The 49,738-nt window shown below is 37.4% G+C and carries 41 protein-coding genes, 1 tRNA gene and 1 pseudogene (1 of these 43 only partly in view); 19 read left to right on the top strand and 24 right to left on the bottom strand.

The genetic code is table 11. The annotated features are described in order from the left end of the window. The 5 genes and pseudogenes from AC07M3_RS14840 to AC07M3_RS14820 all read left to right on the top strand — a co-directional run. Positions 1-399 (top strand): annotated as a pseudogene (locus tag AC07M3_RS14840) (acetyl-CoA C-acyltransferase); the annotation flags it as partial. Positions 400-624: 225 nt separating this feature from the next. Continuing rightward, on the top strand, positions 625-990 hold the full coding sequence (locus AC07M3_RS14835; RefSeq protein WP_199964618.1) for a nuclear transport factor 2 family protein: 366 nt from the start codon (positions 625-627) through the stop codon (positions 988-990). 11 nt (positions 991-1,001) lie between these two features. Then, positions 1,002-2,072: a maleylacetate reductase gene (locus AC07M3_RS14830; RefSeq protein ID WP_494567639.1), complete on the top strand. Its 1,071-nt coding sequence runs from the start codon at positions 1,002-1,004 to the stop codon at positions 2,070-2,072. Positions 2,073-2,158: 86 nt separating this feature from the next. Continuing rightward, positions 2,159-3,340 (top strand): maltoporin, encoded by a 1,182-nt coding sequence (locus tag AC07M3_RS14825; protein ID WP_494567638.1) that lies wholly within the window; start codon positions 2,159-2,161, stop codon positions 3,338-3,340. Between the two features lie 1,381 nt (positions 3,341-4,721). Then, on the top strand, positions 4,722-5,726 hold the full coding sequence (locus AC07M3_RS14820) for a helix-turn-helix transcriptional regulator (RefSeq protein WP_199964621.1): 1,005 nt from the start codon (positions 4,722-4,724) through the stop codon (positions 5,724-5,726). Between the two features lie 704 nt (positions 5,727-6,430). Here the strand turns inward: AC07M3_RS14820 and AC07M3_RS14815 are convergent. The 6 genes from AC07M3_RS14815 to efp all read right to left on the bottom strand — a co-directional run bounded on the left by AC07M3_RS14815 (position 6,431) and on the right by efp (position 11,755). Then, positions 6,431-6,631, bottom strand: coding sequence for a hypothetical protein (locus tag AC07M3_RS14815; protein WP_199964622.1), 201 nt, complete (start codon positions 6,629-6,631; stop codon positions 6,431-6,433). Between the two features lie 398 nt (positions 6,632-7,029). Beyond that, positions 7,030-7,584 (bottom strand): TetR/AcrR family transcriptional regulator, encoded by a 555-nt coding sequence (locus AC07M3_RS14810; protein ID WP_494567637.1) that lies wholly within the window; start codon positions 7,582-7,584, stop codon positions 7,030-7,032. 791 nt (positions 7,585-8,375) lie between these two features. Further along, a tRNA-Val gene (locus AC07M3_RS14805) sits at positions 8,376-8,452 on the bottom strand. Positions 8,453-8,619: 167 nt separating this feature from the next. Beyond that, positions 8,620-8,925, bottom strand: a complete 306-nt coding sequence (locus AC07M3_RS14800; protein WP_004643555.1) for a YbdD/YjiX family protein — start codon at positions 8,923-8,925, stop codon at positions 8,620-8,622. Then, complete coding sequence (locus tag AC07M3_RS14795; RefSeq protein WP_494567636.1) at positions 8,925-11,021, bottom strand: carbon starvation CstA family protein; 2,097 nt, start codon at positions 11,019-11,021, stop codon at positions 8,925-8,927. The genes AC07M3_RS14800 and AC07M3_RS14795 overlap by 1 nt, the downstream gene beginning before the upstream one ends. A 164-nt stretch (positions 11,022-11,185) precedes the next feature. Continuing rightward, on the bottom strand, positions 11,186-11,755 hold the full coding sequence (gene efp, locus AC07M3_RS14790; RefSeq protein ID WP_004643557.1) for an elongation factor P: 570 nt from the start codon (positions 11,753-11,755) through the stop codon (positions 11,186-11,188). Positions 11,756-11,828: 73 nt separating this feature from the next. On the opposite strand from efp, the gene epmB reads away from it, so the two are divergent. From epmB to AC07M3_RS14775, 3 genes are read left to right on the top strand one after another with little or no spacing between them, the layout of a single operon-like run. Continuing rightward, complete coding sequence (epmB, locus tag AC07M3_RS14785; protein ID WP_494567635.1) at positions 11,829-12,845, top strand: EF-P beta-lysylation protein EpmB; 1,017 nt, start codon at positions 11,829-11,831, stop codon at positions 12,843-12,845. Positions 12,846-12,860: 15 nt separating this feature from the next. Next, positions 12,861-14,606 (top strand): cyclic-di-GMP receptor FimW-related protein, encoded by a 1,746-nt coding sequence (locus AC07M3_RS14780; protein WP_151744674.1) that lies wholly within the window; start codon positions 12,861-12,863, stop codon positions 14,604-14,606. Then, positions 14,603-16,714, top strand: coding sequence for an EAL domain-containing protein (locus AC07M3_RS14775; protein WP_494567634.1), 2,112 nt, complete (start codon positions 14,603-14,605; stop codon positions 16,712-16,714). The genes AC07M3_RS14780 and AC07M3_RS14775 overlap by 4 nt, the downstream gene beginning before the upstream one ends. A gap of 63 nt (positions 16,715-16,777) precedes the next feature. Here AC07M3_RS14775 and rpmE read toward each other — a convergent pair whose 3' ends face one another. The 4 genes from rpmE to AC07M3_RS14755 form a co-directional block, all read right to left on the bottom strand. Continuing rightward, a complete protein-coding gene (gene rpmE, locus AC07M3_RS14770) occupies positions 16,778-17,002 on the bottom strand; it encodes a 50S ribosomal protein L31 (RefSeq protein WP_003650476.1) in 225 nt (74 codons plus the stop codon). A gap of 193 nt (positions 17,003-17,195) precedes the next feature. Continuing rightward, the gene (locus tag AC07M3_RS14765; RefSeq protein WP_494567633.1) at positions 17,196-18,167 is read right to left on the bottom strand and encodes a bile acid:sodium symporter family protein; all 972 of its coding nucleotides are present in this window, start codon (positions 18,165-18,167) and stop codon (positions 17,196-17,198) included. Positions 18,168-18,301: 134 nt separating this feature from the next. After that, positions 18,302-18,703, bottom strand: a complete 402-nt coding sequence (gene gloA, locus AC07M3_RS14760) for a lactoylglutathione lyase (protein WP_003650472.1) — start codon at positions 18,701-18,703, stop codon at positions 18,302-18,304. A 2-nt stretch (positions 18,704-18,705) separates the two neighbouring features. Further along, positions 18,706-20,892: an AmpG family muropeptide MFS transporter gene (locus tag AC07M3_RS14755; RefSeq protein WP_209734100.1), complete on the bottom strand. Its 2,187-nt coding sequence runs from the start codon at positions 20,890-20,892 to the stop codon at positions 18,706-18,708. A 165-nt stretch (positions 20,893-21,057) separates the two neighbouring features. Here AC07M3_RS14755 and AC07M3_RS14750 point away from each other — a divergent pair, with 165 nt between their 5' ends. Next, on the top strand, positions 21,058-23,676 hold the full coding sequence (locus tag AC07M3_RS14750; RefSeq protein WP_198495360.1) for a Lon protease family protein: 2,619 nt from the start codon (positions 21,058-21,060) through the stop codon (positions 23,674-23,676). Positions 23,677-23,728: 52 nt separating this feature from the next. Here AC07M3_RS14750 and AC07M3_RS14745 read toward each other — a convergent pair whose 3' ends face one another. The 3 genes from AC07M3_RS14745 to surE form a co-directional block, all read right to left on the bottom strand. Beyond that, complete coding sequence (locus tag AC07M3_RS14745) at positions 23,729-24,658, bottom strand: LysR family transcriptional regulator (protein ID WP_017387924.1); 930 nt, start codon at positions 24,656-24,658, stop codon at positions 23,729-23,731. Between the two features lie 101 nt (positions 24,659-24,759). Then, on the bottom strand, positions 24,760-25,587 hold the full coding sequence (locus tag AC07M3_RS14740) for a peptidoglycan DD-metalloendopeptidase family protein (protein ID WP_003650467.1): 828 nt from the start codon (positions 25,585-25,587) through the stop codon (positions 24,760-24,762). Between the two features lie 111 nt (positions 25,588-25,698). Beyond that, entirely contained in the window at positions 25,699-26,469 is a 771-nt protein-coding gene (gene surE / locus AC07M3_RS14735; protein ID WP_003650466.1) for a 5'/3'-nucleotidase SurE, read from the bottom strand. Between the two features lie 101 nt (positions 26,470-26,570). On the opposite strand from surE, the gene AC07M3_RS14730 reads away from it, so the two are divergent. The 9 genes from AC07M3_RS14730 (at position 26,571) to AC07M3_RS14690 (ending at position 34,116) form a co-directional block, all read left to right on the top strand. Beyond that, the gene (locus AC07M3_RS14730) at positions 26,571-26,942 is read left to right on the top strand and encodes an MCR_0457 family protein (RefSeq protein WP_494567632.1); all 372 of its coding nucleotides are present in this window, start codon (positions 26,571-26,573) and stop codon (positions 26,940-26,942) included. A gap of 153 nt (positions 26,943-27,095) precedes the next feature. Beyond that, on the top strand, positions 27,096-27,518 hold the full coding sequence (locus AC07M3_RS14725) for an MCR_0457 family protein (RefSeq protein ID WP_494567631.1): 423 nt from the start codon (positions 27,096-27,098) through the stop codon (positions 27,516-27,518). 126 nt (positions 27,519-27,644) lie between these two features. Beyond that, the gene (gene dacC, locus AC07M3_RS14720; protein ID WP_080027553.1) at positions 27,645-28,793 is read left to right on the top strand and encodes a D-alanyl-D-alanine carboxypeptidase PBP5/6; all 1,149 of its coding nucleotides are present in this window, start codon (positions 27,645-27,647) and stop codon (positions 28,791-28,793) included. Positions 28,794-28,883: 90 nt separating this feature from the next. Then, entirely contained in the window at positions 28,884-29,435 is a 552-nt protein-coding gene (locus tag AC07M3_RS14715) for a gamma carbonic anhydrase family protein (protein WP_494567630.1), read from the top strand. A gap of 145 nt (positions 29,436-29,580) precedes the next feature. Then, positions 29,581-30,069, top strand: coding sequence for an NUDIX hydrolase (locus AC07M3_RS14710; protein ID WP_092706440.1), 489 nt, complete (start codon positions 29,581-29,583; stop codon positions 30,067-30,069). Positions 30,070-30,073: 4 nt separating this feature from the next. Then, entirely contained in the window at positions 30,074-31,207 is a 1,134-nt protein-coding gene (mnmA, locus tag AC07M3_RS14705) for a tRNA 2-thiouridine(34) synthase MnmA (protein ID WP_003650460.1), read from the top strand. 13 nt (positions 31,208-31,220) lie between these two features. Further along, positions 31,221-31,952: a high frequency lysogenization protein HflD gene (gene hflD / locus AC07M3_RS14700; RefSeq protein WP_004643577.1), complete on the top strand. Its 732-nt coding sequence runs from the start codon at positions 31,221-31,223 to the stop codon at positions 31,950-31,952. 55 nt (positions 31,953-32,007) lie between these two features. Beyond that, positions 32,008-33,396 carry an adenylosuccinate lyase gene (purB, locus tag AC07M3_RS14695; RefSeq protein WP_005045970.1) on the top strand — a complete coding sequence of 463 codons (1,389 nt, stop codon included), beginning with the start codon at positions 32,008-32,010 and terminating at the stop codon, positions 33,394-33,396. Positions 33,397-33,477: 81 nt separating this feature from the next. Beyond that, positions 33,478-34,116: a DUF2238 domain-containing protein gene (locus tag AC07M3_RS14690; protein WP_494567629.1), complete on the top strand. Its 639-nt coding sequence runs from the start codon at positions 33,478-33,480 to the stop codon at positions 34,114-34,116. Between the two features lie 39 nt (positions 34,117-34,155). Here the strand turns inward: AC07M3_RS14690 and blp2 are convergent, their stop codons facing one another. The 9 genes from blp2 to AC07M3_RS14645 all read right to left on the bottom strand — a co-directional run bounded on the left by blp2 (position 34,156) and on the right by AC07M3_RS14645 (position 46,994). Beyond that, positions 34,156-36,342 (bottom strand): Ig-like repeat protein Blp2, encoded by a 2,187-nt coding sequence (blp2, locus tag AC07M3_RS14685; RefSeq protein ID WP_494567628.1) that lies wholly within the window; start codon positions 36,340-36,342, stop codon positions 34,156-34,158. 246 nt (positions 36,343-36,588) lie between these two features. Then, complete coding sequence (locus AC07M3_RS14680; protein ID WP_307011507.1) at positions 36,589-37,206, bottom strand: cytochrome b/b6 domain-containing protein; 618 nt, start codon at positions 37,204-37,206, stop codon at positions 36,589-36,591. Positions 37,207-37,345: 139 nt separating this feature from the next. Next, complete coding sequence (gene sohB, locus AC07M3_RS14675) at positions 37,346-38,308, bottom strand: protease SohB (RefSeq protein ID WP_307011505.1); 963 nt, start codon at positions 38,306-38,308, stop codon at positions 37,346-37,348. Positions 38,309-38,455: 147 nt separating this feature from the next. Continuing rightward, entirely contained in the window at positions 38,456-39,358 is a 903-nt protein-coding gene (gene pstB / locus AC07M3_RS14670) for a phosphate ABC transporter ATP-binding protein PstB (protein ID WP_003650451.1), read from the bottom strand. Between the two features lie 13 nt (positions 39,359-39,371). Then, positions 39,372-40,769: a phosphate ABC transporter permease PstA gene (gene pstA / locus AC07M3_RS14665; RefSeq protein WP_213031102.1), complete on the bottom strand. Its 1,398-nt coding sequence runs from the start codon at positions 40,767-40,769 to the stop codon at positions 39,372-39,374. Beyond that, positions 40,766-42,145 carry a phosphate ABC transporter permease subunit PstC gene (pstC, locus tag AC07M3_RS14660; RefSeq protein WP_003650448.1) on the bottom strand — a complete coding sequence of 460 codons (1,380 nt, stop codon included), beginning with the start codon at positions 42,143-42,145 and terminating at the stop codon, positions 40,766-40,768. The genes pstA and pstC overlap by 4 nt, the downstream gene beginning before the upstream one ends. 99 nt (positions 42,146-42,244) lie before the next feature. Next, positions 42,245-43,276 (bottom strand): substrate-binding domain-containing protein, encoded by a 1,032-nt coding sequence (locus AC07M3_RS14655; protein WP_009393506.1) that lies wholly within the window; start codon positions 43,274-43,276, stop codon positions 42,245-42,247. A gap of 475 nt (positions 43,277-43,751) precedes the next feature. After that, entirely contained in the window at positions 43,752-45,131 is a 1,380-nt protein-coding gene (locus tag AC07M3_RS14650; RefSeq protein ID WP_004643586.1) for an amino acid permease, read from the bottom strand. Between the two features lie 141 nt (positions 45,132-45,272). Next, positions 45,273-46,994 carry an alpha-keto acid decarboxylase family protein gene (locus tag AC07M3_RS14645; RefSeq protein WP_133747082.1) on the bottom strand — a complete coding sequence of 574 codons (1,722 nt, stop codon included), beginning with the start codon at positions 46,992-46,994 and terminating at the stop codon, positions 45,273-45,275. Between the two features lie 134 nt (positions 46,995-47,128). On the opposite strand from AC07M3_RS14645, the gene AC07M3_RS14640 reads away from it, so the two are divergent. Beyond that, complete coding sequence (locus tag AC07M3_RS14640; RefSeq protein WP_017387914.1) at positions 47,129-47,614, top strand: Lrp/AsnC family transcriptional regulator; 486 nt, start codon at positions 47,129-47,131, stop codon at positions 47,612-47,614. A 71-nt stretch (positions 47,615-47,685) separates the two neighbouring features. Here AC07M3_RS14640 and AC07M3_RS14635 read toward each other — a convergent pair whose 3' ends face one another. Together AC07M3_RS14635 and AC07M3_RS14630 are read right to left on the bottom strand one after the other, a co-directional pair. Further along, entirely contained in the window at positions 47,686-49,116 is a 1,431-nt protein-coding gene (locus tag AC07M3_RS14635; RefSeq protein WP_307011499.1) for an aldehyde dehydrogenase family protein, read from the bottom strand. 288 nt (positions 49,117-49,404) lie between these two features. Then, positions 49,405-49,738: the 3' portion of a pyridoxal phosphate-dependent decarboxylase family protein gene (locus AC07M3_RS14630; RefSeq protein ID WP_307011497.1), read on the bottom strand. The gene runs 1,199 nt beyond the window's last position; the window shows 334 of its 1,533 coding nt (coding positions 1,200-1,533); its start codon lies off the right edge, out of view — the gene reads right to left on this strand; its stop codon occupies positions 49,405-49,407.

The following is a 49,738-nucleotide window of genomic DNA, read 5'->3' as shown; positions in this document are numbered from 1 at the left end:
GTTCAAACTTATAACCTAAAACCGCGTGCCAAGATCATTGCTTCAACAGCGGTGGGTGTAGAACCACGCATTATGGGTTTTGCTCCGGCACCAGCGATTAAAAAATTACTAAAACAAGCCAATCTGACTTTAGATCAGATGGATGTGATTGAGTTAAATGAAGCCTTTGCTGCACAAGCTTTAGCTGTGACCCGTGATTTAGGTTTGCCAGATGATTCTAACAAGGTCAATCCAAACGGCGGTGCAATTGCATTGGGTCATCCATTGGGTGCATCAGGTGCACGCCTTGTGACTACAGCCCTAAACCAGCTTGAACAAACAGGTGGTCGTTATGCCTTGTGTTCAATGTGTATTGGCGTAGGTCAAGGCATCGCTTTGATTATCGAAAAAGTAAGTTAAAAACTTATAAATAAAGACCCTATTCTGTATTTATCCAGAATAGGGTCTTTATGTTTATTTAAACGAAATTTAAAAATTTAATTTTAGATATTGGACTCTTTTTAAAATAAAAACTGCCATATTTTTATTCTTCCAATAATGAAAATATATTTTTCCAAATCAGTATTTTTAAAATAAAAAAAATCGTTAGGATGAAATTATGTTTTATAACGAAATGTAATTGATATGGACGATATTTTAATTAAACGTCTGGAAGATGAGAGATTCAAAGCTATCGTTGAGAAGCGATATGAAGATTTTGCAAAATTGGCTCACCCAGATATGACTTATACACATACTAGTGGTGTAACAGATACTAGAGAATCATACCTAAATAAATTATTTGGTGGTTTTTATGATTACAAATGGATCACCCACCCCGTTAGTAAAATTAAAGTTTTTGGTGATCTAGCATTAGTTTTTGGTGAAATGCATTCAGAACTTATCGCTGGCACTGTTGAAAAAACACTTAGAAATAAATCTCTAGCTATTTGGAAAAAAGAAAATAACGAATGGCTATTTTACGCATACCAGCCTACCCCTTTACCTTAAGCGAGCCTATTATGAATACTGATTTTATCTATGATATTCCTCAGAGCAGAGTAATTTTTGGTGCTGGTTCTATCAAATTTTTGCAAAGAGAGATTGAGCTTCTGGGTGCAAAAAAAGCTTTAGTTTTATGTACTCCGGAACAAGTTGAATTAGCCGAAAAAATCTCTTCAATTCTAGGTGATGTTTCAGTAGGTATTTATTCAAAAGCTGTCATGCATGTACCCATTGAATCAGCTAAAGAAGCTCGAGAAGTAGCTAAAGAATTAGGGGCTGACTGTGCTATTGCCGTTGGTGGTGGCTCTACAACCGGTTTAGGTAAAGCTATTGCTTTAGAATATGATCTACCTATTTTAGCAATTCCTACTACTTATGCTGGATCAGAAATGACTCCAGTTTATGGAATTACTGAAAATGGCATCAAGAAAACAGGGAAAGATCCTCGTGTCCTTCCTAAAACAGTCATCTATGACCCTGAGTTGACATTAACTCTTCCACTAGAGATGTCAATTACTAGTGGTATTAATGCGATTGCACATGCTGCTGAAGGTTTATACGCCCAGAATGGTAATCCTATTATGTCACTCTTGGCTGAAGAAGGTATACGCGCTTTAGCCGAAGGCCTACGTAAATTAAAAAATAATGCTCAGGATATTGAGGCAAGAAGTTTATGCCTCTATGGAGCATGGTTATGTGGGTATGTTTTAGGTAATGTCGGAATGGCTATTCATCATAAGCTTTGCCATACATTAGGTGGAAGCTTTAACTTGCCACATGCCCCAACCCATACTGTAGTCCTCCCTCATGCTATTGCTTATAACGAGAAAGCTACGCCAGAAGCAATGCAACGTATTAAAAGAGCTTTAAACGCTCCAGCTGGTAGTACGGCAGCAAATGCCTTGTTTAACCTTATTAAAGACCTTGACGGTCCAACCTCTCTCGCATCATTAGGTTTAACAGAACAGGATTTGGATAAAGCAACGGATATTGCTTTAGCAAACCCATACTGGAACCCAGAACCTATCGAGAAGAATGCGATCCGTCATTTGCTACAGAATGCTTATAACGGAACTAATCCGAATTAAGTAAACCCCGTGTCATCCCTCTATCCAACCCTACTTAATTTATAAGTGGGGTTAGATAAACACATGCTTAAAAAAAGGAATTTTAAATGAAAAGAACCCCATGGATTGTTGGAACAACAGTTTTTGTATTATCTCAGATTGCTTCTGCTGCTGATTTTAGCGGCTACTTCCGTACCGGAATGGGGGTAACTGACAATGGAAAAACACAAGAGTGTTTTCAACTCACTGGTGCACCATCCAAATATCGTTTAGGAAATGAATGTGAGCAATATGGAGAGCTTGCTGCTTCTCAAAATTTATTGACCCTTTCAGACAACTCCAAAATTAATATTAATGCTATGGCAGCATTTTATAACCAATACGGTCAAGCCTTAACATTTGATGGTGAAAATGGTTTTACTCGCCTGCCTCAAATTTATTTAGATTGGACTAATGTTTCCTTTCTAAATGGTGGTAATTTCTGGGTAGGTCGACGTTATTACAATCGTAATGATATCAATATGTCAGATTTCTTTTACTGGAATCAAAGTGGAACAGGATTTGGTATTGATGACTATAAAGTGAATGACCTGTCTTTAAGTTATGTTTTTTCCAGAAAGGATAATTTATTCCAGAAGGAATACATTAATCGACATGACTTCACTGTTAAAGGTATCGAGCTTAACAGTACAAACAAGCTCAACACTGGTTTATCGATTGTAGACGGAGATCATACAGGTTGGGCATTAACCCTTCAGAATGTAACTTCGAACGTTCTCAATGGTAAGAATACAGTTGCGCTGCAGTATGGTGAAGGGACCGGAATGGGGTTAAGTTATACCGGTAATCCTGAGCTTGACCGTGATAATTCATCAGTACGATTCATTGAGGTTCTGGATTGGGAAACTGACAACAAGAAGTTTAATGGACAGGCACAGTTCCTCTACCAAAAGGATCAATTCAAAAATCAGGATGATAGTGAATGGTTCTCGATAGGTTCACGTGTTGCTTATGTCGTGCAGGATCACTTCAAGATTTCAACAGAAATTGGATTTGACCAGATAGATAGTAACAATCAAAACCGTAACTTAACCAAACTGACGATTGCTCCAACGTGGTCAATGAAGGGAACAGGTTTTTATGACCGACCTGAGTTGCGTTTATACTATACCTACGCCTTCTGGAATGATGATGAGCAGAAGTTGAGAGACTCAATTTATCCGGATAGTAGTTTCTATAACACTAGCCATGGTTCCAATTTCGGTATTCAACTAGAGTCATCTTGGTAAGTCTAATACGTTAATTAATATTTAAAATAGACCTCTGAAAGATAACTTATAATCTTTCAGAGGTCTTATTACTAATGCATTTTTAAGTGAGGACCTGAGGACTTAGAAAGAAAATCCTTTAAAATAAGAATAGAAGTTTTGAACATTCCATGTAATGCAACTTGATTAAGTTTAAAAAAACTAACAAACCGATTACTTGAGTATTTGCATCATTAAGATTCCTAATTAATTGCCAGGTTATAATAACAATTCAATACAGGGTTATTTTCTGTAATACTTAATTTTCCCAAATTGATTAAATATTTTTAAATATAAAATACCAATCATAAAATTCATATACTATTATCAAGATTATTATTTTAGATCACATAAGATACTAAATAGGAGTTTATAACATGCTGCACAAGATTTAGACTAGATAATATTATTAATTTTTATGATAACTATCAAAAATCTATTAATTATTTTACTCATGACTACTATTTACTAGCAGATGCACTAGCTAATATTACAGGCTACAAAATAAGAAGTTTTTTAGTAAATGCCTGTTAAATTCAAAGATATCGATTACTTCTTAAAATAAAGTAAAAAATTTAAAATCGGTTATTTAGATTAATATTAAAAATAATATATTAGTTAAATTACTACAACCAATTTAATTTAAGAGTAAATAAATTTTAAATTTAAATTCATTTTAGTGAATGAGTTCTTAGTGTATTGATCAAATGATTATAATCTGACTTTCTAGCTTCTTTTAAAACTTTATTAATTTGATTAGAATTCCAATTTTGTTTATAAGCTGAAAAAATAAAAACTGATAGTAAAATAAACTCATGCTCTCCAAAACGAAAATAAACGTTTCTAAGCTTTTTAGCAGGACTAAACAAATTCATCTACAAAACTCAAATAAAAGCAAAAAATTAAAAAACCTAAGAATATTTTATAATAGCCTTAGGTGGCTCAACTAATGGTAAGTTCCACTTAAACCAAATACCTGAAAGTACTTGGGGATACTTTCAGCTTTAAAATTACCAGTCAATTTAATAAAAATCAAAAAACAATTTATGTTATTTTTCACATAAAATTTATCTATACTTGTTGAAAAAATAAGTTATAAATTAAAGATAAATATTATTTTTTAAATATTTTAGTTATTTTTATTAAATTTACTTTATATTTTACATTTTTAAAATACAAAATACCAATATATATAATAAAAAACATAAAATTATAAATAAATAAACCAATAAATATATTATATACAGACCATATTAGGCATAAAAATGTCCCAATCAAGCATCAAATGAAAAAGAAAGAACATATAACTTTCTATAAGATATAACTATTATTAAATATTGACTTGGTAGTATTTAGTTTAATTATGGTTACACGAACTAAGCATGCATGTATAATTTGTGAATATCTATTACAAAACAATTTTATTGATAACTACTATTATGAAAAAATATGTGGCTCTATTTGTCGTGAGTTAAATTTTGACTTAGACTTTAATAACAATTTATCAAAATATTTAATTAATTACTGTATAAAACTTAAATTGAAAAATCTTGCCTTAGATATGGGGGAAGTTAATTTATCTCAATTATGGATACTAGAACTAGGAGCATTAATACAACCTAATTATCTTTTAGCATTACAGTTTATTATAGACCATCAAACACATACTTTTCCATTTGCAAAGATCGAAATGTTCTTTGATCGGCATTTTTATTTTACCATTGAACCATTACTATTCCAATTCACTAATGAGGATGGTTATATTTTTTCTGTAGAATATCACCTAAGTCAACTATTAAATATTGTTAAAACTTTAGTTCCTTTTATTGATTATCCTAAAAAAATCTATGTAACATTTGCCCCTCCTGCAGAGCCAAACTACTACAAAGAATATTTCAATTGTGAAATAATTTATAATTCAAATGAAAATAGAATTTCTTTTGGGGTGTCAAGATCTAAACTTACGGAAAAATTGGATCCTATAAGTTTTTCTATAATTGAAGAAAAAATTTTACATTTTTTAGAACTTTCAAAAGCAATTCAAAAAACAGACAGTGAACTAAAAAATAAAATTAATTTTATTTTTAATCAATCTGGAAATGATCTTCCTAATGAAGAAACATTAGCTAACCAGCTAAATATGCATCCTCGTACACTTAGAAGAAAGCTAAAAGCTGAAGGGGAAACATTTAGAAATTTAGTTACTGAGTATAAAATAAAAAAGGCAATTACCTTACTAACTATGACAAAGCTAAATTTCAAACAGGTAGCCTATCAACTAGGCTTTAAAAGCAGTACTAGTTTCAGTAAATCATTTAAAAGTTGGACAGGTTATTCACCACAAAAATATCGAAACAGTAATTATTAAAAAGATCTTTCAAAAAAATAACTATATATGACAAGTATAAATGAATATAGTATTAATGATATAATCGGACTAAATATTAGAATGAGAAGCTTATCAAATAAACTTAAATATGGATTATCTTTTTGACTTAAAAACCATATTACCGATAGTACAACTGATACTATGAGAATAATAATATAAAAAAACATTGCAAAAGAATAGAAATTCATATTCAACCTACACCCACATTAAAATATAACTTAAAAAATGTATAAAATTCAACAATATATAAAATTATATTCAATATTTTTAATTCAGAGTGGACAAATATAGGTTTAAAAAGGACAAATATTAAAAATACTAATAGATGAAGATTACTTACCTTTATAAAAAAAAACACCTAAGAATGCCTGAAAGCTCTTAGGTGCTGTTCTTATTTCTAGAACTAATCAAAGTGAGGCTCTTGGGATGTCCTCGATAAAAAGAGTAGCAAAGAAATTAACATTCGTACATGCCACCTATTATGTGAAATTTCTCACAAATAAGTAGTTATATTCAAGAATATTAATATTTCTACCCTTATTTTAGTTACCATTTCTCCTGATCTCATTTATATTAGTAATAACAACATGTCCATTTAAATATAAAAATCGTCCTAAATATTTAAAAAATTTGAACTTCTATGAAAATTCAGAACAAAAATATGACTTTATATCTTGTATATATTATTTATTAATTCTAAATTCATCCAACCAATATTCATCAATATTTTTAAATTCATCCATCCTCGTACCTAATAATTCTTCTTCCTTAGTAGCTTTACGTATTAGCCCAAACAACTCATAAGAAGAAGTAAAAAGAAAACATGCATTATTTTCAATGGGGTACTTAAATACAACTTTTTCTTTATGGAATTTTTTATTCAAGAGAATCCTACCTAATCAAAACTTTAAAATATTATGATTATATTTTCTTTTTATTCCTTATTCGGACAGTTACTGTATACAATAGGACAATTTAGTTTTATTCGTATTTACAATTCTGCATTTGTTCAATATCTAATAACCATCAATTTTCAAAAGAATAACTAGCCATAATTTTAATTTCGGTATTCAATTTGATTCATCTTGGTAAAAACAATGATTAAAAAAGGGGGGGATATATCCCCTTTTTTATTACCATCAACCTAAAAATTACTTTTAAAGTAGAAAATTAAACATTTTTATTTTACGTAGCTTTACTAGATGAATATTTGAAAAAAACTAAAACCCTTATGACACGGAGGTACTTAAATAGTTCTTATTTCTATAAAATTTTATTTGGATTAAATAAACCCCAGCAAAAAATGCTCAAGTAACCTCTCCCTTTCATCTGGTTTGTTGGAGTCTAGAAGTTGAACCATGGCCCCATCAATCACAAACAAGAACATGTATGCATCTTGTTTGGCAGCATTGACATTGGTGGTTAAAAGCAAATTATAGATTTCATTAATAAACCAGTTTCGATATTCAACGACCACCTGATACGCCTTTGGATGTGTTTTCGCAATTTCAAAAATAGCTTTAAATGGCAAATGGTAAAGTCCCTCTAAGTCAGCGTGTAGGTAATAAATTTTGCGAAATTTTTCAATTACGGTTAAATTTTTTTGAACATTAATAATGGAAAGCACCTCATGTTTAAGCCCATCTTTTTGAAAAGTTAGACTCATTTCAATGAGGCGTTCTTTTGAGTGAAAATAATTATAAAAAGTTGCTTTAGGCGTTTTTGAAGATTCAATAATTCGGTCCCCCCCAACTTTGTGAAAGCCATATTTATTAAAAAGATATCGAGAGGTATGAAGCACGCTTAAAGCACGAAATGAGAGATCTGAATGTGGCATAGTTTTACCGTTATAAATTAAATTTTTGTTGTATATAAATGAGATATAAAAGCCGCTACTCTTTTTGGGAGAAAAAAAGGCATAGCAAAGCCCGTGAAGACTGTGCGTGGCACATCTCAAGTTTCATTGTTGATTAAGTTTTTAGACGAAATGATTTAAAGCCTGAAAATCTTTAGATGATCAAACTGCTTTAAAAGTTTAAGTCGTGTCGTTATAGCTTTTGGCAAAGGTTGCCAAGAAATTAAGAATGTACAAAGCCAACTCCTTTTTATAGGGAGTTCTGCCAGAGCATTAATTAAGAATTATGGTGGCAGAACGGAAAAGGGTTGACAGACTAGTCACTCAACTAGCACACCATAGGTGTCCCTCTCCCGTCCTACCGCTACGGGAGGGAACGAGAGTACACACAAAACTGTTCCTCAGATGGAATAGCTCTGATGTGTGAGTGAAACGGTCTGTCAAAACCGACTGGCAATGTGGCCAGCAGGCAAAGGATAGTGCTCTGCCCTTTAGCAGTCAAGCACACAAAATGACATTTGTTTTAAATTAGATCATTAAAAAGTAAGAATAAATAATGAATAAGTGATTGTTTAAGAGGGGTTTATAAAGATGGGAAATTTTGGGGGTATGGGGGTTTTGTGAATTAGGAATGTATTAGTAAATTTATAGGCTTCAATTTATCGCTATATTTCAAACCCTTTTATACAAAGTAATGAAAAAGCCCTAAACCATTATAGTTTAGGGCTTTTTCAATCATATAAGCTATTCGAGCTTATATGACTTTAATGTCTTGGTAGGTATATCCAGACTCGAACTGGAGACCTCTACGATGTCAACGTAGCGCTCTAACCAACTGAGCTATACACCTAGAATGGAAAGCATAATATTCATTTTTCAAAAGCAAAACAAGTGATTTTCAATTGAAAAAAATACAAATGAGCAGACTTTAAGCAAACTTTTTTCATTTTCCAAAAAAGAAAAACGGTACATGGTTTAACCACATACCGTTTTGTTTAGCTGAATATCAATCTCAACTTAACAAGGGCATTTCTTTAAAGTACCGCCAGCCGATGGATAACGCGCATCGACACAATAGCGATAGAAAGTTTTAGCATCCATTGGCGTTAAATCAGAATGATGAAGCTTCATGTGTTCCAGATAAGTTTGATAATCTGGCACTCCAACCATGAGTCGAAAGCTTTGCTGCAAACGCTGCCACAGTGTTGCAATGCGTGACCAATTCTTTGGAGAGAGCAATAGCTCTTTTTGTGAGAGCACCGTCATTTTGATGATTTTCGCAATAATGACAGTTCCATTTTTTGCAAATTTAAAATTCATCATTACTCTCCTCGTGTGGTGACCACTTCCGGATCAGCATATACAGCTGGGGATTCATTTACAGTCGGTGTTGGGCTTGCTAAAGCACGGCGTACAATACCAATTGAAGCAATAATCATGACAATCGATACAATCATAAAGAAGCCACAAAGCGCAGCATTAATCTGATTAGACATCACAATGTTTTGCATCTCAGCAATAGTTTTGGCTGGTTTAAGAATTTCACCACGAGCAATCGCATCTGAAAATCTATTTGCTTGCGCTAAGAAACCAATCTTTGGATTTTCGTGGAAAATCTTTTGCCAACCCGCAGTCATACAAGTCACGAATAAGAAAATTGTTGGGATGATTGTCACCCACACATATTTTTCTTTTTTCATTTTAAACAGAATGACTGTACCCAAAATGAGAGCCATTGAAGCCAGCATTTGGTTACCAACACCAAACAGAGGCCATAAGGAGTTAACACCACCCAGTGGATCAATCACACCTTGATAGACGAAGAATCCCCATCCACCTACTGCAACTGCTGTACCCACTAAGTTACCCACGAATGAACCAGAAGATTTAACCGCAGGAATCACAATACCCACTGTGTCTTGCACCATAAAACGACAAGCACGAGTACCGGCATCTACAGCAGTTAAAATGAATAATGCTTCAAACAAAATAGCAAAGTGGTACCAAAATGCCATCATTGAACGGCTATTGAAAATTTCCGAAATGATATGTGCCATACCAATTGCAAATGTAGGCGCACCACCTGTACGTGAAAGAATCGAGCTTTCACCTACTTCCTGTGCCAACACTGTTAACATTTCAGGGGTAACGACAAATCCTAAATTACGAACAGCTTCTGCTGCTGATTCTACAGTTGTACCAAGTACAGCCGCAGGTGCATTAATTGCAAAGTACACGCCTGGGTCTAAGACAGTTGCACAGATCATCGCCATAATACCGACGAAAGACTCCATGAGCATCCCGCCATAACCAATCACACGAATGTCAGCTTCGTTATCGATGAGTTTTGGTGTTGTACCACTTGATACAAGCGCGTGGAAACCAGAAATGGCGCCACAGGCAATAGTAATAAATAGGAATGGGAATAAACTACCTGAGAAAACAGGACCAGTACCATCAATGAAGTGAGTCACTGCTGGCATTTTCAATTCAGGTAATGCAATTAAAATACCGACTGCTAAACCGAGAATGACACCAATTTTAAGGAACGTTGATAGATAATCACGTGGCGCTAACAATAACCAGACAGGTAATACTGAAGCAATAAATCCATAAATGATTAGGCACCATGTAAGCTGTGTTCCAGTTAAGGTGAAAAACTCACCCCAGTATGGATCTGCTGCAACATGTCCACCATAAACGATGGCAAGCATCATTAAGACGAAGCCAATAATAGAAACTTCAGCAATACGTCCCGGGCGAATAAATCGCATGTAAACGCCCATAAATAATGCAATTGGAATAGTTGCTGCAATAGTAAAAACACCCCATGGACTATGGGCAAGTGCTTTAACCACAACTAAGGCCAATACCGCAAGGATAATAATCATTACCCCAAGCGCGCCAAGCATTACAACGATACCAGCAAAAGAACCCAGTTCCTGTTTTGCCATTTCACCAAGCGAACGACCGTCTCGACGCGTTGAAATAAATAAAACTAAGAAGTCTTGTACTGCACCTGCAACAACCACACCGACCAGTAGCCAGATTGTCCCTGGTAAAAAACCCATTTGTGCAGCCAAAATTGGCCCGACTAATGGTCCCGCTCCGGCAATTGCCGCAAAGTGGTGACCAAAAAGTACGTATTTATTGGTGGGAACATAATCCAGACCATCGGCTAAACGATGTGCTGGGGTTAAACGTCTTGGGTTTAATTCAAATACTTTAGTTGCAATAAATAGACTATAAAATCGATATGCGATGCTATATACACATGCTGCAGCAAGTACAAGCCAAACCGCATTGACATGTTCACCACGACTGAGTGCCAGCATCCCAAAAGAAATTGCACCTATAATTGCCACTAGGCTCCAGACCAGCTTGGAGGGAAGCGTAGATTTCGCTTGCATTGTGTCCATTCTTAACCTCTCAATAAATAACTACAGCATTTTTATATTGTTATGTACTGTTCTATCAAATCCTTGTGACTCTACTCCTCCTTTAATTTTTTTCCTCTTATACTTTCGCATAAAAAAAGGGATGATTTACATCATCCCTTCGATAATAGTTTATTTTTTAACTATTATGCACGCTCTAAATAATCGCCAGTACGAGTATCTACACGAACGCTATCTTCTTGCTGAACAAATAACGGAACACGAACAACCGCACCTGTTTCAAGCTTAGCTGGTTTACCACCACCGCCAGATGTATCACCGCGTACACCTGGATCAGTTTCAACAATTTTTAATACTACGAAGTTCGGTGCACTTACAGTTAAAGGCACACCGTTGAACAACATAATAGTACATTTTTCATTTGAATCGTCTTTTAACCATTTAGCAGCATCGCCCATTGCAGTTTTGTCTGCAGCGATTTGCTCAAAAGTCACAGGATCCATGAAGTTCCAAAGCTCGCCATCATTGTATAAGTAGTCCATTTCTACTTCTACGATGTCAGCCGCTTCTACAGTATCGCCAGACTTAAAAGTTTTTTCTAAAACTTTACCAGTTCTAAGGTTACGTAATTTTACGCGGTTGAACGCTTGACCTTTACCTGGTTTTACGTATTCATTTTCCATGATTGAACATGGGTTACTGTCAAGCATGACCTTAAGGCCCGGCTTGAAATCATTTGTAGAATAATTGGCCATGACTGGCACACTCCAAACTTAACAAGTCAACTATGCGATATAATGCGTTGTTGCATTATCTTAATCGTGTCAAATGATAAACTATTTATACCAAGAGCAAAACTGGCAATCGCAACTGAGTGACCTTATTACAGATCCTTTGGAGTTGCTAAACCTACTCGAGTTATCCACCGATCAGCTATTATCAGGTGCGATTCTGGCTTCTGAACAGTTTAAATTACGGGTTCCTCGCGCGTTCGTCGGAAAAATGAACGTTAAAAACCCTTTTGACCCGCTTTTGCTACAGGTTTTACCTCATCATTTAGAACTTGAGGAACATCCTGAATTTGTAACTGACCCTTTAGGCGAAGAAGCAGCAAATCAATTACCCGGTGTATTACATAAATATCAATCACGTTTTTTACTGACTTTGACGGGTGCTTGTGCGGTACATTGCCGTTATTGTTTCCGTCGTCATTTTCCCTATCAAGAAAATTTACCGAAAAATGACGATTGGCCAAATATAAAAAACTATATTGAAGCAAATCCGCACATTAATGAAATCATTTTGAGTGGCGGCGACCCCCTTACGCTTTCTAATCGTAAAATAGCACTTTGGCTAGAACGCTTATCATCTCTCAAACAAATTAAGATTCTGAGAATTCATTCACGGGTTCCAATTGTTATTCCAAACCGTATCGACGAAGAGCTTATTTCTTTATTAAAAAACAGTAGGCTGCGTATTATTCTGGTGGTACACTCAAACCACGCTTCTGAACTCGATGACTTTACCTGTTCAAAATTGTTGCAGTTATCTGCCGAGCACATTACTGTACTTAATCAGGCAGTATTGCTTAAAGGTGTTAATGATTCTGCGCAAACATTAATTGATTTAAGTTATCGTTTATTTGAAGCTCGCGTTATGCCTTATTACTTACATGTTTTAGATAAAGTAAAAGGTGCACAACATTTTGATTTAGTACCATCTGAGATAGATGATATATATCGTGATGTGTTAGCGAACCTACCGGGGTATTTGGTTCCTAAACTCGTCAGGGAAATTGCGGGCGAAAAGAATAAAACACCGCTTTTTGGGGCAACAACATTTTGAGTTATATAATAAGTGATGATGAATAATGCACTATCGGACATTTTTCACAATCAAACCGTACTCACTCGTGAACGGTTAAGCTTTTGTGAAGCCAATATTAAAGATCTTAATGAATGGGTCACTACCCTTTCTATTATGCAACTCGGCGATACGTCAAAAGCATTATTCACAGCCATTTTAGAGCTCAATGAATTAAAATGTAGTGAGACCTTACGTTTCGATCTCATACAAACGCTTCATCCCACCATTAATAACGTTCTTGCAAGCCTAGAAAAAAACTTTTTTAACCAAGGCGTTATTAGCACAGACCGTAATGAACACATTATTGAATTAGCAATGTTGCTCCGATGCTATTTTGCCAGTATTTATTTAAATATTGCTAAAAATAGCCATGAGCAATTACAGCATCAAAAATTTTCACTGTTTGCCTATAAACAAAAAAAGAATTTGCAAACGGCACGTACTTTATCGACTTTCCATGCGCTGCAACAATTAACCAGTCTCTTATATCAGCAGCATATGCTCTATAGTGAGCCGGTCAAAGGACAATGGTTAATTGCACATCAACTTTATGAAACTGCTGTTCAGCATAAATATCATCTGGTAAATATTAACCATATTCAGGGTGTACATCACCCTCTAGCAAATATTACTCAAGCTTATGCTCAGCTTATTTTGCTCGATATTTTAAATACGAACCAAATTCGTCAGTCAGAAATTCAGGCATTATTTCAATGTAGCTTTGACTGGGCAAGAATGATTCATATTTTGCCGAAAGACACAGCATTAACGAAATATGTGGTCGACCCAAATAAAGATCATCCGCCGGTTTATAACACCAAACGCAGCTCTAACTTTAGCCCAAACATTTTTATAGGCACACAGGCTTTACTTGAGCATGTCACTGCAACTATGCATAAAAATGCGCAATATATTTCCAAAAATGAAAAGTTTTATTTAAGCCCAGCTTTAAAGTTTCATGTTCAAACTATTTTAGGTACTACAGCTCAACGTCGTCATGAACGTTATGAATATAATGCCGAGCTACAAATTTGTTTCGGTTTAAGTACGGCTCATTTCTATCTCTCGAAAGCAAAAAACTTTGAAGAAACGCTACAACTTAACAATAACTACAACTTACAAAGTGAATCTAAAGTTTTATCCAATTTAGAGAAAAAAGAACAACAAACGACATCCTATCAACGCTTAAGTCGTGAAAGCAAAACCATTTATCAAACCACTGTTCTCGATATTAGTGTCAATGGATATCGTATTAAATGGTCTGGCGAGGCACCGAAAAATCTAAGAACTGGTGAATATATTTTAGTTAAAGAAACCTTGCATGGACAATGGCGTGGTGGAGTAATCCGCTGGATTAAACAGTCGACAGAAAAAAGCCTAGAATTAGGTTTAGAGATTTTGTCACAGGCCATGTTCCCTTGCGCAGTGCATATTCAAGCTGAGCGTCATACTCGCAATTATCATCCTGCACTATTACTACAAACACAAAATCTAGAAGAAATACAAAATACGCTGATTTTACCGGGGTCACAAATTTTTAGAGAGCAACAAACAATTCATTTACGATTGGGGACAGAAGAAATCAAAGTGTATCTACTCAAAGCACAACTCATTACTCAAAGTTTTATTCAATTTCATTTCGAACTTCTGAATGAGCAGCAACAAAATCTGCTTGATCAGTTCATGATGAAAAAGAATAGCAACTCTAGCAGTCAAGATTTATGGGAAGCACTAAAGTGAGAAACTCTTTATTATCTAAAAAGTTAAAACGTACTGAAACACGTTTACTCATTATTGATGACAACCAGCTACGTTATAACCAGATTTTAAATTTATTATTGGGGAATGATTATCAAGTTCAGGCATTATTGCTTGATGACCTAAAAAGTTTTGAAAAACAGTTAAATACGCCTTGGGATGCTATTATTTTTGGTCGTGCTTATGACCTAAAGATTGAACAAACCCTCTCCCTTATTCAAGCATCTGAGCAGCCACATTTACCTGTTTTATTATTGCAACCTGAAGACTATCAACCTCAGCAATATCAGACTTATATTCATAAAGGTATTTATGATGTAGTTCCATTAGAACCATTAGATTATTTTTATATCACGCTTATTCGAACCTTGTCGTATAGCCATTTATTGCAAACTGAGCAACGCCTGACGAGTGAACTAGAGACTATTCACTCTCATACACAAACATTGGTCAATAACAGCCATAAAGCAGTTGCCCTTTTTCAAGAAGGCATGCACGTTAAGGCAAATACAGAATACCTCAACCTTTTTGGCTTTAAGCAAGAAGAAGAGATTATTGGCCTGCCGATATTAGATGTTTTACAACCCAATGATTTAAATATTTTTAAACAAAGATTTAAGAAGATTTCATTAGGTCAATTTGATCAGGCTCGTTTTGAAATCCAGAGTCAGCATGCCGCAATTTCAGGCAATAATGCTTTAAAACTTGAATTTATTCCTAGTCAGGAAGAAGACGCTGTACAGTTAACCATTGACTATCAACTGGATTTACAAACACCCGCAAATACAGTCTTTTCTGAAAAGAGCTATGGGTTAATTACGCCTTGGCAACAGATTAATCGACAGCTATCAACCCACCCTGCTCAAGCGAATGCATTGGTTTTATTTAGATTAAGTCAGTGCCCAGAACGTGTATTTCAACTCGATTGGCAAACTCCTAGACAATATTTTAATCAGCTGCAAAGTTTTCTGAAAGAACAAGCACAAATGCCGATTTTCAATCTTGAACTTGGGGCATATCTTGGTGTTTTGCAAGCCGAAAACAGTACAGTCCTTAACTCCCAATTGGCTAGTCTGCAAAGTTTGCAAAAAGAGCATTTATTACCGATTAATGAGCTTAACTACTCGATCCAGTTTAAGCTGAGTTATGTACAAATTACTGAATCTTTAGATGAAGCTAGTTTTGCAAAGCTGCTCGATCAAACCAATCAGCAAGAGCTACCTAAGGCGAAGTCAGAAATTGAGTTAGTGCCAACTATCGATATTATCTCTCCTGAGCCTACGAGTTCTTCTATCTCACTTGATCTAAGCCTTCAGAATGTTGATGCTCCTGTGCAATCCTCTCTATTGCAACAATTAAAGCAACAGTTAGCACGAGGTGAAATCCATTTAAAATATCAGCAGATTTATGATAAGCATGATCAAGAAACCCATAACTATGAAGTTACTAGCGGTTTTATTGCAGATGAACAGTGGCACGACTTAAACGATTTAGCCACATTAAAAGATGATAGCGAACTTTCTATTCAATTAGACCGTTGGATCTTGGTTGAGGCTAGCAAGCAGCTACATAATTTTATTACGCAGTACCCGAAAGCTAAACTGATTATTAACTTGAATATTGATATCTTACTCAAAGATAAATCATTCCCTGAGCTGATTTCGAAATTACTCACCATTATTGGTAGTAAGCAAGAAAGCCCATTGGTTTTACAATTTTCAGAACAAGCGATTCAGCCACATCTTACAATTGTGCAGCAACAAATAGCTCGCCTACGTCAACACGGCGCAGAAATTTCAATTCGGGATTTCACATCTTCTATTTATAGTGAATCGATATTGCAACAACTTGATGTTCAATATTTAAAATTGCAATCGAAGAAGACAGAGCTATTAAACTCAGACGCTGGTTTAGCGCAATTACAAGAAAAGGTTTTGAACTATTTGACTGTAAAACCAGTAGGGATTTTGCTTGCCGATCTTGATGATATGAACTTATTTGCTAACGCTTGGAATGTGGAAGCACGCTTCTTACAAGGTCGTTATTTCCAGAAAAAACTTGATCGATTAACAGACGTACAAGACCAATAATGGTCTTGTCGTCCATAAACAAAAAACGGGCATAAAGCCCGTTTTTTGTTTCGTTTTGCAGTATTAACGCTTGATAGAGCGAGACATACCAGAAAAACGTTGTTTGAATTTGTCGATACGACCACCAGTGTCTACATTCTTTTGCTTACCAGTATAGAATGGGTGGCAAGCTGAACATACGTCAAGGTAGATAGTGTCTTTACCTAAAGCAGAACGAGTTTCGATTACGTTACCGCAAGAACAAGTTGCTACTAATGTTGCATATTTTGGGTGAATATCGGCGCGCATCGTCGATTACTCCTAATTTAGAAAGGCTTAAGCTGCCATCGCAATTGATCACTCTCAACTAAGTTGAGGACAGGCTCAAATGAGCAGATCAACACCACAACAGACCATTCTTTTGGCCCACCGAAACCTCTAGGGTTAGAGCTAAGCACAACAAGTGGACAAGATTATACGTCAAATAATTTTTATTTGCGAATTAATCTTTAGATTTAGCCCAGTAATTTGCAATTACCCCACAAACCATTAATTGGATTTGGTGAAAGATCATAATAGGTAACACAATCATGCCTAAGGGCTGGCCAATAAATAAGATTTGCGCCATCGGCACACCACTTGCCAGTGTCTTTTTTGAGCTACAAAAGAAAACCGTGACTTGATCTGCTCGATTAAATCCAAAAGCACGTGGTAGATAAAGTGCTAATAGCATAATGATGGTTAAAAGAACTGAACAAGCAACCGTTAGAACGAGTAAGGTTTTCCAACTCACCTGATGCCAAAGCCCTGCGACCACTGCCCCACTGAATGCACCATACACCACCATCAAAATTGAACCTTGATCGAAAGCTTTAACAATACTTGGAACTTTTGCCATATAGGGAAAAATATAAGGACGTAATATTTGTCCTAAAATAAATGGCACTAAAAGTAACAAGGTAATTTGTATAATTGAAGCAGTCGGATCGAACCCATGTTGGCTTTGGCCTAAAATAAAAAAGCTAACCAACACTGGTGTAATAAACATACCAATCAAATTTGAAAAAGATGCACTACAGACCGCTCCCGCCACATTCCCTTTTGCAACTGATGTAAATGCAATAGAAGATTGAACCGTAGAGGGTAAAAAGCACATAAACAAAAAACCCCAGTACAGCTGCTGACCTAGTAGAGGTAACAGAATCGGCTTAGCCAACAAACCAATCACTGGGAAAACAAAAAAAGTAAATGCGAATACAAGTAAATGCATTTTCCAATGCAAAATGCCTTCAATTACAGCCTCACGAGACAGCTTCGCACCATGCAAAAAAAATAATATTGCAATCGCGACCGTGGTGAGTGTATTGAAATATTGCGCTGCTTGACCACTGACTGGAAAAAATGTTGCTAGTAGTACCATTCCAACCAACAAAATTGTAAATCGATCAAGTGCCAATAACTTCAACATAGCCACATCCTATGATTATTTTAGATAAATAAAAAACCCAGTTGATAAATTGACCATTCGGTCGGATATTCATCATACTGGGCTCTAAAAATAAAGCTAGAGTTTTAAGACCTAAATCTTAAATCACCTAAGTCATTTATTTAGTTATTTCTGGCATCAGCATCTTGTTGAATCAACTCGATTTTATAACCATCAGGATCTTCAACAAATGCAATAACCGTTACGCCGCCTTTCATTGGGCCGGCTTCACGCACGACTTTACCACCACGTGCTTTAATTTCTTCACATGCTTTATAAGCATCATCAACGCCAATGGCAATATGGCCGTATGCATTGCCTAAATCATAACTTGAAGTATCCCAGTTATGAGTGAGTTCAAGCACAGTATTGGTTTCTTCATCACCATAACCAACAAATGCCAGAGTAAAGCGCCCTTCTTCATAATCACGCTTACGAAGTAACTTCATTCCTAATACTTCGGTATAGAACTTTAAAGATTGTTCTAAATTGCCTACTCGCAACATTGTATGAAGCATTCGCATGTTTATTCACCTGCCTTTTCTGATTCATGTGTTTGATGATCTTTTAGCAGTTTTCCAACCCAAACCACTAAAATCAAGATTGGAATACCAATAAGAGTGGTCATCAAAAAGAATTTTGGATATCCAATATTACTGACAATGGTACCTGAATATCCACCCAAAAGTTTTGGGGTAAGCGTCATGAGTGAACTAAAGATCGCATATTGAACAGCTGTGAACGACACACTCGTTAAACTTGAAAGGAAGGCGATAAATGCTGCACCAGCCAAGCCAGAAGCCAAGTTGTCGACAATAATGGCAAAATAAAGCCATAAAGAACTATACGGTTTAATCACCTTACCGCTGATTTCAACTGATTGACCTGAAAGCGGGTCAACGTAAGCTAAGGGTTCAATATTTACATCTAATTCACTTGCTGCTTTTAGATTTGAGCTAACAGCATATGGATGAGATGCAGAAAGTATTTTCCGTTCACCGTCTACTACAGCTACATTGAGTTCTTTACTTGCCGATGAAGCTAATTTTTTCGCATCAATTGCTGCACTAAAAATACCTTTTTCATCTGACATTTTTGCATCAAAATTTTGTCCATCAAGACTAATTATGATTTTTTGTGTGGGGGTTAAAGCTTGCCCGAAGTATTGCCCTCGAATCACAATACTCCTTTCTCCCTCTTTCAAATAGATTTGATCATTACCCATGATCGGTAAAATTTGTAGAGGTGATTTGGCTAATTCAGTAGTAAGTAATGGCTGAGTACGAGTCACAGGTGCTACACCATTTTGTGTGGCATAAGCAGCTTTCACCTCAATTTGTTTCACCCCATTAAAGCTAGAACTTGGTACCGCAAGCTTCCATAAACCTACTTCATCGGGCTGAACTTTATAGCTTTGCTCACCAACTTTTACATCAACTACATCTAATGGCTGTCCAGATTTTACCAGTCCAATAAAAATTAAATTGGTAGAACTTGCCAAAACTGCACCGACAAACATAAGCTTCATAATGTTTATACGCTGTGCTAAAAGGCCACCTAAGAAGCCACCTATTAAACTAAATATCACCCCATAAATTTTGACTGCTTCAGCAATTTGTTCTTTGCTAAAGTTAAGGTCTTGATAAAAAACATTAGAAATAACACCCGCAATAATGTCTGAAATACGGAAGAAACCAATGAGGAGTAATAAGACTAATGCAAGTTTGACACCATAACGTTTAAAGAAATCTAAGATTGGTGCAATCCATGTCTCTTTAGCCATTTGCTGGTTAACTACACCAAATTTAACCAGTAAATAACCCACAAAAATGGCACAAGCTGTCGCCGTTAAAAATCTTAAAGCTTCTAAACCAAATAATGCTGCGTTGTCTTTTATACTTCCAGCTTGCGAGATTGCATCTGTTATCTGTCCAGAATAAATATAGGTGACTACAAATGAAATAACGGCAACAAAAAACACGAACACCAAACGGTAATAATCACTACTCTTATAGTTTTTATAAACACGATTTACCTGAGGTTCACGAACGAGCAAAGTCGTTACAATGCCGACTAACATAACCGCTGCCATGGTTAAGTAAGTCATTTTCCAAGCTTCGTAAATGTAATTACCTTTAGCAGTTCCCAAATATGCAGCTAGAAATAATGCCCCCGCTCCAGCCACAATCATTCCGATTCGATAACCAGCATTATAGGTAGATGCCAACACTGTTTGCATTTCTGTTTCTGCTAATTCAATACGGTAAGCATCAATCACAATATCTTGTGTTGCTGCTGAAAAACCAAGCAACACCGCACCTACTGCCATTTGAACCAGATAACTCTGACCTAAAGCTGGATCAGAAAAAGCCATAATACAAATAGCAAGGACAATCAAACACTGTGCGATTAACAACCACGCACGTCTTCGGCCTAACATTTTAGTTAAAACAGGTACAGGTAACTCATCAATGAGAGGAGCCCAAACAAACTTAAAAGAGTAACCTAGAGCCGCCCAACTAAAAAAAGTGACTGCACTTTTATCAATACCTGCCTCTCCAAGCCACAAAGAGAGACTAGAGAAAATTAATAAAATTGGAATTCCGGCAGAAAAACCAAGGAACAGCATAATTAATGCACGGCGATCTAAAAATGCTTTAAAAGCCGAGACCCAACCCGAAGCTTGTGTGGTCATTCGTTTTTTATTTTCCATAAATTATAAATGTGCCTATTCAAACCCTTCTTACAATTGCTTTCAAGATTCTTTATGCAAACATTTTGGATTTGGCGATAAAAACCGCAAGTTTGCTTGATATTTTATGCTAAACCTGTATACCTTTAGCCTTCAACCTTCGTTTTCTTTTGCTGGATATCAACAGTGACACAAAAACTTGATCAAGTGACTATTTCAACTTTATCACTCGCTAAAACAACCACCACAAACGTCACAGTAAATGCATTTCCTTCAGCTTTTGAGCAACCTGATATAAAAATGACCTTAGACAAGACCGTTTTAAAACCTGAACAACTTACACATATCCCAGATTTTGAAAAAATTCCAGCTTCAACCAAACGCATCAAACCGCTTAATAACTTTTTGGGTCAAGATCGTGCCAAAGCATCTGTAGAGGCGGGAATTTCTTTACCCTACTCAGGCTATAATATTTTTGCCGTAGGAACTGCTGGTTTAGGCAAACGTACCATGATCAAACGTTTGTTACAGCAGCACGCCAAAACAATGCCAACGCCTGATGACTGGGTGTATGTCTATAATTTCAAACAAGCACGTCAACCTATTGCCCTACGTTTCCCAGCAGGTCAAGGGACTAAGTTTCAACAAGCACATGAACAAACTTGGCAAATAATTTTAAAACAACTTGAACGCCGTTTTAGTGCAGAGACTTATCATAACCGTATTGAGCGGATCCGTCAGGAAACAGGTGATGTACAACAGCAAGCACTTGTTGAACTGACCAAAGAAGGCGAAGAACTCGACTTAAAACTCATTTCTCGTAATGAGAAACATGGTTTTGTACCTGTACAAGTTAAAGATGATCAAGTTCAAGAACTTACCCAAAACGATATTGATGCTTTAAATAGTAAACAACGCGCTGAAATTGCGGCCAATATTCGCTATATGGATAAAAAACTGGATCGCCTTGGTTTACATTTAGGTGATTTAGAAGATGATGCACGTGACAAAGTGTCTGTGTTAAATCGAGATATTGCAACGCAAGTCGTTATGCCAAGAATGGACCTTATTTTAAATAAATATGGTCAGGTTAAAGGTCTCGAAGATTACTTAAAACAATATGCCCAAGATATTATTGATAATGTTGAATTGATTTTAGAACAAGATGAAGATGATTATGCTCCATCAATGTTCAACCGTGTTCCTGCACGTTATCAAGCCAATGTAATTGTGGCTAACAAACCAAATAGCGGCGCTCCTGTTATTTTTGAAGACTTTCCAACACACTATAATTTACTTGGTCACGTTGAACAGCTCACCCATAACGGCACAATTATCACAGATTTCACCTTAATTCGTCCGGGTTCATTGCATCAAGCCAATGGCGGCTTTTTAATGCTTGAAGCTGAGCAGTTACTAGAACAACCTTATGCATGGCAAGGTTTAAAACGCGCGCTTAAATCTGGGCAGCTTAAATTGTCTTCACTTGAACACATGCTGACTTTAACTGGCAGCATTTCGATTGAACCTGCTGCAATTCCGCTCGATATTAAAGTGATCTTAATGGCTGAGCCTGAAATTTATTATGAAATTTTAGAGATTGAACCAGAACTTGGCAGTGTCTTTAAAATTCGTGCAGATTTTACCGATACTCTGCAACGTAATGAAACGAATGAACAGGCTTATATGCAGTTGATTGCTGACTATGTACAAGCCGATAAATTATTACCATTTGATCGTAGCGCTTTAGCAGCTTTATTAACTGATTCGAGCCGCCAAGCAGAAGATCAAAGCTCATTATCATTACATGCATCGACTTTAGGTGACCTCATTCGAGAAGCGCACCACCATGCGTTTAAAGCCGAAGACAAGATCGTCACTGAACAGCATATCAATTTAGCTCTACAACATCGACAATACCGTTTGGGCTATTTAAGAGAGCTTTACTGGCAAGATCTTTCACGTGGTACGCAATTAATCGAAACGTCGGGATACCGTTTAGGCCAGATCAATGCCCTTTCCGTTATTCATTATGCAGATGTTGAGTTTGGTTTGCCTTCACGTTTGACAGCGTCTGTTTATCAAGGTGGCGGTGATATTCTTGATATTGAACGTAGTGTAGAACTTGGTGGTTCACTTCATGCCAAAGGCGTGTTGCTGATGTCTAGCTTCTTGAAAGCTCACTTTGGTCGTGAACAAATTTTACATTTCTCCGCTGCGCTTGCATTTGAACAGAGCTATGGTCAAGTCGATGGCGATAGTGCCACTGTTGCTGAGCTTTCAGCATTGATTTCTGCTATTAGCCAAATACCAATTGATCAATCATGGGCGATTACCGGTTCCATGAATCAATTAGGACAAGTCCAGCCAATTGGTGGCGTCAATGCAAAAATTGAAGGCTTTTATGATGCATGTAAATTACAAGGTTTCACAGGTAAGCAAGGTGTCATTATTCCTCGTCAAAACATGCAGCATCTAATGATACGTCAGGATGTTATTGATGCTGTTCGCAGCGGTCAATTCCATATTCATGCGATTGACACGATTGATCAGGCACTTGAAATTTTAATGGCTCGTCCGGTCGGTGCACTCGATAAAAAGGGTAAATACAGCAAAAATTCAATTTATGCAGCAGTGATGGAACAACTTGAATATTGGCAAGCCATTGAAGATGGTGCTGAAATTGAAGAAGAGCCAAAAAAGAAAAAGAAAAATAAGAAAAAAATTAAGAAGCATGAAGAACTTACGGCTAACGATCTGCCACAAGAAAATGCAGAAGAAGTTGCCACATTAAAACAGAAGTAATAAAAAAAGGGCCTGTAAAATACAGGCCCTTTTTACTTTTAGACTTACAAAATTAACGGACGATTTGAATCGCTCGCCCTCCTGCTAACTGGCTAAAATATTGTTTAAGTGCTTCAACACAACGTTGAATTTTCATTGGTTGTTGATCATGCTTGGCAACCTCTGCATACAATGTAAAAGTTGGTAATTTCCAATCTGGCATGAGTTCAATCAAAGAGCCATTTTTTAATTCTTTTTGAGCGTCCAAATATAAAATTCGTGCAATACCATGTCCTTGCTGACATAACGCTTTTGCAACTTGTAAATTATTGCTCTGCAAACGGCTTTGCATTTCAATATTAAGTGTTTCACCTGTTTTTACATGTTGAAAATTGAAATGGCGCGAGTCATTCATGACATTAATCGACAACAATTCATGATCTCTTAAATCATTAGGATGCACAATTGGACTAGATTGGTTCAGATAACTGGGAGAAGCTACCAAAATTTGATCTACAAAAGCCATCGGAATGATAGAGCTACTCTCTTCTACCGGAGTAGAACTCATGCGTACTGCGATATCAATTCGCTCTTCAATTAAATCGATATAGCGATGCCCAACTTCGAAATGCACAGATAAACCGCGATGAGCTGACATCCAGTGAGATAATGCAGGAATGAGGTGTTGAACTGCTAAATCAGGAGTTGTTGCAATACGCAAATCCCCGATTAAATCATCCCTCAATTCATTAATTCTGATTTTTCCCCTTTCAGCAGCCGCCAACATCTCTTGACAGCTTGAAAAAAAAGCCTGTCCGGCTTCTGTTAAACTAAGTTTACGAGTGGAGCGATGTAATAAAATTACATCCATTTCATTCTCAAGGGAGCGAATCTGTTGGCTCACCGCACTTGTTGTAATTCCCAATTCACGTGCCGCACCACTGAATGAACTTTTTTCGACCACACAAGCAAAAACACCCATCGCACGAAGCTGATCTAACATAGGTTTCCTCAAATCTAATTTTAAATTTATAAAAAATGCTTATTGTTGTAATGAAAGCAACCAATTACATTATACGAGGAAACCTAAGTTTTTTGCATTAGCTATTTTGGTAAAAGATTTATAGGATTAATCGGTTTTCCATCCAAACGAATCTGGAACTCGAGCATGACCTGAGATGCTCCAGTAGATCCCATTTCGGCAATTTTTTGTCCAGCGGTTATATTATCACCGCTTTTCACCAACATCTTGCTATTGTGGGCATACGCACTGATGTAACCGTCAATATGCTTAACTAAAACTAGATTTCCGTATTCTTTTAAGCCATCTGCTGCATAGACAACTTGACCATCGGCTGCAGCATAAATAGGGTCACCCTGATTTCCACCATAACGGATTCCCTTGACATTATTTGCCAAATTAAACCCTTGAATTACTGGGCCATTAGTCGGTTTTATCCAACGTAAGCTCGAATTTGGTGCAACTGAAGCTACTGTCGTATTTGTTGATGGTACACTAGTTGCTGGCTGAGTTACTGGTGTAACAGGCTGTGTTGTTGGTAAAGCAATGGTTTGACGTTTGATTTGCTCAGGTTGCGCCATGACTTGCGTAGAAACTGTTCTTGGTGAAGAACCTTTCTTCAAACGCAAAGACTGATTAACATAAATGCGATATGGTGCGGGAATATCATTCATTTCGGCAATACTGACATAGTCCAGACCATAACGCATTGCGATACCACTTAAAGTATCACCTGAACGAACTGTGTAATAGTTAGGAGCCATTGCATAGCGAGAACTATTATTAATTTGTGGTTTAGAAGCACATCCAGCCATAGCCACAGTAAAACCTACAGCTACAGACAACAGCATAATTTTCATTATTTTGTCTTTTTGGATATTCACTCTGCTTTGTTGCCCAATTAAATGCATTGATCTCCCTCACTAAATGCTACAAATCATTTCGGCTAAGAGTACCAAAAAAGTAAGAGGAAACACGTTCCTCTTTTTCTTTATTCACAAAGTTATAACATTCGAGGCAAATTATTGGCTCAAACTTAGCTGTAGGTCTTCTAAAACAGCATAATTTGTTGCGTCCATCTGAATTGGGGTAACACTTACATATCCATTGGCCACTGCAAAAAAGTCAGACTGAATTTGGCTTAGATCACGCTGCGGATCTGTAACAGCCTCACCTGCTAGTCCAATCCAGTAAACTTGACGCCCTCGTGGGTCGACATGACTGGTAATTGGCTTAGATTGGGCGCGGCGTCCCTGATAAGTAATTTGTGCTCCTTTTAACTGTGGCACGTCTGGAATATTAATATTCAAGATATGTCTTGGAGGCAAAGATGGCAGTCCACTTGCAATAAAATCATGAACCCACTGAGCAGCCTGAGCATAATCTTCTTTATTGTTATAAGCGCGTACATCAGAGCCAGCTAAAGACACAGCAATTGCTGGTTGCTTCATTAAACGGCCTTCAAATGCTGCGCCTACTGTTCCAGAATATAAAACATCATCACCTAAGTTTGCTCCGCTATTGATTCCACTCACGACCAAGTCAAATTCAAAATCGAACAAACCATTCATTGATAAATAAACACAATCTGCTGGCGTACCATTCACTGCCCATACATCTTCGACAATTTGAATTGGGCGCAATGGTCGATCCAATGTCAATGCACTTGAAAAACCACTTCTTTCACTTTCTGGTGCAACTACAACCACGCGTCCAAGTGGTCTTAATGCCTCAGCTAAAGCCTGTATACCTGGCGCAAAAACACCGTCATCATTCGCTATCAAAATATTCACTAAAATCTTTCTCGACAAATAAACCTAAAGGTTTTCACAATTGAATTATCTGTTGAATTATATATATTTATGCCTCCATAGCATTATAAAATTGTGAAAAAATGAAAACTTTTGCTCCTTTTTTTCAAGTATTGGGGATCAGTATCACATTGTGTACGCAAGCGGTTTTTGCAGATGAGGACATCTCAACACAAGAGGCTGATAGCTTAATTAAAGATGACATTGCCGCAACACAAGTTTTGCAGGAAATCTGCCCAGCTTTTGTGGGAACAAATAAAAAACTTGAGTCAAATACTCAAAAAATTATTGCGATGTATCTAAACGGTTATTCAAATAAATCAATGTCCTTAGCAAATCTGCAAAATGACACAGAATTTAAAACTTTATTAAATGAAGCACGTCTTGCGGCAAAACAAATGGACCATCATGAACAACATGAGCTCTGTGAAGAGATGGTTAATTATAAGGAATAGGTCTTAATCTTTTTAGAATAGAGATTTATTAATTTTTGGTTTTCTGTTTGGCATTAAGCAGAAAACCAACATAACAATACATTTTTTCCATTTTCTTAACCTACAAATTGGTTAAGCTATCGACATATTTAAATTTTTTATTTTGGGTTATCGATGTTTATGAAGAAAAGCTTAGTTCAATCGCTCTCTTTGGTTTTACTTATGAGCATGGCAACAATTGGTTTTGCTGCTGATAAGAAGAAAACAACTGAAAAGAAAACCGAAAATGAAAATGTTGTTGAAGTGACTCCACAACAAGGTATAACTCCTGAAGAATTAGCTGCGATTCAAGTACTTTCTGAAATTTGCCCAGACCTTATTGGCAAAAAAGATGCTGATTTTGCTCAAGGTTACGAACGTTTAGTTAAAGACTATCTACCAAATGAAACTGATGCTGTCTCTGCGTTAGAAAAACGTAGCAAAGACAAAGGCTTCAAAAAATACTTAAAAGAAGCGCGTAAAGATGCGAAAGCAGCAGGCGATGAGCAAAACACATTAGTTTGCCAAGACGTGAAAGCATATCAATCGCAAAACTAAATTAGCAAAAAACTCTTGAGTTACAATACTGTTTGAAAAAGCCGATTTCCCCCATAGAAGTCGGCTTTGCTTTATCCTAAAATGCTAGGCTCTTCTGCTTCATACAAGATATTGGAATTACATAGAATGACTCGAAAAAGCGCTATTGCTGCACTACTCCTCTTGCCAAGCTTTTCTTATGCAGCAACTGTCTTATCAGCTCCGCCAGAATTAAATAATAAGTCTTATGTATTAATGGATTACGAGACAGGACAAATTCTTGCTTCTAAAAATGAAAACGAAAAGCTTGCACCTGCGTCTATGACTAAAATGATGACTAGTTACATCATTGAACAAAAATTATTAAAAGGTGATCTGACTGAAAATGAGCAGGTTCGTATGAACGAGTCTGCATGGTGTAAAGGAAGTAGCTCTGAATCATGTATGTATGTCCCTTTAAATGGTACAGCAACTGTTCTAGAAATGCTTCGCGGTATTATTATTCAGTCAGGTAATGATGCATCAAAAGCAATGGCTGAACATATTGCCGGAAATGAAGGCACTTTTGCTCACATGATGAATCAGGAAGCAAAACGTATCGGCATGGTAAATACCCAGTTTGTTAACTCGACTGGTATGCCAGCTGAAGGCCACTATTCAACTGCAAAAGATATGGCAGTTTTAGCACAACATATTATTAAAGACAGCTCAAAATATTACCCAATCTACTCTGAAAAAGAATTTACTTTTAATGGTATTAAACAAGGCAACCGTAATGCCTTGCTTTACACAGACCCAAGTGTAGATGGCTTAAAAACAGGCCATACAGATGAAGCTGGTTACTGCTTAACAACTTCAAGTAAACGCGGTCCAATGCGTTTAGTTTCGGTGATTTTTGGTACTCCAAGCATGTCTGAACGTGCAGACCAAACTCGTACATTATTGGCTTGGGGCTTTGCAAACTTTGAAACAGCAAATGTTCAGCCAGCCAATCAGGTTCTTGCAAAAGCGAAAGTCTGGTTTGGTAAAGAAGATGAAGTTCAAGTGGGTTTAGCTGAAAACTTTAGTGTGACTATGCCTAAAGGTAAAGCTGACGGCATTAAAACTCAGTTAGTGGTTCAACCTAACTTAAATGCACCACTTCAAAAGGGTCAAGTCGTAGGTAAACTCGTTGCAAGCTTAGATGGCAAAGTAATTGCTGAAAAGCCATTAGTTGCATTAAAGCCAGTTGAAGAAGCAGGATTCTTTGCACGCTTAATCGACCATGTTAAACAATTCTTCAGCAACTTATTCTAATTTTTGAATAGTTGAATTAAGCACTCATGCTATTTAGTCTGAGTGCTTTTTTATTTTATAATTCGACTAAATTTTATGTTGATACCTCTCATGGCAAAGAACATCCGTCCTTATCTTGAACACCGCCCTCAAGTTGATACAACATGCTATATCGATGAAATGGCTGTTGTAGTCGGTGAAGTGAGCTTAGCTGAAAATGTTTCTGTCTGGCCTTTTGCTGTGATTCGCGGCGACGTAAATAGTATTCAAATTGGTAAAAATAGTAACGTACAAGACCATTGTATGTTGCACGTTAGCCACAAAAATGATGCAAAACCTAATGGCTCACCTCTTGTTATTGGTGAAGATGTAACGGTTGGACATCATGTCACCTTGCATGGCTGTACCATCGGTAACCGTGTTTTAATCGGGATCAATACCGTTGTTCTAGATGACGTGATTATTGAGGATGATGTGATGATTGGTGCGGGAAGTTTGGTTCCACCACGTAAAGTCTTAAAAAGTGGTTATCTATATGTAGGAAGTCCAGTCCAACAAGTACGCCCTCTTACCGAAAAAGAATTAGAGTTTTTACCTTATTCGGCAAGACATTATGTGAAAGTACAAAATAATCATAAAGCAGCCCAAGCAGATCGAGATTAATTAGCTTTATTAACAGCTAGTAATAAAATTCTGATTTTTTAAACGATATGGTTTTGTAGATATTGCTCATATCGTTTAGCAGATCACCGTAGCCAAAAACCCCTAAATTTCGTATTATACGTCTTTTAAATAATGGTGCTTTTTTATGGCCGCATGGACTCCTCATGTCACTGTTGCTACAGTCGTAGAAAAAGACGGACGCTATCTATTTGTTGAAGAGCATAGCGAAGGTTTTGTACACACCGTATTTAACCAACCTGCTGGTCATGTGGAATGTGGTGAGTCATTAACAGAAGCAGCCATTCGTGAAACACTTGAAGAAACGGGTCATCATGTTGAAATTGATGCCTTGCTCGGTATTTATACTTATACCCCGCCCATGTTTCCGGATCGTACCTATTACCGCTTCTGTTTTCTAGCACATGTGACTCAGGTTGAAAGCAATCCTCAACTCGATACAGATATTGTAGCTGCTGTGTGGATGACACCAGATGAGCTCAAAGAATCTGCTCGTGCTCGTAGTCCGCTCGTGCTAAAAGCAGTTGAAGATGCTATGAAAGGCCACCGTTATCCTTTATCGCTTATTTATGAGCACCCTTTCTCTCCCTCATTAACTTCTCATTTGGATGCCTAGTCCTATGCAACAACGTGTCATCGTCGGTATGTCTGGTGGTGTAGACTCTTCTGTTTCTGCAGCACTTTTACTTCAACAGGGTTATCAAGTTGAAGGCCTTTTCATGAAGAACTGGGAGGAAGACGACGGCACGGAATACTGTACGGCAATGGAAGATTTAGCCGATGCTCAAGCAGTAGCCGATAAAATAGGCATTAAGCTACACACAGCAAACTTTGCTATGGAATATTGGGATCGTGTATTTGAACTTTTCTTAGCTGAATATGCAGCTGGACGCACGCCAAACCCAGATATTTTATGTAATAAAGAAATTAAGTTCCGTGCATTTTTAGATCATGCCATAACTTTAGGTGCAGACTTTATCGCGACTGGTCATTATGCACGTCGCGGCGAAACTGCATATAACTCTAAAGGCGAAGCATACGCACCGTTATTACGTGGCGTAGACAATAACAAAGACCAAACTTATTTCTTACATGCTGTTCATGGTAAAGAAATTAACAAAACCCTATTTCCGGTCGGCGAGATCGAAAAGCCAGAAGTCCGCAGAATTGCTGAAGAACTTGATCTCGCGACAGCCAAGAAAAAAGACTCTACTGGGATCTGTTTTATTGGCGAACGCCGATTTAATGACTTTCTTAAACAATATTTGCCCGCTCAACCTGGAAAAATTGTACTTGATACAGGTAAAGAAGTTGGTGAACATCATGGTCTGATGTACTATACGCTCGGTCAACGTGGCGGAATTGGTCTAGGTGGTTTGAAAGGTGCAGCTGAAGGTGCATGGTTCGTACTACACAAAGATATTGCCAATAACCGCCTAGTTATTGGTCAGGGACATGAACACCCACTCATGCAAAGCACACAGCTTTGGAGTGAGTCAATCGACTGGGTGGCGGGCGAACAGAATATTCCAGCTGAAGGTTTACGCTGTACAGCTAAAACACGCTATCGCCAACCTGATCAGGCATGTACAGTTTTTAATGATGAAAATAGTGAACACGGTGTACGAGTTGAGTTTGATGAACCTCAGCGCGCTGTTACACCGGGTCAAAGCGTTGTATTTTATTCAGATGAAGTTTGCTTAGGCGGGGGTGTTATTCACCATACAAATGCCCCTACACCAAATTTTATTTAAGGGAATGAATGGCATGGTGGAGTTACCATTTCAACAATCACAAGCCTTGAATGTTCGCCAAAACCGTGCCCTTGCCTTGGCTGGGGTATTTCAGGCCACCCAGCTCACGCATATGACAGCCCTAACGGGACAGCAGAGTATTGGTGAAAGTGGTAACTTCTATTTTGAGCTGTTAATCAAAGCGAGTTTAAATATTCGCCCTACAGTCAACAATGGTGTCCAAACATTAGATTTTTTTAATCAGTTGGCAGATATTTCTTTAGGGCTTAAAACACTCGAAAATTGTATTACCCAACCCTTTACAAATATGCCTAAATCTCGCCTTCCAAAAATGGGCACTGCCAAGCTTCCCATGTCATACGCTATGTCCCTTTTACAATTAGAAAAAAAGGTCTATAGCAACCCAGAATACGTCGCAATCATTGAAAAAGCTCAGCAAAAGATTTTAAAACAGCTTTCTTTTTTTGATAATAACTATTTACACCCAAGCATTTTAGCCAATTTGGCTCAAACTTATGTTGATACTGCCGGGCAGATTAACCCTCGCATTTTAGTTCGTGGTAATGCAGAAGCATTTAAAGATACCAACCATACTAACCGCATTCGTGCTTGTCTGTTTACTGGCTTGCAAATGGCCCATTTATGGCGACAACTCGGTGGTAGTTCGTGGAACATGATTTTTAGCAAGCGTAAATTGCTACAAGATATTCAAGCACTTGCTCGTTTACAGTACCAAGTCATCTAAGACTGTAAAGAGATTATTTTTGGTTTTATGTTTATTCCAACATTAAGGAATCGTTATGAACGCTTTAACCGCACTATCACCATTAGATGGACGTTATGCCAGCAAATGTGATGCGCTACGCCCTTTTCTTTCTGAGTTTGGTTTAATTCATGCTCGTGTCACTGTAGAAGTGCGTTGGTTACAAGCGCTTTCTAACCGTCCAGAAATTGTTGAAGTTGCTCCTTTTTCAAATGAAACAAATGCAGCTTTAGATGCCATTGTTAGCAACTTTTCTGAAGAAGATGCAAACCGCATTAAAGAAATTGAACGCACAACGAATCATGATGTAAAAGCTGTTGAATATTTCTTAAAAGAGAAAATTGCAGGTATTACTGAATTACAAAATGCGGGTGAGTTCATTCACTTTGCTTGTACATCAGAAGACATTAACAACTTGTCTCATGCCCTTATGCTTAAAAACGGCCGCGAAGTTTTAGTATCAAGCATGAAACAAATTTTAAATGCGATCTCTGCTTTAGCAACGACTCATGCTGAACAACCAATGTTGTCTCGTACACACGGTCAAACTGCAAGCCCAACAACTTTGGGTAAAGAAATGGCGAACGTGGCATACCGTTTAGCTCGCCAAATCAAGCAATTTGAAAATGTTGAGCTACTAGGCAAAATCAACGGCGCTGTAGGTAACTACAATGCTCACCTTTCTGCTTATCCAGATGTTGACTGGGCTGCGCATGCTCAAGCTTTTGTTGAATCTTTAGGTTTAGCATTCAACCCGTACACGACACAAATCGAGCCACATGACTACATGGCAGAATTGTTTGATGCGTTACGCCGCTTCAACACGATTTTAATCGACTTTAACCGTGACGTATGGGGTTACATCTCTTTAGGTTACTTCAAACAAAGATTAAAAGATGGTGAAGTTGGTTCTTCAACTATGCCACACAAAGTTAACCCAATTGACTTTGAAAACTCTGAAGGTAACCTAGGTATTGCGAATGCGGTATTAGCGCACTTAGGCGAAAAATTACCAATTTCTCGCTGGCAGCGTGACTTAACTGACTCGACTGTACTTCGTAATATGGGTGTTGGTTTTGCGCAAAGTTTAATTGCTTTTGATGCGTGTTTAAAAGGTGTTGGTAAACTTGAGCTCAATGCAACTCGTTTACTTGAAGATCTTGACCAAGCTCAAGAAGTTTTAGCAGAGCCAATTCAAACTGTTATGCGTCGTTATAACGTTGAAAAACCATATGAAAAATTAAAAGCATTAACTCGTGGTCAAGCAATGACTCGCGACATGATGGTTAATTTCGTAAATGGTGAGGAACTTCTTCAAGTGCCAAGCGAAGAGCGTGCACGTTTAGCAGAGCTTACTCCTGCAACTTACACAGGTAATGCTGCTGAACAAGCAAAACAGATCAATGACTTAATTAGCAAAATCTAATTGAAAAGTTAAAAAAAGCGAAGCTTCGGCTTCGCTTTTTTATTACACTGATATAAAGCACAATAAAGTCCTATTTATAAAATGATCGAAAAAAAATTCAAACTTAAACACTATGTTGCTCTAGTCCTCATATTTATTGCCATCTTACTATCAAGCATTCACCCCCTTGAATTTGAAGCTTATTTACTTCATCAGGTGGGGACTGTTTTTATGTTAGTTCTACTATTTATTATTTTTAAAAAGATTGGTCTCGATTTTTTAAGTTTTACTCTCTACTTACTATTTTTACTGATTCACATTATCGGTGCACATTACCTATATTCATATGTTCCTTACAATGACTGGATTCAACAGGTGTTCCATTTTAATCTAGATCAATACATGGGGTGGTCCCGTAATATGTATGATCGTTTAGTACATCTTGCATATGGTGTTTTACTCTACCCTCTTATTTATCGAGTTTTTCAGGTTTGGTTGCCTACAGCACGACCTTTTACTCTGTTTTTACTTGTGATCCAGTTCGTGATGGCATCTAGCGTTTTTTATGAACTCATTGAATGGGCGATTGCAATTGGTTTATCTCCAGAAGAAGCTGAGAATTATAATGGTCAACAAGGCGACATGTGGGATGCCCATAAAGATATGCTGTTAGCAACTATTGGGGCAATAATTTATGGACTTGCGGCTCTTATAAAAGCGCCTAAAATAAATAATTCATAAATAAAAAAGCGCTCAATGAGCGCTTTTTTTAAAGGTTCTTCAGACTACTGGATAAGTTTGATCTAAAAGATTTTGTAAAACTGAAGAAGTTGTATTTGGTAGAAGATGATCTAGATTGGTCGTGACTTCACTAACTGCATTATTTACATCACTCTGTTCATTCACCACTGGCTTAGACTCTGTTGCAGATAAAAGTTTTGCGATCGGGTCTGAATCATTAGATGAAGAACTTTTTAACAACTCATCTAATTGCACAGATTTTTGCTGCTGACTATCTGTTTCATTCGTTGTATTTTGTACTAACTTTAATGTATTTAACCCAACACTATCAGCAACAGATGCGGTTTCTATATGAGCAGTATCAACTGCTGCATCACTTAAACTTGCAGTCTTTGGCGCGACTACATAAAAGGTAAAGGGTGAACTCACTTCACTCGTAAGCCCTGCTGCATCTGTCTGAGTCAAAGTAATCGTATGCTTTCCAAGGGCTAAATCTTTATCAAGACTAAACGTCCACGATCTACCACTACTTACGGTCACAATTCCAATAGCAACGCCATTATCATAAATAGTGAGCGTGGCATTTGCCTCACCTGATCCTGTAAGCTTTGGTCTTGCATCATCTGTTTCAGAACCAGCTGTAATCGCCCCTTTTAAATCTCCCACATCATCATCCACACTATTTAAGACAGGTTTGATAGGAGGCGTAGTATCTTTAGTGCCTATAATATCAAGAACATCAGATTTATTTCCGGCACTATCAATAGCTGATACAGATGCATGCTTATTATCAGTTAAGGCTGGCGAAATAGAAATCGTAAATTTCCCATCTGCACCAGCGGTTCCACTACCAATCACCTTGCCGCTTAAATCCTTAACTTCAATTTTTGCATTAGCTTCTGCTGTGCCTGTTACTGTTGTACCATCCGCATTAATTTGAGCAACGGGTTTATCAGGTGCAATAGAGTCATAATTTGGAGAAATTTCTAAAGGTTTAGAAGTATTTCCTGCTGCATCTTCAACAACAATAGTAGCCTTCTGTGCATCTTTTAATGCAGGAGAAAGTGTAATTTGAAACTCGCCTTGAGCATTTGCCGTACCAGTTCCGATCACTTTACCATCAGCATCTTTAATTTGAACCTTTGCATTAGCTTCAGTTTTACCTTCAACTGTTGTGCCTTCTTTATTCACTTCTACTAAAGGAGCATCTGGAGCAAAGGTATCCTTTCCTGCAATTATTTTACTTGGCTCAGATTTATTGCCAGCCGCATCTTCTGCAACCACCTTACCACCAGCCTCACTCGTCAATGGCGGAGTAAGTTTTAAAGAAAAGATCCCATCTTTATTCGCAGTTACAGTTCCTAATACTTTATCAGCGGCATCATATATAGTAATTTTTGCATTGGCTTCAGCTTTACCTGTTACTAATGACCCATCTGCACTAAGCTGAGCTTGAGGAGCATCTGGCGCAATTGTGTCTTTAGTACCAGTTACAAGACCTGGTTTAGAAATATTACCCGCAGCATCCTCAGCTAAAATATTTAATTTATTTCCATTTGCTAAAGGCTTATCGAGTTTAATTGTAAAATTACCACTTGCATCTGCAACACCCGTTGCGACCGTATTACCAGCAGCATCTTTAATATAAATTTTTGCATTTGCTTCTGCTTTACCAGTAACCGTAACGGTATCATCGGCAACAGTAGCAGTCGGTGCAGCAGGTGCCAAGATATCTACAGGTCCTGAAGAATCATCTTTGTCATCTTTATCAAAAGCCCACAAATATAAACCTTCAGCAGCTAAAACTGCTAAGCCAGCTTTTAACACATTGCCCATCGAAAACGTTGGGGAATCATCAACCGCCATTGTTGAAGCTGGTTGACTAGTGCTTGTATAGGCTAAATCTGTGACATGGTTTAAACCTGTATAGTCGATCACCTTACCTTGTGCATCGAATTGTGCTTCAACAAATTTTCCGTGTTCAGTTGGAAAAACAAGTGAATGGTCTGTTGTATTTGTTGCTTCATTAAAGAAATTTTCTAAGACAATGGTCTCTCCATTTTTTAAATGGATAACGAGACTCCCCCCCTGCTTTTCCATCGATGCTATATCTTTTTGACTTACACCAATTTGAATAATAGTAGGTTTGCTTAAAACTACCTTATTGAACTGACCATCTTGCAGAACGTCCAAACCCTCTTTGGATGCCACAATTATTCTTGTCATTATTTCCTACCCTGAGTTTCAGTTATATTTTTTAAATGTTTAACTTTTTAAATGATTCATCTAAAAGCTATTTTATTGCTGTTTAAAATATCAAAACCATGTGTTTATCACAATTCAAAAAGTATATTTATCAATAATTATTTTTGACTTTTAATTAAAATATCTATTTCTCATAAAATTCATATAAACCTTAAATACTGTCTGTTCTCGTATTTACTAGATTTCATATATATTAAAGCCGTTATCTTACATTCTTAAGTAAAAAAAGCTAAAAATGCCTATCAGAATCAAAATACACAAAGCGGCAAATTTAGTTATTTTCGCATCAGACAGGTTCATTTTTAGCATGCTCCAGCCCTGAAAGCGTTTTGCAAAAATGCTATTTAGAATAAGAGTTGAAACATGCAACAAGACCAAAGCTAAAAATAAGTTTGCAAAAAATTCGTGTAAGCCTTTTAAAGAATAGTAAAAATGCTCAGTCGCATACCCTAGCCCCACCACAATTGGAATCACGAGAAAAATAAGTACAATTGAAACTTGAAAAAGTGCAACACTGATTGAATGAATTGAATTTTTAGAAAAAATACTTTTAAGATTTGCATGACTCAAAGATTTTTTGATTGCATTCGTTGCCACATTACTTCGCTTTTTAATACCAAACGGTGTGGTACTTGAAATACGTGGACTCACAAAATGCCAGATCACTCGCGCGGTAATACTAATCAGAAGTATGTAACCAAACATCATGTGGACTTGGTGTAGATCTTCATTATCTCCCGTAAAATAAGCACCAATAAAGCCAAGCATAATAATTATATGTAAAATGCGTATTAGTATATCAATATGTGACCATGTTTTTGACATCACAAAAGCTCAAAAGTGAAAAGTTAACTATAACTTTTACAATTGAAACTTAAACAAATATTAATCAAATTTCTTTCATCACTCACATAAAAAAAGAGCACCCATGCAGGTACTCTCTATTTCAAAAAATTTAGCTTAATTAAAATCTAGTATCGCGTAGTTGAACTAAAGTTGAATTAGCTTTTGCCAAGCTATTTACCACTTTATTCATTACAGCTGGAATCAAACTATCTGCCATTTGTGCCGCTTGCAAACCCAACTTTTCACCTAAAGTCGCTTTTCTACGAGTGTTAATCACATAGACATCATGCTGTGCTAATAAAGCTAATAGATACTCATCAGATGTTTGTAATTTATCAACAAGGTTGAGATTAAGCGCATCTTCACCATACCAATGTTCACCTGTAGCGACTTTATCAACATTAAGCTGTGGTCGATACTTTTCAACAAAGTGCTTAAATAACACATGAGTTTGTTGAAGCTCTTCTTCAAACTTCGCTTTACCTTCAGGGGTGTTTTCACCAAACATAGTTACAGTACGCTTATACTGCCCTGCGGTGTAAAGCTCAAAATCAACATTATGTTGTTTTAAAAGACGATTAAAATTTGGAACTTGAGCAACTACGCCAATTGAACCGACAATAGCAAAAGGTGCAGTAATAATTTCATTTGCGATACATGCCATCATATAGCCGCCACTTGCTGCCACTTTGTCTACACAGATGGTCAGATGGAACCCTGCATCGCGTAAGCGCACCAATTGAGCTGCTGCTAGACCATAACCATGTACCATGCCTCCAGGGCTTTCAAGGCGAACCACAACGCGGTCACGCCCTGCTTTAGCAGTTGCTAAAATGAGAGTAATTTCTTCTCGTATGTTTTCAACTGCTGAAGCTTGAATATCACCTTTAAAATCCAACACAAAGATTTTCTGATTATTTTTACGGCGAATTTTAGCTTCTTTAGCAAGTTGTTGAGCCAATTGTAAAAGTTCTAAACGGCTTGCAGTTGTTTGTGCAATTTTTTTTCTCTGTTCATTTACACGTGCATTTAAATGACTAACACGTATTTCTGCAGGGAGTTTAGGCAAATGGAATAACATAAAATTCTAAGCTCATAAGTTATCTTTTATAGCCTTAAGATGTGGTCCTTTTGATTAAAATTCAATAGCGTTTTTGCAAAATAGATTCATTTTCATTTATAAAATAAAAAAAAGAGCACATGGCTCTTTTTTTATATGAATGACTAATTAACCGAAGCGTCCAGTAATATAGGCTTCCGTCAACTGATGGTCAGGTTGAGTAAAGACTTTTTCAGTTGAGTTGACTTCAATCAAATCACCTAAATGGAAATAGGCAGTACGATCTGAAACACGTGCTGCTTGTTGCATAGAGTGAGTCACAATTACAATTGTATATTGATTCGACAATTCAGAAATCAATTCTTCAATTTTTGCTGTGGCAATTGGGTCAAGCGCAGAACACGGCTCATCCATTAAAATGACTTCTGGACTTACTGCAATCGTACGTGCAATACATAAACGTTGCTGCTGACCACCTGACAAACCAGTACCTGGTTGATTCAAACGATCTTTCACTTCGTCCCATAAACCCGCTTTACGCAAACTATTTTCAACAATTTCTTCAAGATCATATTTATCACGTGCTAGACCATGAAGTTTAGGACCATAAGCCACGTTATCAAAAATAGTTTTAGGGAATGGATTTGGCTTCTGGAACACCATACCAACCTGAGCACGCAATAATACGACATCAAGGTTTGGGTCATAAATATTGTGGTTATCAAGTGTAATCTTACCTGTTACACGGCAACCATCAATGGTGTCATTCATACGGTTTATCGTACGAAGAAAGGTAGATTTACCACAACCTGACGGTCCAATAAAGGCAATAACTTCGTTTTGGTAAATATCGAGGTCAATACCCTTAATCGCTTCAAAATCACCATAATAAACATGTGCATCTTGTGCACTAATTTTGATTTCGGTTGAGTTCTGCTTTTTTGAAGTATGTGGTTCAAAATGCGAAACATACGAAGTGCCATGATTTTGCGATTTATCTGTAAATTGAGATTGTTCAGTGTTCACTAACTTATCCTTTTCTAAGGAATTCGTAATATCAATAGTATTCATGATTTATCCTCTATTACCAACGCACTTCGAACTTTTTACGTAACCAAATTGCAAGACTGTTTAAACCAATCATTAATGCAAGGAGTACGATAATCGCAGCGGCAGTACGGCCTTCGAAGAAGTTACGCAACTCATTACCTTGCCATAAATAAACTTGGACAGGTAACGCTGTTGCTTGATCAAATGGGGTTGTTGGAATACTTGCAACGAATGCACTCATTCCGATTAAAAGTAAAGGTGCTGTTTCACCAAGTGCGTGAGCAACGCCAATAATTGCGCCAGTCATAATGCCTGGCAAAGCTAATGGTAAAACGTGGTGGAAAATGGTCTGAAATTTAGAAGCTCCCAAACCAAGTGCAGCTTGTCGAATAGAAGGTGGTACTGCTTTTAATGAAGCACGAGTCGTAATAATGACTGTTGGTAATGTCATTAAACTTAGAACTAAACCACCCACTAACGGAGCAGATAAAGGCAAATGCATCCAGCCAATAAAAATTGCCGCACCGAGTAAACCAAACACAATTGAAGGAACAGCAGCAAGGTTATTGATGTTGACTTCAATAATGTCTGTAATAAAATTCTTTGGAGCAAATTCTTCAAGATAGATTGCGCTGGCAACACCAATTGGAATTGCAATAATGATCACAATCAGCATCATGAATAATGAACCCATGAATGCACCTGCAAGACCACTAATTGCTGGTGAACTACGCGAGTCTGGATTCTTAAACAAGTTCAAATTGAACGTATTTTCAAGAACACCTTTTGCTTTTAGCTCATCTGCAAGTTTACGCACTTCGGGATCAAGCTGCTGCTGATCATCTGGTAATGAACGGTCAATATTACCTTTTAACCAGACATCAACATTGGCATCGCCCAAGAAATTAAGAGTTTCTTTTTTACCAATGAGTGATGGGTCCGCAAACACCATGTCACGTAAACGATAAGCTTCTGAACTTGCATAAAGACTGCTTAAGTAATCACGTTGCCCAGCAAGTGCAGGGTCTTTAGCAATCATTCCATTTACAATAATGCCGTCCCAATCCACCATACCCATTTTGGTTTGCCAGTCGATATAACGCTCTTGATAATGTGCAGGTGTTTCCCCCTGCCCACGAACAGGTACCGGACCTGCATCAATCACTTTCGGATCAAAGTAAATTGGAACATTCATACTCGTTTGCCAAAAAGCAGGTAAACCTTTTGCCAAAATACTGCTAAACAAGAGTGCAACGAATGCAAGTCCAATTACGACTGCCGAGAATCCAGCATAACGAAAAGCTTTTTCTTTACGATGACGTTTAGCCAAAGATTTTTCGATGACTTGTTTACGTCGTTCACTTAATTCAGCAGCAACTTTTGGATCAAATACGTTCTGATCCATAGGAGACGATGTATTTGATGTACTCATTCGTATTGCTCACGGTATTTACGCACAATGTACAGTGCAACAATGTTTAAACATAAGGTAATCACAAAGAGTGTTAGACCTAACGCGAATGCAACCAAAGCTTGTGGGCTGGCAAAGTCAGTATCACCTGTTAACTGTTTTACGATCGTAACGGTCACTGTCGAAACAGCTTCAAATGGATTTGCATGTAAAAGTGGACTATTCCCTGCGGCCAAAACCACGATCATGGTTTCCCCTACGGCACGAGAGACAGCTAATAAAAAGGCGCCCGTAATACCTGGTAACGCAGCGGGTAAAACGACTTGACGAATTGTTTCAGACTTAGTTGCTCCAAGTCCTAAAGAACCGTCACGTAATGCACGAGGTACTTGGGTAATAATATCGTCTGATAAAGAAGAAACAAACGGGATAATCATGATCCCCATCACGAAACCAGCAGTTAAAGCACTGGTCGCGTTAATTTCAAGACCCACATAAGCACCAGCTGTCTTGAAAAATGGTCCAATAACCATCATGGCAAAAACACCATAAACAATTGTTGGAATACCGGCTAAAACTTCAATTGTTGGTTTTGCCCATGAACGTAACCATGGCGAAGCATATTCAGCTAAATAAATAGCAATCATGAGTCCTACAGGTACGGCAACCAATAAGGCGATGCCGCTGACCATGAGTGTGCCCCAAAGTAATGGCAATAAACCATAACTACCTTCAACATTACCTGAAGTACTAAAACCTGGGTTCCACTCTGTCCCAAAGAAGAAATCAAGTGGGCTTACAAAACGGAAGAAGTGCATTGCTTCACCAAACATCGACATCACAATACCGATGGTTGTTAAAATCGCAACGCCAGAACATAAAATCAAAGCAACATTAATGGCACGTTCAACTTGGTTACGCGCACGATATTGTTGATTAATTTTTTTCTTTGCCCAAACTAACCCCAATAAAGCTGCACAAACGACAACAGCGAATTTGGCAAACGAGCCAATGGTTTGAAATTTTGCGAACTGTTGAGCAGCCGCTAATTCATATGCTGCCGGTTTATCACTTACCCCAAAACCTGAAGCAATGGCTTGAACACGATCAACTAATACACTTCTGCCGGCCTCATCAAGTGAAGCACTTATAGACGCAGGAATATTATTAAAAATAATATGGTTTAAAATACTTGGTTCAACCAAGCTCCAAATGATCAGAATTAAAAAAGCAGGGATACCGCACCAAAGTCCAACCAGTGCACCATAATAACCAGGACGAGAATGTAACGTCGCCGAGTTGCTTCCCTTACCTGCTAGGCTACGGCTCTTTCTTAGCCCAAGTTGATATGCGATTGCCACAAGGGCTAACAACACACCGATAAGTAGCAGATTCATGTACTCTCCACTGTTTTCTCAATTGTCATAATTTGGAAAAACAAGTTAGACAAAAAGGCTGATGAACTCTCAAGATCACCAGCCCCCATTCAAACTAACTTATTTAACAGTTTTACCTGCTTTAAAGTCAGCCAAAACTTTTGCACGTTCAGCATCAGACATTGCGATTAAGCCATCACGCTCAGCTTTAGAACCTTTACCTGTTGCTTTTTTGCTTACGAAATATTCTACATATTGCGGTAAGCCTTTAACTGATTTTAAATGTTCGCCTTTCACATAGAAGAACAATGGACGAGATACAGGGTATGTACCATTCAAAACTGTTTTCTCAGATGGAAGAACATTGTTTACTGTCGCTACACGTAACTTGTCACGGTTCATGTCATAGAAACTTAAACCAAACACGCCTACTGCACTTGGAGAAGTCTTTAAGCGAGCCAATGTTTCTGTGTAGTCACCAGCAATTTCAATTACACGACCATCTTTACGGAAAGTCGAACATGCTTTCTTCTGAGCATCTTTATCTAGGCTCTTGAAGTATTCATACGATTCGCAACCAGCATCAACCATTTTCTCTTGGAAAACTTCACGAGTACCGTGGTTAGATGCAGGAATTACAAGTGTAATTGGCTCATTTGGAAGAGATTTATCAATCTGGTTCCAGTTTGTATATGGGTTTGGAACCAATTTACCTTTTGAAGGTAACTGTGCAGCTAAAGCAGCAAACACATGGTAAGGTTTTAATTTATAAGCTGCTTTGTGTGAGTTAGACGCAAATACGATACCGTCGTAACCAATTTTGATTTCTTGAATTTGTTTTACACCAGCTTTGTTACAAGCTTCGATTTCAGTGCTTTTAATTTTACGAGAAGCATTTGCAACGTCGATTGTGTTATCGCCAACACCTTGACAGAATTGTTTCAAACCAGCAGAAGAACCGCCAGAACCAACTACAGGAGTTTTAAATTGAGGGAAAGTATTACCAAACTCTTCAGCTACAACGCTGGCAAATGGTAATACAGTTGAAGAACCAGCAATTTGAATCGTATCACGAGCTGCATTTGCAGTCGTTGTTACAGCTGCCCCAGTTACTGCTAACGCAATTGCGATTTGACGTGGATTTAAGCGCATTCTGTTCTCTCTCATTAATGCAATAGGTTGTACGTCACTTTTTGTTGAGTGCTTGTACGCTCTTCGATAGCTGCATTGTGAATAGAAAATATGACAATTAAGTTACAGTATGATGACGCTTTAATGATTTCGATATTGTTAATTGTCACATTATTATTTTTTATCTATTATCAAATATTTAATTCAATCCTAGTAGGTATTTTACCTTGTATATTAGTCTGTATTATTACACTCGTTAAAAATATAAGATTTTTGTATTTATAAAATATAAAAAATAAAGATGTTATAAATTTATTAAAAAACGATAATTTAGTTATCTCTAGTTTAATAATTAAAATATTTTTGATTAAGGAAGTTTTTATTAAAATATTTCTAAAAATAATAATTTCTTTGTAACATGAAAATAATATGACAAAAGATAAACGGTTACCTCCTCAAAATCAGGTAACCGCAATATCATTGTCAATTTAAACGATCAACTCGATTGTACTTCTGGCATCGCAACCATTTTTTTACGATATTTTAAGAAATATGTAAGCGCTAAAACAGCCAACCAAATTGGACCTAAAATAACGGCCAGTCTCATATCTGGCGTCATTGCCATAATAATAAGAATAAAGCATACAAAGCTAATGGTTAAATAATTACTCCATGGGCTAAGAATGCTTTGGAATTTGGTTTGACGTTTTTGTAATTTCATTGCTTTAGTGAATTTCAAATGAGTCACTGAAATCATGAGCCAGTTAATAACAAGTGCAGCCACAACCAGCATCATAAAGAGCTGAAAAGCTTGACCTGGAATTAGGTAATTTACGACTACACATATTGCTGTGATTGATGCAGATACCACTGCTGCTGGAACTGGAATACCACGACTGTTTACTTTCTTCAAGATAGCTGGGGCATTACCCTGCTCTGCTAAACCATGCAACATACGACTATTACAATAAATACAACTGTTATAAACTGAAATGGCAGCAATCAAGACCACAAAGTTTAAAACGTTCGCAACACCATTACTATTTAATGATTGGAAAATCATTACAAATGGGCTACCGCCTTCTGCAACCATATTCCAAGGGTAAAGACATAGTAAAATCCCAATCGCACCGATATAGAAAATTAAAATACGGTAAACAATCTGGTTCACTGCTTTTGGAATAGTCGTTTCAGGTTTTTTAGTTTCAGCCGCAGCAATACCAATTAATTCTAAGCCACCAAATGCAAACATAATGACGGCCAAAGCCATGACAAAACCGTGAATCCCGTGCGGGAAGAAACCACCGTGTTGCCATAAATTTGCAATACCAGCTTGCGGACCAGCAGAACCTGTAAATAAGAGATAGGTACCAAAACCAATCATGCTTAAAATTGCAACAATCTTAATGCAGGAAAATAAGAATTCGGATTCCCCAAAAAAGCGGACATTTACCAAGTTAATGCCGTTAATTAAAATAAAGAAAAATAAAGCAGTCAGCCAAGTGGGAATTTCAGGCCACCAGAACTGAATGAAGGTTCCAATTGCACTGAGTTCAGCCATGCTGACCAGTACATACAACACCCAATAGTTCCAGCCAGACATAAAACCAGCCATTTTGCCCCAGTACTTGTTTGCAAAATAACTGAATGAACCGCTTACTGGCTCTTCAACAACCATTTCACCTAAATGACGCATAATTAAGAAAGCGATAATTCCGGCAATTGCATATCCTAATAAAATTGAAGGACCTGCCAGTTTAATCGTTTGAGAAAGACCTAAGAATAACCCTGTTCCGATCGCACCTCCGAGCGCGATGAGTTGAATATGCCGATTGGATAAGCCTTGTTTTAACTCGTGCTTATTGTTTGCATCCATAACATTATCTCCAATGTTGGTGTCACTTCCTGTACACCTTTATTCAGCACCATATCCGAAGGCCAGAAACCGACCTTCGGACATAAGTTTGCTTTAATATGAGTCCATTTAATTTTTGAAAAGACTTGTCCTGTCTTCTATTTAAAACGAGCTTGCATCCTTACATTTAATAGGCTGGGAACGCTCCTTTAAAATTTCGTAACCGCGATCACCGTAGTCAAAACGAGCAATCACAGAAGCAAATTTTTTCAAACTCACCGGTGCATCCATTGCTGGTAGTTTTAATTCAATAAACGTTAATTGATCATTCTGATGAACATTGTCTAAAACACTCTTTAGCTGTCCAGCAGTTTCAACCACATAGGTGGTATGGCCTTTTTTACCGTTAAATACGGCTGGAATTTCAGTATATTTCCAATTTTGTACATCGTTATAGGCAGCATTTTCGCCCATGATTAATCGCTCAATGGTGTAACCGCCATTGTTTAGCAAGAAAATGATTGGTTTTAAACCATGGCGAATAATTGTAGAGAGCTCTTGTACCGTAAGCTGGAATGAGCCATCACCAATAAATAGAATTTGACGGCGTTCAGGAGCAGCCAGCAAACTACCAAGTAAAGCCGGTAAGGTATAACCGATTGAACCCCAAAGTGGTTGAGCAATATATTTAGCTGTAGCTGGAAGTTTTAAACCAGACAAAGCTGAGTTTGAAGTTCCCACCTCTCCAATAATTACATCATCTTCTTTTAAGAAACCTGCAATATAGTTCCAAAGTACATCTTGGCTTAGCTTTTGTTGTGCTGGGGCTTCAACTACTTTCTGTGGCTGTTTTTCAAGAAGAGGCGTTGACGATTTACGTGGAGCAACTTTTTTATTTAGCTCGACAAGTAACTGTCCAATCTCAATGCCTGGAAAATCCTGACCAAAAATATTTAAGCCATAAGATTTAATTTCGATGTAATTCTTGGTCGCAATTTGATGAGTAAATACAGCTGAACCGACGTCGGTAAAACGTGCGCCAATACCAATTAGGCAGTCAGATTGTTCAATGATATTTTTAACATGTGGCTGGCTTGCCCCACCCACATAAGTACCGATGTAACGAGGTGAACCCTCATCCATAATATTTTTTGCAGTATTCATACCAGCAAATGGAATTGAGCATTTTTGAGATAAATCATTTAAAAGTGAAGTTACACCAAAAACTGAAGCTTCATTATCAATAAGAAGCGCTGGGCTTTGAGCATTCGCGATAATGTCACAGAGTTTGCTCACCACAGTTTGCAATAATTCAGGTTCAACAGCTGGGTAGCTTAAGTCGAGCGGACGCTCAGACACTTCAATTTTAACGTGAGTAATATCTCCAGGTAATTGAATGTGTACAGGGCGGCGATCAAGGAAACATTGACGTAATACACGGTCAATTTCGAAAGCTGCATTTGCTGGAGTTAAACGTGTTTGGGCAACTGTGAACTCTTTCATACAGTTCATAATATTGTCGTAGTTACCATCAACCAACGTATGGTGAATCAAAGTACCTTTTTGAACCGCATGTAAAGGCGGAATGCCAGAGATATGAATAAGAGGTACATTTTCTGCATAGGCACCTGCAATGCCATTAATGGCACTTAAGTCACCTACACCATATGTGGTTGCCAAGGCAGAAAAACCGTTAATTCGTGCATAACCATCTGCTGCATAAGCAGCATTTAATTCATTACAATTTCCAATAAATTCGAGTTCTGGATCTGCTTCAACTTGTTCGAGATATGAGAGGTTAAAATCACCAGGTACGCCAAAGAGATGTTGGATACCCATTTGTTTTAGACGAAGATTTAAAAAGTCACCGATTTCTATGAACATTGCTCTATATCCTTTGAGACCAATTTTTATTCCATAGAAAAATAATATTTCATCTACCTTTTAGATTTCGTGCATAATGAAAACGCATTTTAATAAAAATACATGATTTGTGTATCATAAAAGGATTTTATGCAATGGATAAGTTCGACTGGCAAATCATTCAGGCATTACAAAAGAATGGACGGCTCACCAATCAGGAAGTTGGAGATTTAATCGGTTTATCTGCTTCCCAATGTTCTAGAAGAAGACAGCTACTTGAGCAAAAAGGCATAATTTTAGGCTACACCGCCCGCATCCAGCAACAAGCGCTAGGACTGGAAGTCACAGCGATGATTCACATTAATTTAAGAACACACGAAGCTAAATCGCAGCAGGCTTTTCAAGAATTAATTGAAGCTGAAGATAACATTCAAGATGCATTTTCAATTAGTGGCGATGCTGATTTTATTTTAAAAGTAGTTGCTGAAAACTTAGAACAGCTTTCTCAATTTGTGACTGAAAGATTGCTTTCTTATAATTTTATTGGTCACATAAAGTCTTACATTGTTCTAAAAAAAATTAAAGAACAGAATCATTTTTTGATCAAACCTAAAAGTCACGGCTACCATCACACAACTTAAGCAAGTTAGGCTTTTTAATAAAATAATTTAGAATAAAAAGGCGGATCTATCATCCGCCTTAAAATTAATATTTAAACTTTACTAATATGTAGTGTTTGACCAATCGTGTTTTCAAGCAAACCTTCTAACCCAAACTCAGCACCTAAGCCTGACATTTTCCAGCCACCGAAAGGTGCATGAGGGAGAACCTCTGCATGTGTATTGACCCAAACAGTACCGCATTGAAGCTGAGTAGCATAAACCTGAGCAGCTTTAATGTCAGAAGACCAAATTGATCCGCCTAAACCAAATTCACTATCATTGGCGCGGGCAATTGCATCATTGATATCGGTATATTTTAAGACAGGTAACACTGGACCAAATTGTTCTTCTTGGACCACACGACAAGACTCAGAAACTTCAGTTAAAATAGTTGGCGCAATAAAGTAGCCCTGCTCTGGTAATTGCTGTTGACCAGAAAGTGCTTTTGCACCTTGTTCAATTGCTTCTGCAATAAGAGCTTTCACCTTGTTATATTGCATTTGGTTTTGTACTGGACCAAACGTTGTAGAAGACTCCATTCCATCGCCCACAACTTGGGCATTGGCAATATCAGCTAATTTTTGGGATAAAGCATCGTATTGACTTTCATGCACATATAAACGCTTTAACGCAGCACACGTTTGACCCGCATTTAAAAATGCAGTATTGAAAATCTTAGCTGCAATTTCATCTATATTTGCATCAGGTAACACAATACCCGCGTCATTCCCACCGAGCTCTAAAGTTAAATGTTTTAGCTGTTGAGCTGCACCAGTCATAATGTGCTGTCCAGTTCTGGTTGAACCCGTAAACACAACTTTTTGTACATCTGGATGGGAAGATAATGCTTCGCCAATCTCACCAGCACCCACCACAATTGAAATAACACCAGTCGGAACTTCTTGCTGAATGATTTCACATAAGCGCAGAGTCGATAGTGGCGTATATTCAGAAGGTTTGCTAATGACAACGTTACCCGCGCGCAATGCAGGCATGATATGCCAGACCGCAATCATGAGTGGCCAGTTCCAAGGGGTAATTGAAGCCACTACACCTAATGGTTGACGATGACGTTCAATACGCTTGGCTTCACTGTCTTCGATAATTTCAACAGGTAAATCCATAGCAGCTGCATAACGAGTCCAACCAATTGCGCCCTGCACTTCCATTTGCGCGAGTGCCAATGGCTTACCCTGTTCAAGCACAACCAGCTCTGCGAGCATTTCAGCGTGCTTCTCAATACCGTCAGCTATCTTGTTTAAAATTGATTTACGTTCATCGTGCGACACCATTTGCCATGCTTTAGATGCCTTTTTAGCGGCAGTAACAGCCTGATTCACTTGCTCAACCGATGCTTTTGCACAGCGTGCGGCAGTTAAACCTGTAGCAGGGTTAATAATTTCTAGTTCACCTTGCTCACCTGAACAAAGTTGACCACCAATAATAAGTTTAAATTCATTGAGCATATTCGCTTGTTGCATTTCTTCTTCCTTGTCTTAATTGTAATTACAGCCACTTACTTTATTTTCAGTTAAAGCAGGATTATTTAAAGTAAGTACGATATAGATATATCAATGCGACCAAAAATATCGGGAACATACCAATACAATAAGAAATTTGCTCCCCATAAATCATGCATAATTATTTTTGTTTTTTGAAAATATGCATGGTTTGTGCATATATAACTCTTCCGATACACACTTTTAATAAAAATAATATGTAATAAAAAAGCCCGGCAATAAACCGGGCTTTTTTTGTTATCAACTCAATTAGTCGATTGGTGGTACATAGTTACCAGAAGCAATCGCATCTTTAATGCGGTCAGCTTCAGCCAATACTTGACCTAAAAGGTTTTTAACGTTTTCGAATGTTACAACAGGGCTTAATGTTGTCATTTTCAATGACTGTACATTACCAACTTTTGTTACACCGATATTTGCTTCACCACGAGCAAACAATTCGTCCGCTACGTTTTGGTTTAAGCTATCGATCAACTCAGCTGGATAGCCTTGTGGTACAACACGGAACAATACAGAAGCAAATTGTGGTTCAACTAAAAGCTCTAAGCCTGTCGTTGCCTTGATGTAATCTGCAACTTCACGA

The sequence above is a fragment of the Acinetobacter sp. GW821-FHT09D10 genome (genome assembly GCF_059416285.1).
The sequence above is the reverse complement of the archived record's forward strand: the minus strand, read 5'-3'. Positions and strand labels throughout refer to the sequence as shown.

Coding starts and splice junctions, on each gene's coding strand:
- AC07M3_RS14835 (WP_199964618.1), top strand. CDS start 625: ATGGACGATATTTTAATTAAACGTCTGGAAGATGAGAGATTCAAAGCT.
- AC07M3_RS14830 (WP_494567639.1), top strand. CDS start 1,002: ATGAATACTGATTTTATCTATGATATTCCTCAGAGCAGAGTAATTTTT.
- AC07M3_RS14825 (WP_494567638.1), top strand. CDS start 2,159: ATGAAAAGAACCCCATGGATTGTTGGAACAACAGTTTTTGTATTATCT.
- AC07M3_RS14820 (WP_199964621.1), top strand. CDS start 4,722: ATGGTTACACGAACTAAGCATGCATGTATAATTTGTGAATATCTATTA.
- AC07M3_RS14810 (WP_494567637.1), bottom strand. CDS start 7,584: ATGCCACATTCAGATCTCTCATTTCGTGCTTTAAGCGTGCTTCATACC.
- AC07M3_RS14800 (WP_004643555.1), bottom strand. CDS start 8,925: ATGATGAATTTTAAATTTGCAAAAAATGGAACTGTCATTATTGCGAAA.
- AC07M3_RS14795 (WP_494567636.1), bottom strand. CDS start 11,021: ATGGACACAATGCAAGCGAAATCTACGCTTCCCTCCAAGCTGGTCTGG.
- efp (WP_004643557.1), bottom strand. CDS start 11,755: ATGGCCAATTATTCTACAAATGATTTCAAGCCGGGCCTTAAGGTCATG.
- epmB (WP_494567635.1), top strand. CDS start 11,829: ATGATAAACTATTTATACCAAGAGCAAAACTGGCAATCGCAACTGAGT.
- AC07M3_RS14780 (WP_151744674.1), top strand. CDS start 12,861: ATGATGAATAATGCACTATCGGACATTTTTCACAATCAAACCGTACTC.
- rpmE (WP_003650476.1), bottom strand. CDS start 17,002: ATGCGCGCCGATATTCACCCAAAATATGCAACATTAGTAGCAACTTGT.
- gloA (WP_003650472.1), bottom strand. CDS start 18,703: ATGCGAATGCTTCATACAATGTTGCGAGTAGGCAATTTAGAACAATCT.
- AC07M3_RS14755 (WP_209734100.1), bottom strand. CDS start 20,892: ATGGAAAATAAAAAACGAATGACCACACAAGCTTCGGGTTGGGTCTCG.
- AC07M3_RS14745 (WP_017387924.1), bottom strand. CDS start 24,658: ATGTTAGATCAGCTTCGTGCGATGGGTGTTTTTGCTTGTGTGGTCGAA.
- AC07M3_RS14740 (WP_003650467.1), bottom strand. CDS start 25,587: ATGCATTTAATTGGGCAACAAAGCAGAGTGAATATCCAAAAAGACAAA.
- AC07M3_RS14730 (WP_494567632.1), top strand. CDS start 26,571: ATGAAAACTTTTGCTCCTTTTTTTCAAGTATTGGGGATCAGTATCACA.
- AC07M3_RS14725 (WP_494567631.1), top strand. CDS start 27,096: ATGTTTATGAAGAAAAGCTTAGTTCAATCGCTCTCTTTGGTTTTACTT.
- dacC (WP_080027553.1), top strand. CDS start 27,645: ATGACTCGAAAAAGCGCTATTGCTGCACTACTCCTCTTGCCAAGCTTT.
- AC07M3_RS14715 (WP_494567630.1), top strand. CDS start 28,884: ATGGCAAAGAACATCCGTCCTTATCTTGAACACCGCCCTCAAGTTGAT.
- AC07M3_RS14710 (WP_092706440.1), top strand. CDS start 29,581: ATGGCCGCATGGACTCCTCATGTCACTGTTGCTACAGTCGTAGAAAAA.
- mnmA (WP_003650460.1), top strand. CDS start 30,074: ATGCAACAACGTGTCATCGTCGGTATGTCTGGTGGTGTAGACTCTTCT.
- hflD (WP_004643577.1), top strand. CDS start 31,221: ATGGTGGAGTTACCATTTCAACAATCACAAGCCTTGAATGTTCGCCAA.
- purB (WP_005045970.1), top strand. CDS start 32,008: ATGAACGCTTTAACCGCACTATCACCATTAGATGGACGTTATGCCAGC.
- AC07M3_RS14690 (WP_494567629.1), top strand. CDS start 33,478: ATGATCGAAAAAAAATTCAAACTTAAACACTATGTTGCTCTAGTCCTC.
- blp2 (WP_494567628.1), bottom strand. CDS start 36,342: ATGACAAGAATAATTGTGGCATCCAAAGAGGGTTTGGACGTTCTGCAA.
- AC07M3_RS14680 (WP_307011507.1), bottom strand. CDS start 37,206: ATGTCAAAAACATGGTCACATATTGATATACTAATACGCATTTTACAT.
- sohB (WP_307011505.1), bottom strand. CDS start 38,308: ATGTTATTCCATTTGCCTAAACTCCCTGCAGAAATACGTGTTAGTCAT.
- pstB (WP_003650451.1), bottom strand. CDS start 39,358: ATGAATACTATTGATATTACGAATTCCTTAGAAAAGGATAAGTTAGTG.
- pstA (WP_213031102.1), bottom strand. CDS start 40,769: ATGAGTACATCAAATACATCGTCTCCTATGGATCAGAACGTATTTGAT.
- pstC (WP_003650448.1), bottom strand. CDS start 42,145: ATGAATCTGCTACTTATCGGTGTGTTGTTAGCCCTTGTGGCAATCGCA.
- AC07M3_RS14655 (WP_009393506.1), bottom strand. CDS start 43,276: ATGCGCTTAAATCCACGTCAAATCGCAATTGCGTTAGCAGTAACTGGG.
- AC07M3_RS14650 (WP_004643586.1), bottom strand. CDS start 45,131: ATGGATGCAAACAATAAGCACGAGTTAAAACAAGGCTTATCCAATCGG.
- AC07M3_RS14645 (WP_133747082.1), bottom strand. CDS start 46,994: ATGTTCATAGAAATCGGTGACTTTTTAAATCTTCGTCTAAAACAAATG.
- AC07M3_RS14640 (WP_017387914.1), top strand. CDS start 47,129: ATGGATAAGTTCGACTGGCAAATCATTCAGGCATTACAAAAGAATGGA.
- AC07M3_RS14635 (WP_307011499.1), bottom strand. CDS start 49,116: ATGCAACAAGCGAATATGCTCAATGAATTTAAACTTATTATTGGTGGT.